The following is a 52468-nucleotide window of genomic DNA, read 5'->3' as shown; positions in this document are numbered from 1 at the left end:
TGCCCGAGGTGAAGGGCTACGGTTTGTTCCCCGTCTCCGGCACGTTCCTGTCGACCGAGAACCCGGCCGTCACCGCCAAGCACCAGACGAAGGTGTACGGCAAGGCCGCCGAGGGCGCGCCGCCCATGTCGATGCCGCACCTCGACGCACGCATCATTGACGGCCAGCGCACCGCGCTGTTCGGCCCGTTCGCCGGTCTCGTGCCGAAGTTCCTCAAGGAGGGCTCGGTTCTCGACCTCTTCCAGTCGCTGCGCACCGACAACGTGCTGCCGATCGCGACCGCCGGCCTTGAGAACCTCGGCCTGACTAAGGTGCTCGCGCAGGATCTGCTCGCGAACCAGGCCAAGCGCATCGAGGCGTTGCACGACTTCGCGCCGACGGCCGTCTCGGACGACTGGAAGCTGTTCACCGCCGGCCAGCGCGCGCAGATCATCAAGCCCAGCTCGGGCACGAAGGGCACGCTGCAGTTCGGCACCGAGGTGATCACCTCCGCGAACGGCACGATCGCGGGTGTGCTCGGCGCGTCGCCGGGTGCGTCGACCGCCGTCCCGATCGCGCTCGACATCCTGCGTTCGTCGTTCAAGGACGAATGGGAGCGTTGGGAGAACGAGCTGCGCAGCGTCATCCCGATGCTCGGCACCGACGTTGCGAGCGACCCCCACCGCGCGCTCGAACTCGAGGCCGAGGCTGACACGAAGCTGGGTCTGCCCAAGCGCGGCTGACCCACGCTGACACGACGAACGGCCGGCCCCTGCACGAGCGGGGGCCGGCCGTTCGCGTCTGTCACGGGTGGGGCAGCGAAGGGTGCGAGATCGCCGAGGGGCGCGACGGCTCGGTTCAGTCGCGTTCGACGGGTCGTTCGGGGTCGCTGATCCAGTCCGACCACGACCCGATGTAGACCGCCGGGTCGTCGAACACGCCGCTCACCTCGAGCGCGAGCGCGAGATGCGCGGCCTGCACGCCGGAGCCGCAGTAGACCCCGACGCGTTCATGACGTGGGATGCCACGCGCGGTGAAGCGCGTGGCGAGGTCGTCGCTCGTGAGAAAGCAGCCGTCGGCGCCGATGTTGCTCAGCGCCGGGATGTTGACGGCGCCGGGGATGTGCCCGGCGACCGGGTCGATCGTCTCGTTCTGGCCGGCGAAGCGGTCGGCGGGGCGGGCGTCGACGAGCAGGTGACGCGCGGCGAGCTCCTCCGCGCCGTCGGCATCGACGAGAGTGAGGTGGCGGGGCGTCGCGATGAAGTCACCGCGTTGCGTTGGCGTCGGATCGCCCCCCTCGAGCGCCCCGCCGGCCTGCTTCCACGCGGCGAGACCGCCGTCGAGCACCTGCACGTCGAGCTTGCCGAAATAGCGCAGCAACCACCAGCAGCGGGCCGCGGCGAGGCCGTTCGCGGCGTCGTAGACAACGACGGGCACATCGTTGCGGACGCCGGCGGCGCGCATCGCGTCCTGGAACCGATCGAGCGACGGCATCGGATGACGCCCGCCCGCGCCGTCGTCGCTGACCGCGTCGCTGAGGGCGTCCTCGAACTCAACCCAGCAGGCGCCGGGCAGGTGTGCGTGCAGGTACGCCTCGTGCATCGAGGGCTGCCCGAGCGCCCACCGCACGTCGAGCAGGTGGAAGCTTTCGCCGGCTTCTAGGCGTGCGGCGAGTCGGTGAGCTGACACGAGCGGGTGCGGCAGGTGCGTCATGCTGTCAGCGTAGCGAGCCGGGGCCCGGCGTGGCGCCCGATGCGACGGCTGTTGTCGGCGTCGTGTGGCACGCTTTAGGCATGTGCCGCAACATCCGCCCGCTCAACAACTTCGCGCCCCCCGCGACTGACGAGGAGGTGCGTGCCGCAGCCCTGCAGTACGTGCGCAAGATCGGCGGCTCGGCCAAGCCGTCGAGCGCCAACGAAGCCGCCTACGAGCGCGCCGTCGACGTCATCGCGCAGGCCTCGCGCGAGCTGATCGACTCTCTCGTGACGAGCGCGCCGCCCAAGGACCGCGAGGTCGAGGCGAGCAAGGCGCGCGCCCGCGCGGCGCAGCGCTACGCGGCGGTGGCGAGCTGATGGCCGACATCATCGTCGAACCCGTCGGCGAGGCCGAGCAGACCGTTCTCGACGGCTGGCTCGATGACGCGGCGCGCTGGAACATAGACGTCACCGACGTCGCGACGATCGACGCGGCGTACGAGAGTTACGTCGACCGGGTCATCGCGCAGGACGAGACCGAGCGCGAGGATCCGACGCCGTTCGTCGCGATGATCGGCTTCGCGCTGGGGCAGTGGTTGACCCTGGAGACGGTGCTCGAGTGGCGGGTCATCACGGACGCCGAGGGCCGCGACATCGGGCTGTCGCTGCCGGACGAGTCGAGCATCATGTTCCCGAGCGACTTCGTCGCCGATGCCTGGAACGAGATGCAGCGCGACTGGCTCGCCGACTGGGCACGCGACCTACGCACGCAGCTCGAGGTGCTTCGCTGAGCACGTACGCGGCGCGCGATCGGGAGCGCTTCGTCGCGGAGGATCGCACCCGCAAGCGCAGTGATCGTGACGACTTCGCGCGCGATCGAGCGCGCATCGTGCACAGCGCCTCGCTGCGGAGGCTGTCGACGAAGACGCAGGTGTGGCAGGCCGGGACGGACGACTTCGTGCGCAACCGGTTGACGCACTCGCTCGAGGTCGCGCAGATCGGGCGCGAACTCGCGGACGCGCTCGGTTGCAACTCGGACGTCGTCGACGCCGCATGTCTCGCGCACGACATCGGCCACCCGCCGTTCGGGCACTTCGGCGAGAGCGTGCTCGACGCGCTCGCGGCCGACATCGGCGGGTTCGAGGGCAACGCGCAGACCTTCCGGCTGCTGACGCGCCTCGAGGCGAAGCGGCACACCTCGGGAGGGCGCTCCGTCGGGCTCAATCTCACGCGCGCGACGCTGGATGCGGCGACGAAGTACCCGTGGCGCCGTGGCGAGGGCCCGGCGGGCACCACGAAGTTCGGTGTCTACGAAGACGACGCGGACGTCTTCGCGTTCGTGCGCACCGAGGCGCCGGCACGCACGTGCCTCGAGGCGCAGGTCATGGACTGGGCCGACGACGTCGCCTACAGCGTCCATGACATCGAGGACGCCGTCGCGGCCGGTGCGCTGGAGTTGCGGGCGTTGCGCTCGCCGGCTGAGCGTGCCGGCGTCATCGCCGCGGCGCGCGCCCGGTACGCGCCCGATCTGAGTGATGACGCGCTCGCGGAGGCCTTCGACGCCCTGCTGCACGACGACCTGCCGGCATCGTTCGTCGGTTCGCGCCGCGATCTGGCGGCGTTGAAGGACATGACGAGCAAGCTCATCGGCCGTTTCGCAGCGGCACCCGAGGACGCCACGCGCGCCGCGTACGGCCACCAGCCGCTCGCGCGGTACGACGCTGTGCTCGTCGTGCCCGACGACGTGCGTGCACAGGTCGCGGTCCTCAAGGGAATGTCGGCGCACTTCGTCATGTTCACGCAGGCACGCGAGGCGCAGCACCGGGTGCAGCGCGAGGTCGTCGAGTCACTCGTCGCCCGTCTCGTCGCTGATCCCGAGCGCATGGACGTACCTTTTCTCGACGACGCGCGCGCCGCGGCCGACGATGCCGGCGTGCTCCGCGTCGTCATCGACCAGGTCGCGTCGTTGACGGACGGGCGAGCGCTCGCGGAGGCGGCGCACGCCCCGTCGTGACGATCGGATGGGGTTGTCGGTGGCCGCGCCTACACTTACGGTGCGTGCCGAGCCGGCCGTGGCCGGGCATCGCGTGAGGTGGGAAGGAGTGACGTGGCGGGGCTGATCAAGGCAGAGGACATCGCTGCCGTGAAGGATCGCGTCAACATCGAGGACGTCGTCTCCGAGCACGTGACGCTGCGGCGCGCGGGCGCCGGTTCGCTCAAGGGGTTGTGCCCGTTCCACGACGAGAAGACGCCGAGCTTCACCGTGCGTCCCGCCGTCGGTGTCTATCACTGTTTCGGGTGCGGTCAGTCGGGTGACGTCATCTCGTTCGTCATGGAGACCGAGCACCTGTCGTTCACCGAGTCCGTCGAGCGCCTCGCCGCGAAGGCCGGGATGGTGCTGCGTTACGAGGAGGGCGAGCGGCCCGACCGTGAGCCGCCGGGGCGGCGCATGCGGCTCGTCGAGGCGCACCGCGTGGCGGAGGAGTTCTACACCGAGGCGCTGCTTCGCGACCCGTCTGCCCGCGCCGGGCGGGATTTCCTGCGCGCCAAGGGTTTCGACGGCAAGGCCGCGCAGCACTTCGGCGTCGGCTTCGCGCCACGCACCGGCGACGCGCTGACGGCGCACCTGCGCGCCAAGGGTTTCAGCCCCGAGGAGATGACGACTGCCGGGCTCGTCGGTCAGTCGTCGCGGGGCCTCTATGACCGGTTCCGTGGCCGCGTCGTCTGGCCGATCCGCGACATCACGGGCGACACCGTCGGCTTCGGCGCGCGCCGCATCTTCGAAGACGACCGCATCGAGGCGAAGTACCTCAACACGAGCGAGACGCCGATCTACAAGAAGACCCACGTCCTGTACGGGTTGGACCTCGCGAAGAAGACGATCGCGCGCGAGCGACGCGCTGTCGTCGTCGAGGGCTACACCGACGTCATGGCCGCGCACCTCGCGGGCGTCGACAATGCCGTCGCGACGTGTGGCACGGCGTTCGGCGTGGATCACATCAAGTCGTTGCGTCGCATCATGCGTGACGAGGCCGGGGGCACCCCCGCGCGCGTCATCTTCACGTTCGACGGTGACGCCGCCGGCCAGAAGGCGGCGATGAAGGCGTTCGACGAGGATCAGCGCTGGGCGAGCCAGTCGTTCGTCGCCGTCGCGAAGGACGGGATGGACCCGTGCGACCTGCGCCTGCGCCAGGGCGATGAGGCGGTGCGCGGTCTCATCGAAGACGCGGTGCCGATGTTCGAGTTCGCCGTGCGCACGACGATCGCGGGGTTCGACCTCGACCACGCGGAAGGGCGCGTCGCCGCCATGCGCGCGGTGGCCCCCATCATCGCCGGCATCCGTGACCAGACGCTGCGGCCCGAGTACGTGCGCACGGTCGCCGGGTGGATCGGAGTCGAGATCGAGCAGCTCAGCGCCGCCGTGCGCACCGCGCCGCGCGGCAAGCTGAGCGAGCGACGCCCGCCGCGGCGGGAGGGGTTGCCGGCCGCATCGTGGCAGGGTTCTCAGCAGCCATCGTCGGGCCCCGGCGGTGGGCAGCGCGAGGGCCAGGGCGTGTCGGAGGCCGCTGAGCCGCAGCGTCCGAGCATCCCGAAGCCGAACCCGCGTGATCCGTCGATCGCGGGGGAGCGGCAGCTGTTGCAGGTGATGCTGCAGTACCCGGAGTCGTTGAAGGGCACCGTGTTCGATCAGCTCGTACCGGGGGACTTCAGCGCGCCGGCGCACCAGCTCATCCTGGCGGCGGCGATCGGGGCCGGGGGACCGGGTTCCGTGGCGTCGATCGGGGCGTGGAACGAGGCCGTACGCCGCGGCACCGACCCGCAGCTGCACGACGTGCTCAACGAGCTCGTCGTCCGTGACCTGCCGACGAAACTCGACGAGGCGACGGGCCGCCCGGATGAGCGATATGTCGCGGCGCTCATCCAGAACGTGCAGGAGGGCGCGCTCAGCTCGGCGATCGCCGATGCCATGGGGCAGCTTCGCCGTCTCGACCCGAACGCGCCGGGTTACGCAGACGCCTCCCGCGCAGCGAGTGCGCGCCTGTTCCAGTTGCAGACGCAGCTCAACGCGCTGCGCGAGGCCGGTCTGAGATAGGTGCCCCGGGCGAGCGCAACGCTGCGATTGTGAACGCGCGTCGAACCTTTGCTATAGTTACGGCGCGCCAAACGTTCGGGTGAGAGCCTGAACCGCTGGGTCGAGCATTCCCCTATAGCTCAATTGGCAGAGCATTCGACTGTTAATCGGAGGGTTCTTGGTTCGAGTCCAAGTGGGGGAGCATCACCGAGAACCGCCTCGTATCGCGATGATACGGGGCGGTTCTCGCATGCTGTGGCGGCTCGTGCGCCGCTGAGCGCGTCCTGACGCAACACGACGCGGGGGGCCTCGACCGATCATGGTCGAGGCCCCCGCGTCGTGTGCGCGAACGTCAGGTCGTGTGTTGCTCGCCGAAGTTGACGCCCGGGGCGCCGGTGACGGCGACCCCGGCGGTCACGCCCGCGCCCGGCCCGTCGCCGTGTTCGCTCGCGCCGGCTGCCTGCCCGCGGTTCTGCAGGCGCTTCTCGACGAGGATGGCGATCTTCGAGATCGTGTAGTTGAGCGCGATGTAGATGAGCGCCACGACGAAGATCATCGGCACGATGTTCGCCGACGAGACCGCGGCGTTCTTGGCCTTGTAGAGCATCTCACCGTAGAGCACGTTGTACCCCAGCGCGGTGTCCTTGAGCACGACGACGAGCTGGCTGATGAGCGTCGGCATCATCGCGGTGATCGCCTGCGGCAGCAGGATCGAGCGCAGGGTCTGCGTCTGTGTCAGACCGACGGACAGACCCGCCTCGCGCTGCCCGTTCGGCAGCTGGTCGACGCCGGAGCGGATGACCTCGGCGACGACCGCACCGTTGTAGATGATGAGGGCGACGACCGTCGCGATGAACGGGTTGTTGTCGTTGTCACCGCGGGTCGAGAGCCAGCCGTAGACGAACAGCATCATGAGCAACACGGGCACGGCACGGCCCAGCTCGACGATGACGCCGGCGACCCACCGCAGGGGCCGCACGTGCGACATGCGGGCCATCGCGAAGACGATGCCGAAGACGGCGGCGCCGACCATGGCGGTGCCGGCGGCCTTCAACGTGCCGAGCAGGCCCGGCAGGATGTAGTCCTGCCACGTCGAGGCCTCGAGGAACGGCTTCCACATGGCCGAGGTGAGCTGGCCCTTGTCGTCGAGACGGCGGTAGACGAGCCACAGCAGGCCGAGAAGGACGAGAGCGCCGAGCACCGTCAGGACGGCGTGTCGCCGGCGGGCCTTCGGGCCCGGGGCGTCGAAGAGAACTCCGCTACTCATCGCTTCACCGCCAGTTTCTTGCCGAGGTAGCCGACGAGCAGACCCGTCGGCAGGGTCAGTGCCACGAAGGCGAGGGCCGAGGCGAAGAACGCCTGGTTGAGCAGGCCCGGGTCGTCCTCGGTCACCTTCGCCAGCATCGCGGCCATCTCCATGACGCCGATGACGACGGCGACGGTGGTGTTCTTCGTCAGCGCGATGAGCGCGTTGCCGAGGGGGACGATCGCGCCGCGGAACGCCTGCGGCAGGATGACCTCACGCAGCGACTGGCTGAACGTGAGCCCGATCGAACGCGCGGCCTCGGCCTGCCCGAGCGGGATCGTGTTGACGCCGGAACGCAGCGCCTCGCAGACGTAGGCGGCGTGGTAGACCGTCAGGCCGATCACCGCGAGGCGGAAGTTGTTCGACGTGAAGAAGTCGGGGCTCTTGCTGTCAGCGAGCTCGACGCCGAGCTTGGCCCACAGCACGAGGTTGCACGACAGGATGATGAGCGTCAGGGGAGTGTTGCGGAAGATGTTGATGTAGGACGTGCCGAGGAAGCGCAGCATCGGCACCGGCGACATGCGCAGGACGGCGACGAGCGTGCCGAGGACGAGGGAGCCCACGGCGGCCACGAGGGTCAGCTTGATCGTCATCCACAACGCGTCGAGCAGATGATAATCGCTGAAAAGCGTTGACATGCAAGGCCTTTCAATGGGTGACGGTGACGGGCGCGGCGGGTGCCGCGCCCGTCACCGCGCGTGGATCAGGAGCAGGCTGCCGGCTTCGGCGGGTTGAGCTTCGTGTCGTAGCGGAAGTCGGCGCCGAGGTTCGACTCGACGGCCTTCTTCCACTCACCGGAGTCGACCATCTTCGTGATGGCCTTGTTGACCTTCTCGCAGGTGTCCTTGTCGCCCTTCTTGAGGCCGACGCCGTACTTCTCCTCGGTGAAGGCATCGCCGACGAGCTTGAACTTGCCCTTGTAGGCATCCTGGTTGGCGTAGCCGGCGAGGATCGTGTTGTCCGTCGTCATCGCGTCGATGGCGCCGGAGGCGAGCGCGTCCGCGCACTCGGAGTACTTGTCGTACTGCTGGGGGACGAGGTTCGGCTGCTGCTTCTTCAGGTTGTCGACCGACGTCGAGCCGGTGACGGAGCAGACCTTCTTGCCCGCGAGGTCCTTGACGCTCTTGATGTCGCTGTCCGCCTTCGTCAGGACCGACTGGCCGGCGACGAAGTAGGGGCCGCCGAAGGAGACCTGCTGCTTGCGCTTGTCGGTGATCGAGTACGTGGCGAAGATCATCTTGACGGTGCCCGCCTCGAGCATCTTCTCGCGCTGCTTGGAGGGCGACTCGACGAAGTCGATCTTGTCCTCGCCGTAGCCCATCTCCTTCGCGACGTACTTGGCGACGTCGACGTCGAGGCCCTTGTAGTCCGAGCCGGCCTTGAGTCCGAGGCCGGGCTGGTCGTACTTGATGCCGATCTTGATCTTGTCGCCCGAGCCGGACGAGCTCTTGTCGTCGCTGCCGCCACAGGCCGTCAGGCCGAGGGCGAGGGCGGCGACACCTGCGGTGGCGATGGCACGCTTCATGTCTGTTTCCTCCTGGGTTTGCTGACGGCCTGCGTCAGTGGGTGAGAATCTTGCCGAGGAAGTCCCGGGCACGATCGGTCGTCGGGTTGCTGAAGAACTGTTCGGGGGCCGCCTGCTCGAGGATGGCGCCGTCCGCCATGAAGATGACGCGGTCGGCGGCGCGGCGGGCGAAGCCCATCTCGTGGGTGACGCAGATCATCGTCATGCCGTCGGCGGCGAGCTGCGCCATGACGTCGAGGACCTCGTTGATCATCTCGGGGTCGAGCGCTGACGTCGGCTCGTCGAAGAGCATCACCTTCGGTTCCATCGCGAGGGAGCGGGCGATGGCGACGCGTTGCTGCTGGCCGCCGGAGAGCTGGGCCGGGAACTTCTTCGCCTGGTGGGCGACACCGACGCGTTCGAGCAGCTCCATCGCCTTCGCCTCCGCGTCGGCCTTGCTCTGCTTGCGGACCTTGATGGGGCCGAGGGTGACATTGTCGAGAATCGTCTTGTGGGCGAACAGGTTGAACGACTGGAACACCATGCCGACGTCGGCGCGCAGCTTCGCCAGCGCCGCGCCCTCCTCGGGCAGCGCCTTGCCGTCGATCGTGATCGTTCCGGACTCGATCGTCTCGAGCCGGTTGATCGTGCGGCACAGCGTTGACTTGCCGGATCCCGAGGGGCCGAGCACGACGACGACCTCACCGCGATTGACGCTCAGGTCGATGTCCTTGAGGACGTGCAGATCGCCGAAGTGCTTGTTCACTCCGTCGAGCACGACGAGGGGTTCGCCTCGCTGGGCGGTGATGTCACTGTGCGCTGGGGCAGTGGTGGCTCCGGTCATGGCAGTGATCGTAGTCACGCCCACAGGGCGCTACGGCGAGGCCGCGCTCATTCGTGACCTAATTGCTACACATGAGCGTGGATAGGTTGTCGATATCTACTGACCCGTCAGATCCCGCAGCACCCGCGCTCGTCTCACGCTGTTGACGACTCACGACCCCGGCTCCACCTGGTGACCGGGGTCGCAAGCGAATCTGTGGGTGTCTCAGGCGGCGAGGACGCGTTGTGACGCTGCCGCGCGCTGCGCCGACTGGATCAGGGCGCGCGACGAACCCGACGCGAGCGTACCGGTGAGCGACATCGTCAGCACTGGCGAACCGTTGACGCTCGTGAGCTGGAGGCCGACGCGCACACCGTCAGCGTCGAGGTGGGCGCGCAGCTGCCCGACCGTCTCGGTCGGGCTGCCGTCGATGATGAGCTGCCCCTTGACGTGTCTGCCGTCGGCGCCGGTGACGAACATGCCGAGGCGCTCGCCGTCGTGGACGATCTCGGCGATGTGCGCGACGGGGGTGTCGTCCTCGTCGAGGACCCAGTAGATACGGGGCGCGACGGCGTCGCGGGCCGGCTGCGCGAGCATGAGGACGCGACCGTCCGTGCGGCCACAGGCGGCGAGAACGTCACGCTTACGCGCGGCGAACTCATCCGCGGTGAACGCGCCGAGGTCGTACGAGCGGAAGCCATGCGCCCACCGGAAGAGGCGTACGGGCAGGTCGAGGTCGGCGAGCCACAGTTCAGCTGCCTGGGTCGAGCTGACAGGCAGCGGCGCCGTCCAGGTCTGGTGCAGCCGGAGGCGGGCCAGTGCGGGCAGGCTCAGGCCAAGGTCACTGAAGGATGTGTCGGTCTCGAGTGCCATGCTCATGGTCGGCCCCTTCTGGTCGGCAGCTGCGGCGGGCGCCGACGAATGGGAACTCGCTGTGTGCGGCGTTCCTTTGAACGTAAGGCGGGGTGGCAGGCGCCGACAAACCTTTGTCTAACGTTCTCAAGGTCGCTAATCTCTGCGTATGTCAACGCATGTCGAGGGGCTGCAGATCGGCGAACTCGCCGAACGCGTCGGGGTGTCGACTCACACCCTTCGCGCCTGGGAGCGCCGTTACGGCATCCTCAAACCGTCGCGCACGACGGGCGGCTACCGCGTCTACAGCGAACTCGACGTCCGTCGCGTCTCTGCGGTGCTGGGCCTACGCGAGCAAGGTGTGTCCATCGCGGAGGCCGCGCGCCGCGTCAACGCGAACGTCGTCGCCCAGATCCCGGCCGGCCGACGTATCGATGCCGCAGCCATCGTCTACGAGATGCACCGCGCTGTCGACCGGTTCGACGAGTTCGCCCTGAGTGCCGCGCTGGATCGGCTGCTGTCGTCGCATCGGCTCGAGGAAGCCTTGCGTGACGGCCTCATGCCGTTCCTCGTGCAGTTGGGCGGGCGTTGGGAGCGGGGTGAGGTGTCCGTCGCGCACGAGCACTTCGCCACGCAACTCATCCGCCGTCGCCTCGACAGCTACAGCCTCATGTGGGCCGATGGTGACGGGCCCCTCGTCGTCCTCGCCTGCCCGCCGGGGGAGCAGCACGACATTCCACTGCTCGTGCTCGGGGTGCTTCTCGCGCGCTCGGGGTGGCGCATTCGCTACATCGGTCAGGAGACGCCTGTCGCTGATCTTGCGCAGGCGTGCTCGATCCTGCAGCCCGATCTCGTCGTCATGGCTGCGACGCGTGACACGACGTTCCGTCGCTCGCTCGACGAGCTGCGTGACCTCGCGCGCTCCTACCGCCTCCTCATCGGCGGGCGCGGCGCCACCGAAACCATCTGCGCCGACCTCGGCGTCGAGGCGATGTCGCAGGACGTCGTCGCCGCAGCTTCTGCACTCATCGACGAATCGGGGCGCACCGGACGATCCGAATCCGACGCCGCCGCACAGTTGGTCGGCTGACGCCACGTGGGTAACCCCCACGTCACGGGGGTTAATCTCTCTTGCAGCCCGCGACGAGCGGCGAGGGGCGGTAGCTCAGCCGGTCAGAGCAGGGGACTCAGGATCCGTCGCCAGGTTTTCGGCCGGGGCGTCGAAGGTGGCCGTTGTGGTTGCGGGAGCGGCGTTTACGCCGCACTCCATGAGGGTTGTCTGTGGTGCCGAACAAGATCCGGTAGACAGTAGAGATGGAGACAGAGAAGCATCGGCCTTATGGGCAGGGTGCTTGCTACCAGGGCCCCAATGGGTCGTGGAGCTACGCGATCAACCTGCCCAACGGGCGTTGCGCCGTCAGCTCGAGGACGCTGAATCTGTCGACTCGTTCTTCGATTGCGCACGAGCTCGGGGCCACGTGTCAGCTTCATCGCGTGACGCCGCGCCGCTTGACACTCGGGTAGCTTGCCCGGTCAGAGGCAGCGCCCCCGACGACGTGGCGAGTGTGCTTGCATTTGTCCCTACTTGGCGGCCCAGTTGACTGATGCGTTTCCATCCTGGAATGAGAGCGTCGTGACGTCTGCGCCGTCCGTAATGGGGATGTAGAGCCAGCCGGTGCGGCACGGACCGGGGGCAATGCCGTTAATCTCGTCCGGAAGCAGAGGGCCGGGGAACGGGTCGTGGAAGCTCTGGTCGATCCCCTTGTAGGTGCCGCCTTCGGAGTCGATGGCGGAGAACATGAACCAGTTGACCTGGACTGTGTGGGTGGGGCAGACCTTCGCCTTGAGGCGGGACCAATGCTCGCCTGTCTTGAGTCCGAGGAACGCCTGGTCGCTGTAGGGAACGCCCACCTTGGGCTCGTAGGCGAGCGCAGTCACTGTGTACGAGGCGGAGCCATTGTCGCTGACGGTCGCCTCAGTGCCCAGCGGGTTCGACGTTGCGGCAGTGTCTGATGACGGTGTTGCGGCTCCGCTAGATTTTGCGTCGCTCGTGCTGCTCGATGAGCTCGACGACGGCGCGGCGTCCCCCGACCCGCTCCCGCAGGCGGTGAGGGCGAGCAGGGGTGCGGCGAGTAGAGCGAGGCGCTTGGTCATGCGTCCGAGATTAGGGCGTTCACGGTGGTGATAGGTGACGGTCGTGTAACTACCCTGGCGCTTCGGCCCTAACCGACCAATCGGGGCGCACCGGGCGATCCGAATCCGACGCCGCCGCAAAGTTGGTCGGCTGACGCCACAACCCCACGTCACGGGGGTTAAACTCTCCTGCGGCCCGCGACGAGCGGGCAAGGGGCGGTAGCTCAGCTGGTCAGAGCAGGGGACTCATAATCCTCTCGAACGATCTTTGGTCAGCCGAAGCGAGTCTCGAAAAGCGTTGCACTGCAACGGAATACGTCTCACCCTGCCGGGTTGTCGGTGGCGCACGCTAGCGTCCGACAGCGTGCGATAGACAACAGATAGACAACAGCACGGGGTGAAAATGACGGACGACGACCACCGCACGCGGCCACGCAGACGCCGCGGCGAAGGCAGCTACTGGACCCGGCCCAACGGCGTCGAGGTCTTCACGATGAAGCTCGACGGTGGCGGCACCCGATCCGTCAGCGCGCCAACTCACAAGGAGCTGCTGAAGAAGGTAGAGAAGCTCAAGTCCGAAGTCGCACGAGGTGTCGGCGCCGGCGGAGCTACCAAGCTGTCGGTGTGGGGCCGGTACTGGCTCGACGAGATCTGCACGACCAGGGTGAAGCCGACGACACTGCAGTCGCACCGCTCAAAGATGGAGCAGCACATCATCCCGGCGCTCGGGCAACGCCGGCTGCGTGACATCAAGCCCGAGCACGTGCGCGCCTTCTACGCGGACCTCGCTGAGCGCGAGTACTCGACAGCGACGATCCGGCAGGTTCACGTCATCCTGTCGCGCTGCCTCAAGGTCGCCACGATGGAGGGCAAAATCGAGCGGAATCCGTGCGACAACGTTGAGCCGCCGAAGACGACCGGGCCGCCCGAGATTCGGCGACTCAGCGTGGCCGAATGCGCGACCGTCCTCGCATGGCTGCGCAAGAACCGCGAGCCGAAGGAGGTTGCTCGCTGGTCGGTGGCGCTGCTCGGTGGGCTGCGTCAGGGCGAGGCGCTCGGCTTGGACTGGGAGCACGTCGACTGGGCGGCGCGGGCCATCCACGTGCGTCAGGCTCAGGCGTACGTCGGCGGCGAGTACATCCTGCAGACCCCGAAGACGGCGCGGTCGGTGCGCAGCGTGCCGATGATGAACGACCTGTACGCCGACCTGCACGCCTACTGGGTGAAGGCTGGCAGCCCGCGAAATGGCCTCGTATTCGGCCCCGTCAACACCGGAGTCGACTCGCGGAAGTGGAAGAACCATCAGCGCCTCGCACGGATCGCTGAGCCCGTGTCGGTGCACTCGTGCCGCAAGACGACAGGCAGCATGCTCTCCGACGCTGGCGTGCCGTCACGCATCATCGCGGACATTCTGGGGCAGGAGAACCCGGAGGTCACCGACGCGCACTACATTCGGACGGAGCTGGACATCCGTCGGAAGGGCATCGACAAGGTCGGTAGGCTGCTGACGAAGGCGACGAAGCAGATCGAGAAGAAGGGCGCCTCATGAAGACGCGCATGGATGGAATCGCTGTAGAGCAGGCCGCCGCGACGGAGACGGGCAAGCAGACCCTCAGGGCGGGTTGTCACTACTGCGACGCTGACGCCACGACCATGGCGGTGGGCGGTTCCACGACAAGCAGAGGTGATTCGTTCAGCCCGGAGGTACGGCGAACACGTAGCCTGGTCGACACCATCTACACGTGCGCTGCTCACTACCAGCAGGCAATGGACGAACTGCTGGCTTCGTACGGCGGGGCGGGCACGTGGCTCGAACGCGACGCACTGGCCGAGCGTGCGCAAGAGGTTCTGTTCCCGAAGGAGGGCTGATGTTCGACTACCCGGCATGGGCTGGCCCGATGACGACGCTCGAGCTTGTTGATCGCATTGCCCGCGATGAGGGCGCCACGTCGAACGAGGCGTGGCGGGTGCAGAGGCTCGCCGCTGTCGAGTTCATGCCCGGAAGCTTCGATGGGCTGCGGGTCATGGTGCGCCGACTGCTGGAGGCGGTGCGCGCTGAGGGCGCGCCCTGATGGACATCGACTCCCACCCCACCCCGACGCCGCCCGCTGAGGGCGACGGTTCGCAGGACGTCGAGGTCGTGTCGGCCGCTGATCTGCGCTCGGGCGACCGTGTCGTCATGGATGGTGACGTGGTCGTGGTCGAGTCGGTGATGCGCTCGGGCGATCGCGTGTACGTGCGCGCGGATGGGGTGCCGGTGTCGGCGCTCGCTGGGGCGATGGTGGAGCGGGTGCTGTGAACGCACGAAAAGCGCCCCTCGTCTCCGTGGTGGAGTCGAGGGGCGCTTCGTTGTGCAGGTGCCGTCAGCGTGCGGTGTCGGCCTTGGGTTCGCTCGCCGCCTGGTCGGCGGGGATGACCTGCAGGTGGTCGCCGGCATCGTCAGGAATCCCATTGCCGTTATCGGCATGGCGGCCCTTGTGTGCGTCCTCGCTGTCCCTGAGGATGCGCCCGTACTCGACGAGCTTGTCCGGGGTGAGGTACGAGGCGATGAACGCTGCGATCGTCGGCACGAATGCGAGCACCTCAGCCGGGACGTCGAGACCCCACGCGCTGATCGCCCACATGATGAGCGCCGCGATGAGACCAGCTGCACCGCCGACGGCTACTTTCGTGGTCGGCATCTTGTCGGTGCTCGTCACAGTGCGCCTCCTTCGATGGCGACGCCGAGCTTGAAGTACGTCTCGCCGCCTGCGATGCCGTCAACGACGGCGCCGACCTTCTTCTGAATCGCGGCCGTCGTGGCCTTGCCCCAGATCGAATCGGGCGTCGCACCAACGGCGCGCTGCAGGGCGGCCGTCGTCAGCTTTCCAGGAATATTGTCAACGACGAGGCCATGCTGCTTCTGGAAGGCACGCACGGGCCATGCGGGGAGGGTGGGACGCGCCGCGTTCGGGTTGCGCCACCCCTCGGGCGAGTTCGGGCGAGAGCCGTCATTCATGAAAGGGCCGTCATCGATGTGCAAATGCATGTTGGCGCCGACGTGGTTGACGACGTAGCCGTACAGCCCGCACGTCACCGAGAGTCCGTGGCCTCGTGCGATGTGCTGGCCGACCTTCTCGAACCAGGCGCGCTCGTCCTCTGAGTTCACGCCACGCGGCTCGCGGTTCATGTCGGCTGCGCACGCGCGGCCACCGTATCCCGTCGAGGCGTGGCGAGAGTTGGCGATGTGGTAGCCGGGGTTCGCCTTCGGGTACTCGAGCGCGTAGCAGCCGAGCGCCTTGAGGTCGGTGACGGCGGCGAGGAGGTGGGCGGCTGCGAGCTTGGAGTCAGCCCATGCGGAATCGACCATCAGACGTTCATCGCCTTCCACGTGAGGGGGCCGACCAGACCATCAGCCGTGAGCTTGTGCGCGGCCTGCCATGCGGCGACCTTCGCCTTCGTGGCGGGGCCGTAGATGCCGTCCGCGCTGGCGCCGACAGCCTTCTGGATGCGGGCGACGATGCCCTTGTCAGCGACGCGTACGCCGGAGTGCGAGCGCACCGTGCCGTCGTTGGGGCCGTACCAGTGGCCGGAGGGCAGCGGGAACGTGTTGCTCGCGACGGTGGGCGTGACCTGGCCGAGCATGTGCTTGCGCACGAGCTCGAGGTAGGCGTCCCACGGGAAGGACGGGCCGGGGTCGGTGTGCCCGCCTCGGGGGCCGTACGCGTTCGTCGCGTCGATGTGGCCGATGATGCCGCGCGCGCCAGCCGCGAGTTGGCTGGGCGTCAGGTGCACGGCGGGGATGCCGTATCGGCGGCACAGGTCAGCGGTCAGGCGCGCGGACAGCTCGAGCATCGCGCGGGAGTAGTCGTCGCCCCACTGGCTTGGGTTCTGCGCGGCGTAGCCGGCGTGTTCGATCTGGATGCCGTCAGCGTTCGCGCCCGGGGCGGCCCACGCCGTGTTCGCTTCGTCGACGCAGCGCACGATCGAGTCGTTGTCGACGATGTAGTGCGACGACGACTTGGCTTCAGACTTCGCGAACCAGTTGCGGGCGACATCCTCGGCGATCGTGCCGCGCTCGGGGGCCTCGACGGTGTGGATGACGACGAGGCGCACGTTACGGGCGCGGCCTCGCGTGAAGTTCGGGGACGGAACGGACGTGATTGGCAGGGACATCACTTCTCCTTCGTGGGGCGTGGATTGGTGTCTCGGTTGCGTTTGCGCTGGTCGGCGAGTTTCCAGGCCGTTGCGGTGATGACGACGATCCACGTTCCGAGAGTGATTTGCTCGATATCGGGATGGTCGATGCGTCGTGCGAGGCCGGTGAACGCGAATGCGCCGACGGTGATGGCTGACAGGATGCGGGCGCGCCCTTCGGGTGTGGTGTACGAGTGTCGGGAGGCCCAGGCGAGCAGCACCGCGAGGGTGAGGCCGACCAGGTTGCATACGGTGAGTGTGACGGCGATGTCAGTCATCGTCGCCACGCCCCTTGAGGAACTCTCGGATGCGCCAGGCGAAGACGGCGCCGACGATGATCCACGCGAGGATGAGGGCCGGCTGGATTTCTGTAGCCCAATCGACGTTGCCATGCATCTCGTCCCAGCGTCGCGCAACACTCATCCACGCGATGAGCGCAGTAGCGAGGCTGACGGCCATGAGGGATATGCCCACGCCGGTCCGTTCCCATCGGACGGTCGAGAACAGTGCGATGAAGACGGTGATCGTGATAGCGGCCGCCACCGTGACGATGGCAAGGATCAGTTCCACCTGGATTCTCCCCTCATGGCGATCGCGAGACGATCGGAAAAATGGTTGCGTTCGCGGTGCCAGCGGTGGCGGCCGGTTTCGACTCGGGCGAGGCGCTCTTGCTCGCGGGTGCGCTTTTCGGCGGCGACGCGCTCGTCGGCGCTGGTGGGCGCCGCAAGCCGCCACAGCCGCGCCAGGGGGCCGCTCACCGCTCCGCCTCCTGCGTGCGGGCCGCGGCTTCGGTCGCGGCGGGCAGCGCGTCGAGGACACGGCCGCTGGTGCGCGCGATCTCGGTCATCTCGTCGAGGGCTACGTCCTTGCGCTGTGCGAGCTCGCGCCAGAAGTCGCGGTCGGCGACCATCTCGTCGAAATGTTTGCGGGGGATGAGGTCGCCGCGGATGATGAGCAGCACCGCAAGCGCGAGCAGACCTGCCGGGCCGAGCGTTGACCAGGGGACAGCGTCAAGCATCACTGGCCTCCCGGTCGTCGGGGTCGGCGTGGGCGCGTATCCAGCGGATCATGTGTCACACTCCGTATTTCGCCCGGTCGGAAGCTGAGAGACCGCCGTGGGGCACAGGCCAGTCAGAGCGAGAGTCCAGCGTGCCAAGGACACCCGCCATGCTCGTCTGTACTGACGTGACAGTGGGCGGCGTGTCCAAAGTGCTGCCAGCAACGTGCGCGGTGGTCGACTTCCCGCTAAGGCCGACGGCTCGGCCCGTGCAGTTCTGCACCCACAGCTCGTCCTTCGTCGAGTCGTTCAGTGCGTCATAATAGAAGCTTCCACCCTTGAAAGAACATTCGTTGAAGATGACCGTCATGCCCGGTTTCGAGGCACTCCACGCGCCTAGTCCCCGACCGTGCAGGTTGGTATAGAAGCCAGACAGAAGTGTTACTCGGTGCAAGAGTAGGGTCGCACCTTGCTCACCGTCCATACCGATGGGCGTGGGGTAGCCGCCCGATTTGGTGGCCTTATTCGTCATAGTGCAACGTGTAAATGTCATAGTCGAGCCTGCGTAGACGTGGAAGGCGTATTTCGGATCGAACGACGGAACAGTATCCGGATTGACGACATCCACTCCCTCCCAGTAGAGACCTCCCGTCACTTCGAGTCCGTACTCGATGGACGTCTTCCCCGGTGTGGGATCTGATGCGACTACCGATAGGAATGGGGGAAGCAATGTCGACACTGGCTCGGTGTATTCACCCGGCTCAACGCTGATCGTGACTCGATCATTCGGTGTCGCCGTAGCCTGCGAGCGCCCAACCGAGTACAGGTAGGCGTTCTGACGATTTGACGCAAGGACGACTGCATCGTGAAATGTAGAGGCATCGCCACCCGTCTTTGACAGGCGAATCGTCGCTATCGACGTGAAGTCAATCGGACGTACAGAGAGCGTCGTGTCATCCCCGATGAGGTTCGGCCACGTCACTGACTCATCCGTAGATGTTCCAGGGGGCGGATTAGAGGCCGTGGGTGGTACCCACGGCCTCGAGGGGGTATCCGCATCCTGGCCGAGCAGGGCAAAAAGAATAGATGCATCTTTCACCGCCAGTACCCCACTTCGACCTCATCGACATGTGTAGCGCTCACAGGTGAATCGGCGTGAATATTCCCGCCGCCGATACCCAGACTAATGCGATAAAGGAAGAGCGGGATACCGTAGTTCGTCGCCCACGATCCAGTCCACTCACGCACCTTCGTCCCCTCAGAAGTGAGAGTGATAGTGAGAGCATCGTAAGTAGAGCCGGAGAAGGTCATAACAACTTCACCAGCTTCGGGGACCCCGCCAGTGTTTCCGGTCTTTTCCGTCCACGTACCACCTCCCGGTGCGCTAATGCTAGACGAGTTAATAGCGATCCCGGTTGAACCCGAGTCTGCTCCACCGTTGCGGGCCGCAGCAGCTCCGACGACGATGCCGTTATTGCTGGAGATGCCGCTGTACTTCACTCGAATGCGGAGGTTGAAGTCTCCGTTCGATGTCCCCCACTTGAGCGTCTGATATGCATAGTTGGTGCCCGTGTACTCAACCTGTGTCTGCCCGCCGACGATCTTGACAGCAGCCTTCGTGTTGTCCCGCGTAAACTTCCCACCCTTCTCGGGCGTGTAGTTCTCGATGAGGGTTCCATCTGGTGCAGTGAACGTCGCGAGGAGCCCCTGCGTCCAAGACTTCGCCTTCGTCAGCGTAGTGAAAGCCTGGGCCGCGATAACGCTAGACTCACCGCTTGCGTTGACTACATGGAACTCGGGTGCAGCATATGACGTACTCGGAGAAAGTTCCCCGAGAGTGACGTTGCGTCCCGACTTAATGACAGTGCGCCACGAGTCCGTGGAGCCGTAGCGCGCCTGGAGGGTGCCTGCCGGGATGTCCTGGGAGAAGGAAACAACAACCGAGGTGTCCGTAGGTGAACCTGTCGTAGCAGTTGTCCCGGCTGACCACTCCGGAGCAGGCGTCACCGAAACTGCGCTGGCAGCCGATGAGCGCACAAACCACGTCGTGCCTGTCCACACTGCAGCAAGCACCGTCTCAGACTTCGCCGTCGTATCCACAGCGACCTGCTTGCCTGCGAGGGTAACTTTTCTGCTTCCTGTCGCATCTTGTGTCAGGACGAGAGCGCGCACCACTTTTTTGTCCCACGAGCTTGGGTCGAGGGCAAGATCGGCGTTGAGTGTGCGTCGATCAATGCCATCCAAATCGGCCTTGCCAGCGAGTAGCGTGTCAGTCTGCGTCTTCGAGTAGACCTGTGCCATGAGTGCTCCTAGATGATCGTGACGACGGCGCCGTCGGTGGCGACGTTCGTTCCGGTGAGGGTGAGGGTGCCGTCGGTGTTGACGGTGACGCCGGGGCCGGTGAGGTCGAGGACGCCGCCGCCGAGGTCGGTGGCGGTGACGTCCGGGGTTGACGGCGAAGTCACGGGAGGCGTGCCACCGTGCGCGATGAGGTATGCGACCTCGTCCTGCAGTGACTTCACCTGTCGCTCAAGGGCTGCTACCTGCGCCTCGAGCGATGCCACGTACTCCGACGGGCGCATGTAATAGGGCACGAGCCTGACGGGTTTCGTGTCGGCGAAGTTGACGACGGCCGGGTCGGCGCTGGTGATGACGATGCGGCGCACCATCTCCTGCGGCCGACCGTGCACCCCGCACCGCGGCGAGTAGCGGGCCGTCACGACGAGACTGAAACCGGCGCCCATCGTGATGCTCGGGTCATCGTTCGCGAGGATGGGCACGCGCAGGCCGGCAGTCGGCATGCTCGTTGCGACGATCGGCACGCCCCCTGCGATGAAGGTGCCGTCGCTGAGGGCGACGTCGCGGTCGGCGGCGACTGTCACCTCGACGCCAGCGACGTTGGAGCCATCGCCGAGCGGGTTCAGGCTGACGTCGGCCGGCCGAATGATGAGTGTCTTCATGGTGCTCACTTGTAGCCTCCGACCCAGGCGACGCCGCCTGCAGTGATGATGTGTCCGGCCGCCCATGAGTGCGACCCTGTGCTGATGGCGGTGTTGCTGTCGGCGACGAGGCGGAATCGGGACGCGTTGACCCACACCACGCGCGTTGGCGTCTCCCACTGGCCATTCGCGCGCACCCAGCCAGCGTTGTCGCTGACGCTCGGGTAGTTGCGTACCGTGACTGGGCTCTGAAAGTAGTAGACGCCGCCGCCGACATCGGAATCCTCGGCGCGCTTGAAGAAGAGCTGCCACTTGAAGGTGCGGCCCTGGCGCTGATACTCGAACCACAGCTCGCCCGAACCGGGCTTCGTCACTGTGCCTTCCGTGCCGGAGTACCACAGGCGGTAGGCGGGGCTGTCAGTGACGCGGATCGGTTTCGTGTCGTAGATGAGCCACTGCTGCCCGTCCCACTCGCGGATCTGATTCAGGGCCGGGATGCGTACGCGGCGGTAGTCGTTCGTGCCGAGCGACGAGAAGCGCGACAGCAAGTCTTGCTCGCTGACCGCCGTGAGGGTCAGCATCCCCGCGAGCTGCCGGTCGCGCATCATCTCGGTCGCGGGGATGCTCTTGACGAGGTCGGAGCCTTCGCTCCATGTCAGGCCGGTCTCTTTGCTCGGCGCGGTCATGCGGTCGCCTCCTCGGCTGGTGGGATGGATTCCTTCGGGGCATGTGCGATGACGCCCGCGATGAGCAGCGTGTCACCGACCCACGTGAGCGCGACGATGTCGCCGACGGCAGCGGTCATACCGACGGGGTGCACGGCGTATGTCTCGCCTTCGTCGATGACGACGAGCGCGGGTTCACGGTTGCCTGTGACCGGGTCTGGTGTGTCGTCGACCCATGACAGGCGTCCGTGCACGCTTTGTGAGCGTGGCCGCCGATATTGGGGTGTCCTCACGTCGTCACTCCTGGGATGGTCAGTGAGCGTGCTTGCGCGTCGGTGACGCGCTGCGCGCCCAGGGGGATGTCGAATCGGTCGACGACGCACCCGTAGGCGTGTTCGTCGGTGATGACGTCGACGGCGTCGCCGCCTTCCATGAGCGGGTTGGCGAGCGCCTTCCATGAGATGTCGACGGCTGAGCCCATTGAGCGGGCGCCGAGCGCGGCGGCCATCATTTCGAGTGCTTCCCGGTCGTCGGCGTCGATGAGGGACGTCGTATAGATGCCGGTGCGGCGCCCGAATGGCCCGTCGACGCGTGACGCAGAGTCGGGGTTCGTGTCGCGCCATATGCCACGCCCACGCCCCTGGTCGGCGCGCTCGGACACGACGTGCCATTCGTTTTTCACGCTGCTGTTCTTCGCCTGCTTCGTGACCTGCGTCAAGTCCTGGCCCACCCGCGTCGTCCACCGTGACGCGACACCCGGCGTCTGCACCGGCCGCACGACATACAGGCCAGCGACGGGACTCTTGAAGATTTCGCAGCCAATCGACGCGGCGAGCTCGGTAATCATGTCGATGCGCGCCGTCGGCGTCGCATCCTTCGTGACGAAGGGGATGTTGTTTGCGTCGGCGAGACCGCCGGACAGGTCGATGACTCCGGCGCCGGCGTCGGCTTCGGCGATGAGCCAGCGAAAGACGTCGAGGTGCGTATATCCGGCGAAGTTGGTGATGCCACCGAATCCGCACATGCCGACGAGGGCCATCGTGTCGGGCGCTTCGACCTTGATGCGCCCGGACGGCCACTCGACTTGCGGGTCGTCGCACAGGAACTCACCGACGGGCACGGTTTCTTCGGAGCCTCCCCACGAGAAGCCGGAGCGTACCCGCAGCCGCATGCCGGGGTAGGCGAGGACGTCCCACAGGTCACGGAACGCTCCGCCCCACTGGTCGAGCGCGAACTCGAGGCTCGCTTGGCGGCGCACCGTCGAGTTCGCGTCGACGCTGATCTTCGACGCGGACGCGACGACGGGCAGGCCCGACAGGATGAGGTCACGGCCAAGGTAGGCGTCGACCTTGCACACCTTCGCCGCCGACGAATGCAACGACTCGACGAAAGCCTCGCTGACGCGCAGCTCGTCGATCGGGTTCATCGTCGTCAGCGGCGCGTCGGGAATGTCTGCCATGTCGAGGGTTGGGCGACCCGATGGTGCGGGTGCGTCTTCCTCGACAGGGGGCGTCGTGTCGGTGGGCGTCTCGGTCGCGGAAACGTATGTGGGGCGCCAGATGCGCAGCTTCAGGTAGCGGTCGTCGCGCGTCTTCATCGCGGCGGTGCCACCGGAACTGAGAGACTGGCTGATACCGGGCGTCGAGGTGTTGCCGCCGATGGTCTGCATGTCGTGGGACGTGCTCGACGACGGGCCGCGGCGAACGTACTCGACGTGGTACGGGCCGGCCGAGTTGAGGAAGAAGACGATGTCGCCCTCACGTGCGCTCGCGTACGACGTCTGCGTGAACATGGGCGAGCGGCGCATCCACTGATCGAGCGCGACCGTGTAGGCGGGAGCGCTGCAGTATTTGCCCCAGTTGTAGCCGCACGCCTTGATGAGGCCGAGCTGAATGAACGCGGCGCACCACGCGCCGGAGCTGATGCCGTCGGGCAGCTCACGCCACCCGCGCCACCCGTTGCCCCAGTACACGCCCTTGTCGCGGTTGTACAGGGCAGTCATCGCGGCCGTCACCGTCGCAACGGACGCGGGGATCGCTTCGGGTGGGACGCTCGAGGGCGTCGACGTCGGCGTGGACGTGGAGCCCGGCACGATCGACGGGCCGAGCGCCTTGAACGCCTCGAACATCGCGATGCGCTCGTTCATGCCCCACGGTGTGATCGAGCTGTTCGGGTCGCCCGCGTTGACGGCGCGTGACACCGTCCAGATCGAGCCCGTCTTTCGTGCAGCGTCGATCAGCGACGTGTACTGGCCCCACGAGCGCGGGATCGTCCAGTACCACACGCCCGTCATCCACCAGTGCGCCGAGTCAGCGAGCCGGGTGGGCTGATTCACGAACAGGTTTGCGTCAGACACGAGCCCCTTGCTCTTCGCCCACGCCCCGTACGCGGCGTAATTGGCGCGCCACGTGACCTGCTCGAAGCCGCGGCCGATGTACGGCGCGTACCGCTGACCGCTGCCGTACTCCGTTGCCGTGCGGAAGTACGCCGACTCCTGCGCGAGCGTCGCCATGAACAGCGCGCACTCGGTGACCGTCTTGCAGCCGACACGACGCATCGCGTCATTCGCACCTTTCGCGAGCTGATCGGCGTTGGCGACCATGCCCGAGCCGCCACCAACCGACGACAAGGCCTTCTTCAGTTGTGCGCCCGTCAGAGCCATGCCCGACCGCCTTTCGTGCATGCGAAAGGCCGCCCGGTCAGGGGCGGCCTCAGGGGGTGGGTGTGACTGTCTGGTTGTGCGGCGCGGCGGCTACTCGATGTCGCAGGTGATCGTGACTTCGATCGTCATGCCGCCGACGCCGTCGGGGGTTGCGAGTTCGTCGATGCTGTTGTTCAGCGGCATCTCACGCGCTCCCTCATGGGTAGCGAGCATGACGGCCTCGCGATAGGCGGCCTGCTTCGCGTTGTCGAGGGCACCCGGCGCTTCGACCTCCGCGGCGGTGAGCTTGCGCACCGCACGGAACGTATCGACCGCAGGAAGGTTCTGCGTCTCGTCCGGTGCGGGCTCGTGCCCGTCGGTGACTGGCTCGACGGCGGTGTCCGGGGTGATGGTGTTGTCGCTCATGAGTCCTCAATCGTTGCTGCGATGGTGTCGAAGGGTCGGTTGACGTCGCGGATGCGGCGGTGCGGGCGGAGCATCGTCGGCGAGGGCCGCTCCTGCTCAACCCACTTGATCGTCCAGTTCCGCCACTGCGACATGTCGTCGTCGTCATCCCACGACGCGAGCGGGTCCGTGCAGTGATTCACAAATCGCTCCCACGTCAGCGCGGTGATCCTGATCCACGGCGGGAAACCCATGCCTCGATGGTGGGAGAAGAACAGCGGCGACAGCCCCGCGAAGCACTGCCTGAGGCGGCGCTCCTCATTCAAGGTGCGGGTGCGGATCTGCGTCGATCCGACGAACCCGCCGAGCATTCCCGACGTCGACACAATCGGGTACTGCGGGCGCTCATCCGAGCTGGCCGGTGCGGGCACCGCCGTGACGTCCACGTCGATCGGCAGGTCACGCGACCCGTCGGGTAGCACGTCGATACGCAGCGACAGCTCGGGGCGCGTCGGGTGGATCAGCATCGGCCCAGGCAGCGTCGGCATCGTGACGACGCCCGTGGAGCGCGGCCCCGTCGAGTACGTCGTCGACTGGCCCTGCTGCAGCTCGTAGTCCCACCACGTGCCCTGCTCGGTGTCCGAGGGGAAGCGGACGCCCTCGACGATCTGCTCACCTGTCCAGGCGTCGTCGACGGTACGGTCGACGCTGAGTGCGCCCGCACCCGTGATCGTGACCCTGGGCACAGAGACACCCGGCGAGACGGGCAGCCATTCCAGCGTCGCCGTCAGACGGCTCACGACGAAGCGCGTCCAGTACACCGACGCGGACTTCCACGGCTGCGACGGGTCGTCCTCCGAAGCGAACACGCACGCGAGCGACCCATCGGCGGTCTGCGCTAGACCGCCGTACATCATCGCCTTGCCATCGCCAGGGAAATCCGTCCCGACCGACCACGACTCGCCGTCGTCCTGCGACCACGCCCACGCCCACGACCCGTGGAAAGGGTCCGGCCCATTCGACCCGTCACGTAGCAGCATCACGAGCGTGCCGTCGCCGGCCTGCCCCAGCTCGGGATAGCCGGAGTATCCGCCGAGGACGGGCTGCGCGTATGTCCACGTCACGCCGTCATCGCTGGTCGCCGTGTGAATCGTCGTGTCAGAGTCGCAGCGCATCGCCATGAGCCACGACCCGGACGGTAGCTGGATGACGGGCGTCTCAGAGAAGCCCATCGACGGGAGATCGGCCACAGGCGTCAGTGGAGACCATGTCTTGCCCGCGTCCCTGCTCGTCAGCGTCATCGGACGGCCCCACGGGGACGGGTCCATGCGCCCGTAGCCGACTGCGACCCACAGCCCATCGGCGCCGATGGCGAGCTCGCTGCCGTACCACCATGCGGCCGCCGAGACGGGCAGCTCCGGTGACAGCTTCGACCAGGACGAGCCCGTCGCTAAAAGCGGCGACGTGATCGTGTGCGCGCCGCGACGGGCGACATTCGTCGACGACGCCGAGTCGTAATGCTCCGTCAAGACCATCACGACCCACATTTGGCGTGTAGCGTCCCACGCGACACCGCCGTTACCGATCTCGATGAGCGGGTCCTTGTCGTCGTACAGGACGAAGGGATCTTTCCAGGTGCGCCCACCATCGGTGCTCATGGCGCCCCGCAAGAAGCTGTCATGGTCGATGTCGTGTTTCGTCGCTGAGCGCCACACCGCGAGCACAATATCGCCGCGCGACGCGATCAGCGGGAAACTGTCATACCGGCCATTTCCGAACAGCTTGTGTGCGTCCTCGGGAATGAGGTCCACGAGTCACCATCCTCCTTCAGCGCCAGGCAGGACAGAGCCCCACTGTGCTTCGCGCGCACCATGACCAAACGTCGATTCGGCGATGGGACGACTATCGAGTTGTGTGATGACCTTCACCGGCGACGCCTGCACGATCGGTGCCGGCTGCGACCGGATCGCGTCGGCGAGCACATCCAAGCGAGCTTCGAGGCGCGCCGTCGTCGGCCCTGACGCCCACGCGATCCGCTGATTCGCGGCCTGCATCGCGATCAACTGCGCGTTCGCTTGTGCCTGCGCCGACTCGGCGAGACCACCACTGGTGACGCCCTTGAGGTCGTCGAGCATCTGCGCCTTGCGGTCGGCGAGCTTGTCCGACGTGTCGAGGCCCGCCTGCGCGGACTTGAGCTGCGACAGGGAGCCGCCCGAGAGTGTTTGCGCGATGGCCTGCGCGTCACTGTCGCCCTGCTCGAGCAGTGAGCGTGCGAGGCGCGGGAAGCCACGCTTGCGGATGCGCTCGATGTTGTCGAGGAACCGCTTGCTCAGGGCGTTCTGCGACGTCGTGCCCATCATGAACCGCGTCGTCGTGTCCGCCTTCGCGCCCGCCGACATCTGGTTCAGCTTCGCCTTGCCGTCGTTCAGGTCACGCTGCGCCTTCGCCTGACGCTCAATCGCCGTCGCAACCGCGTTCTCAGCCTTCACGCGCGCCGCACCCGACTTGCCACGCACACCAGCCTGAGCCGCACGCAGATCGCGGATCGCCTTGTTCAGCGCCGTGCTCTGGTCAGCGACCTTCTTACGCTGGTCAGTGAGCGCGCTCGGGTCAACCTTCAGCGACGCCGCGTACGCCATGATGCCCGACATGTCAGGCGTCCAGTCATCGTCGACCGACCCGCCAGACGCGAACCGGCGCAAGACGCCGGCCTTCGCCATCTGTCGCATGCGGTAGATGCCTGCGTGCCCACCAAAGCCGGCGACCTCGTCACCAGCGATGATGTGCTCATCATTCGCGGTGCGCACCAGGCCGCGCGAAGTCATCGTGACAACCTGGTCCGACGTCGCCGTTCCAGGGCCGCGCACACGGCCACCATCGCGACCGTCCTGCCAGCCGTACGGCTTGCCGTTGATCCGCCCGAGATAGCCACCGGAAGCGAAACGTGGCAGGCTCGACAGGTCACTGATCGCGCCACCTGTCGCGCCGCCACGCATCGGGAGGCCGGTCACGCCGCCACTTGCAGCATTCGAGGCCGCATTCGGGTTACGGATGCCGACCGGGATCGTCTGCGTGTACGTCGTGATCCATACCGTCTTGTTCTGCGCCGCCGACATTAGCCGGTTCAAGTCAGCGAGCGCTGGGCCGGTGATCGCCTTCGAGTCGATGGTGACCATCGTGCCGTTGGCGCTGACCGCGGCGCCCTTGAGCTTGTTGATCTTCTCGCGGTCAGCGTTCGCGAGCGGCGCGCTCGTGTTGATCTTCACCTGCGTGCCGTTGACCTCGACCGACTTCGCGCCGAGCCCTTCGATGAGCGACTTGATGGCAGGAGCATTCGTGCCGGCCGGGATGTGCACGATCTGCCCATTCGCCATCCGCGCGACGGTCGACAACTCGCCGATCGCCCTGTTCGCGACGTCGGCGCCGAGCTCCTTCACATCGACCGTGACCGAGCCATCCTTGTTGTGCACGATGCCAGGAACCGACTCGATTGCAGCCTTTGTCTCAGGCACCTTCATTGCCTCGGCCGTGACCGTCATGGTCTTGCCGTCCTCGGACAGGCGAAGATCCTTGATCGCGGCCATCATCTGCAGCACCTGCGGTCCGTTCTCGACGGACGCGGGAATCTCTAGGCTCGTGCCCTTGAGGCGGATGACCTGCTCGCCAAGCGCGTTGACGCCGTAGATAGCCGCCTCTACGCCGTCGACCTTCACATCGACGGTGTTGACCCCGTCGATCTTGACCATCTCGTTGGCGAGCTTCGTCGCCTCCTCGCGGCCCCTCCCCATCGCCATCGCCATGTCGGTGTATTGCTGGCGCCCGTCCTGCAGGATCGAGTTGGCGCGCTGCTGGTCGCCGGTCGACTTGAGCACGCTCGCTGCCCACTCGCCCGCAGACGACGCGATCGAGTCGAGGGCCTCCTGGTTATTGCGGCCCTTCTCGGTCGTGATGTCGAGAGTGCGCCCATTCTCCTTGAGCGCATCGGTCGCCGCATCCAACGCCGCCTGATAGCCGCGCGCGTCGGCTCGCTGCTGCAACAGCAGGTTGTTCAGGTTCTTGTACGAGTCAGCGAGGTCGTCGACAGACTTCTTCTGCTGATCGTTCGCGTTGCCGGCCTTGACCGCGGAGAGCGCCGCCGCGTTTGTCGCGTCCGCGTTCTTCTTCTGCTCGGTGGAGGCGCGGGCCAGGGCGTCCGAATAGCCGGGCATCGCACCCATGAGGGCCTTCGTAGCGGCCTTGTAACGATCTGCGGCAGAGGTCGACTTGTCCCAGCCTGGGCCCGTGTCATTCTTAGCCATCGCTTGCGCCAGGGCTGAGAATTGACGTGCAGCCTCGTCGGCACGGCCACCCTGCACCAGCGACGCAAGCTCATCGCCGACACCCTTGAAGCGGCCCTTGACGGCTTCGAGCGAGTTGGCTGCACCGCTCGCGGCGCCCACGCCCTTGAGCATGCCGGTGAAGAACTTGTCGGCCTTGTCGTCAACCTTGTCGTAATTGCCGCCAAGGAGCTTCGTCGCCTCAGACAGCGAGAGCGACTGGTCTCGTGCAGCCGCGAGCGACATGTTCGAGAAGATGCTGTCGAAGTTCTTGCCGCCGTCCGCAGCAGTCCGCAAATCGCGTCCAAGGTCGGCGCCAGAGCGGCCGAAGTTGTCGATCTGCGGGCCAGCTGTCGCCGCTGCGACACCCGCTGCGATGAGACCCGCAGCGAGTAGACCCAGGCCCACCTTTCCGACGACGCCCATGTTGCGGATCGCGCTAGCTGCCTGCGTTGCGCGGCCACGCAGACCCGCGAGCATCGTGCCCGACGAGTCGCCCGCACGCACCCAGCTCGTGAAAGCGCCAACGCCGTCACGCAGCGCGCCGGCCGCCGTCATGACGCCGGAACGAATCGACCGGATCGCGTTCACCATCTTGATGACACCAGCCGCCGCAAGAAGACCCGCCGACCCGAACGCCGCGATCTGCACAACGCCCGACTGCACGCCAGAGGGAAGCTCGCCGAAGGCAGACACCAGCTTGTCGACGTTCTGGATCAGGCCACGGATCGGGCCGTTCGCGCCCTCACCCGCTCCGATGAGGACATTCTCGAAGTCGCCCTTCAGCTTCTCGAGGTCACCCTTCGCGTTGTTGAGCTTCGCGGCAGCGACCTGCGCCGCCACACCAGACTCCGACACCTTGTTGATGTAGTCCTGCAGCCCAGCGGCGCCCTCCTGGTAGAGGACGTTCGCGGCGCGGGCTGCGTCGGCACCGAAGATGGTCTTGAGGGCGGCGAGACGCTGCTCTTCGCCCATGTCCTTCATGCCATTCTTGAGCTGTTCGGCGACAGACGTGAGGCCCACGAACTTGCCGTTCGCGTCGAACGCTTGCAGGCCGATGTCCTCCATCGCCGTCGCAGCGGCTTCTGAGTTGGGCGTCAGCGACATCAGCATCGTCTTCAGCGACGTACCGCCGTCGCTGCCCTTGAGCGCGTTCTGGTCGAAGAGGCTCAGGGCTCCGACGGTCTGCTCGAGGCTCATGCCGAGCGACGCAGCCATGCCACCGCCCTGGGCCATACCCTGCGCGAGCGAGTCGATGGATGCAGTCGAGGCAAGCGCACCGGCAGCCATGACGTCAGCGATGTGCGCGACGTCCTGACCCTTCAGGTGGAACTGCGCCATCGCGGTCGCAGCGACCTCAGCGGCGCGAGCAAGACCCACGCCACCGGCCGCCGCGAGATCCATAGAACCTGTGAGCGCGCCACCAGTGATGTCCGCCGCCTTCAAGCCTGCCTTCGCGAGCTCCTCCGCAGCGTTCGCGGCCTCTGTCGCCGAGAAAACGGACGCGGCGCCCGCCTGGCGCACCGCGTTCTGCACGGCATCCATCTCAGCGGGCGTGCCCGACAAGTTCGCGCGCACACCTGACATGGCCTCGTCGAAATCCATGAACTGCTTGACTGCAAGACCGAGACCGAGGCCGATCGTGCCGCCGACCATCGCCATCTTCCCGGCCGCCGCATTCCACGCCTGCGTACGCGCGATGCTGCGCTGAGCCGCCGCCGCGTGAGCGTTCGTCGCAGCCGTCGCGCGCTCCTCAGCAGCCGTCACCTGCGCCGCCGCACGAGCCTGCATCTCCTGCGCCGCCGTCAACCGCTGCTCAGCCGACGCCGCCGCATTCGTCACCGCCTCGTGACGTGCGCGCGCAGCCTCGACTCGACGTTCAGCCGCAGCGACTTCGGCGGCAGATGCGCCGGAAGCGGCACGCAGCTCGGCTAGGCGCGATTCGGCAATGCCCACCCGATCAGCCGCAGCAGCAGCCGTGGCGCGCGCCTGCTCCACGCGACGCTCGGCCGCACTCAGTTCAGCAGCCGACACGTTAGCGCCGCCAGCACGCAGCTCCGCCAGGCGAGCCTCAGCCTGCCCGACACGAGAAGCGGCAGCCTCCGCCTGTCGGCGCACGCTCGTCACGCGCTCCTCAGCAGCCGTGACCCGCGACGCCATCTCAGCGGTCCCCGCCGCACGCACATCCGCCAGGCGCGCCTCAGCCTCACCGACACGCGTCGCAGCCGCAGACGCAGCCGCACGCACCGACGTCGCCCGCTGCTCAGCCGCAGCCGCACGCTCCGTCATCGACGCCTCAACACGCCTCGCCGCCGCAACACGCTGCGACGCCTGCGCCGACTCAGCCGCAGCAGCCCGCACCGCACGCGTCATCGCCGCCACACGACGATCCAGACGCGTCACCGACCGCTCAGCCTCATCCATACCCGCCGACATGCCACGCACGTCAGCGACGAGACGGATCACCACGGAACGCTGAATCGCCACAGCGGCCTCCTGTTCAGTTAGGTTTGGGTCATGCTGAAGTCGCGCGACGCGTTCGCCGCCCTGACCGCCGTTTTCCTGCTGCTCGCCGCGCAGAACGCGAGCCGGCCAGCACCGATCAGCGCGCTCATCTGCGCTGTCATCGCCGTCGCGTGCGGCGCCCTGTGGTGGGGCCACGCGAAACGCGACCAGCGCATCGGCCGGTAGTCACTCGAAGACCGGCGCGAACTCGTCGTCGACGTCCGGCTCCGGACTCTCCTTCACGAACGCAACCTTCACGCCCGGCTCAGGATGGTCATGCTCGGCGCGGTACTTCTCCTGCGCCGCACACTTCGGGCACGTGTGCTCCTGCGGCACGTAGTCCTGCTCGGTATCCCACTCAGCAAGCGGCCCCGAACACCCCGAGCACAGCGACCGCTCATGCAGATGCAGCGCCACCGCAATCAGACGATCCTTGTCCGTCCACTCACCCTGGCCCGTGCCGATCAGCGTCGACGGCGGCACACCCCACGAGCGCGCCGCCTCGACGTAATCGACTACTCGCGGATGGTCGGCGAGGTGAGCGGCGAGAAATCCGGCGTCACCCCCGGCGTACCCAGGTAATCCAGGACGTCATGCTGCAGGCTCGCCCACTGCCCGACGCCACACTTGCGCGCCAGCTTGCGCCACCCCTCGGCAGGCAGCTCGTCCCCGTCGATCGTCGCGACCTGCGCGAGCAGCTCCATGAACGGCCCCTCGGACTCGAGGTTGCCGAGTTCGCTGAGCTCGTCAAGCGTCAGCTTGTCCACGACGACGATCTCGTGCGCCGTCTCACGCACCGCCGGCGCGAGTTCGTTGACCTTCGCCACAGCCTCGCCGATCTCGACCGCGAGCGCCTCGAGGCGCTCCTGACGCGGGTCGATGTCCCCGACCGCGACGTCCGGCGCGAGCTCCTCATCGACAGGCGCGAGCAGCTCCGCCTCCAGCTTGTCGAACTCGTCGCGCGCCACATCATGCGCGGCACGAGCCTGCAAGTACTGCTTCGTCTTCGGGTGCGTGAAAACCTCGAACGTCTCCGAGCCGTACTCGTCGTCGGCGAGCCACTCAGGCAGCTTGAAATCGTCCGTCTTCGCGCTCTGCTTCTTGCTCATGTCCATCTCTCCTCTGCTAGAGACCCCTCCGCCTTAAGGGTGTGGAAGCCCCGCCCGCGACCGGCAGAGGTGGTCGCGGGCGGGGTGAATGGGGGAGCGGTCAGGCCGCGACGACACCCGTCCAGGCGCGCTGCACGTACAGCGTGATCGGACGCTTGATGTAGCCCTCACCCTCGACCTGCTGCGGGGAGCCAGTGACGACCTCGAACAGCTCGTACTCGTCACCCTGCGCCCACGCCTCGGTCGACTTCTTCGACGTGTCGCGACGAGCGATCCACAGGCGCGTGCCCATCGTCTTCAGCGCCTGGTACACCGCGTCACCGATCTCACCGCCAGGGGCCGTCGATGCTTCCGGCTTGCCGTCCTTGAAGTAGCGGAACGGCGTGATGCTGCCCTCGTACTGCGCGAACGTCGGCACCTCGGACTCGACCTGATCGCACAGTGCCGGGTCGGTGACCGTCTTGTCCTCCTTCGCGCCGAGCTTGAAGTCAGACTTCGCGATCCGGCACGCAGCGTCGATGACACCCGTGCCCGTGAAGGTGGCCACCGGCAGAGCCTTACGCTCCGCATCGGTCGCGCCGGGGATGGACGAGAAAAGGGCCAGCTTCGTCGTGCCGGCCGCCAGAGCCAGGGGCATTACTTCTTCTCCTCAGAGTCGGTTGTTGCCCCGGCGTCCGGGGACTTCTTGCCACGCGACAGGGGCGTCGCGCGCAGGTTCGGGAAGGGCGAGTCATCGCCCAGGAAGTGCTCGGGGACGCGCACCTTCTTGCCGTGGTTGGCGGCGTCGTACGCGTCCACGAATCCGTCGAGATCAGCCATGTCGGGCCTTTCTTGGGAATGCGAAAGGCCGCCCCATCGGGACGGCCCTCTGTTCGTTGTTCGGTCGGGTCAGGCGGCGTACGAGCGCACCTCGAGCTGATCGCGGCACCACCACACGGGCCGCGCAAGGTCGGGGTCGCGCGCGATGTTGCCGGCGACGAGCTTCTCCACCTCGACGAGGCGCCCGCCGACGAGCGGCGTCGCCGTGTCATACAGCGCCTCGAGACGATCGCGCACCTGCCGCACCTTCGCCGGCGACAACGCGGCGACGAGAATGCGCGGATGGAACGTGCCGAGCTCGTTGACGTCGCCCACGGACTCCGGCGACGACTGCGCCGAATCAGACTCGACCACGACGTACGGGTACGGCGGATCATCCGGCACCTCATCGAGATACGCCACGACGCCACCGACAGCAGCCTTCACCGCGGCAAGAAGCGCCTGCGCATGCGAGTCAGGAAGCGCCGGCCTCACAGCCGCCTCACGATCTCAGCGCACACCGCGTCCGCGATCTTGCGCTCCACCACGGGAGCCTCAGCCTGCAACGCGATAACCGGATCAGGGATCTGCGGCGCCATCCGCGAGCTGCCGAAGTAGTACAGGTTCTCGAGCTTGCCGACACCACGCGCCTCCGGTCCGGACTCATAACCGAGACCGCCGAGAATGGACTCGCCCTTCATCGCGCCAGGCAAGCCCCCCGCATGACGATGCCCGGACGCCTGCTGCTTCAGGACATTCGTCGCCGCCACCTTCGACGCCTGCACAACCGGCACCACAGCGCGCACCGTCGACACACGACCAAGCGCCGCCGCAAGCTCAGGCAAAGTCGTCACCAATCCACCCCCTCGCACGCATACCGAGCATCACGCTCAAAGGTCTGGAAGCTGCGACCCTTCACCGTCATCTGACGACCAACAAGACGCGCATGCCGAGTCACCGTCACACGCACCCCATTCGGCAACTCAGGCGCACTCAGCGGCAACCGCAAATCCGTCGGCGTCTTACCCGCGAACGCAGCAGCCGCCTCAACCTCAGACGCCTGCACATTCACACGCTGCAGGCGACACCGACCCTCGTACAACACACGCCACGACACGACGTCCTGCAACGTGTCCGGGTCCGTCACGACACCGCCAGGCACCTCGACGCGGCACTCATCGACCATGAGGGACTCGGACAGTGCGCGCAGGTCGGAAACGCCGGCCGCGACGTCACCCGCGACCCAGCCGAGGTCGCTCATCGCCAGCTCCCTGCGTACGGGATGCTGCCCGACCACCCGCCGGAGAGGTCAGGCTCGTCGAGCCCGAACATGCCCCACAGGTCATCGTCGATGGCGACGCGCCCCGCTGACTCGCTCACGCGCCGAGACACGCGAGCATCGTCGAGGGCCACGTCGTACTGCGCCGCGCCGCTCGGGTTGCGAGCGTGCGCAACGACAGCAAGGCGCGTGAGCGCCGCGAGATCATCGGGCGCCAGCGTCACCCCGAGCTTGTCGATGCGACGCTGGATGAGCCGTTGCGCGTCCGACACCCACAGATCGAGCTGCGCGTCGGTGAGCGCGGAGGCGCCGCCCAGCTCCGTCTTGATCTGCTCGATCACGTCAGCCATAACGACGCCCCCTCACTCACTCGCTCTTCGCCTTGCGCGACGCCGGCTTTGCTTCCGGCTCGGGCGCATCCCAGAATCGGGCAGGGATCTTCTCGCCCAGCTCCGAGGTGCGCTCCGTACCGACCGGGTAGACGACACCGTCGGCGAGCACGGTCTCGATCAGCCGCGCACCCATCAGGCGCCCAGGACGCCGCGCACGATCGTGAGCTGCGTCGGGTCGTCGAGAACCGGCATGCCGAGCGCCGCGCCCTTCACGGAGCGACGAACCGGGTTGTCGCTGCCGAGCGTGATGATCGTGATGCCCTTCGCGATGTCCGACGTCAGCGCCGTCGCGCCGTTCGGCTGAACGCGCTGCGTCTGCTGCACGGCCTCCTGCGTGATGCCGAGCTGCGTCTGACCGACCGGGTCAGTCGCCGACGGCAGGAACACGACGGTGCCCTCGGGCAGCACACGCGAACGCGTGCCGTCGACGTTCGACAGGACGCGGTCGTACGTGATGATGTCCGGCAGCCCGTTGTCCGCGAGCCACGCCGACAGCGCAGCCTGACCGACCGGCGCCTGCGGGTACTTCGCGGCGATACCCGCGAGGAGAACCGCACGCACCTTGCGCGTCGTGAGGATCGCGCCGGCGTCGATGCCAGCCTCCTCGCCGTGCGTGTTGCCGGCGGCGAACAGGTTGTCGAGCGCATCCGCGGGCGTCCACGCCGACGCGGCCGTGATGTTCTGCTTCGCCGAGACGCCGAAGTCGACCTCGTGGACGACACCGTCCTCGGCCTGCAGGGACACCTTGCCGGTCGACAGGAGCTGACCGCGCATCAGCTCGAGCGTGTTGTCGATGGCGAGCGCAGCCTGACCGGCGGCGGCGTCGACGGTGGGCTGCCAGTCGACGGGGATGCCGGCGAGCTGCTTCGCCATGACCATCTCGTTGGTGAGGTCCTGCTCGGACAGGTCGATGATCGGCGTGATCGCGGGCAGGTCGCCCTTGACCTCGACGATGCCGGGGCGCCGGATCGGCGTCGCGGGCGCGTCGATGGCGCGCACCGGGACAGCCTGGTCGAGACGCTTGCGGCGACCGAGGCGGTAGCTGACGGCGTCGACGGCCGTGTTCGGAAGGAACGTGGCGAGCGAGTTGCGCGCATCGCGCAGCTCGCGGGCGGCCAGGATCGTGGGCCGCAGGTCGGGAACGAGATCGATCATCTGCATGATGTGTTCCCTCCTCTCAGTTGATGAAGTTGATGGCGGTCAGCGACTGCTCGGCGGCGACGTCGTGGCCGGCGGGCAGGTAGCGACGGTCGACGGGGCCGCCACCAGTGGCGACCGCGACGAGGTGCTTGCCCGGCGTGACCTTGAAGTCGTTGACGAGAATGCCGGCGGACGGCTTGCCCGCGTCGCGGGGGCCGCTCAGCTTCGTCGACGCATCCGCCTTGCCGATGTGCGTGCCGGACGGGACGACGGTGCCCGCAGGGAACTTGCTCCCGTCGAGCGTGACACCGTTGGTGTCGAGCGCGAGGAAGTTGCGAGCCCAGCGGCGATCGCTCTCGTTGTACTCGGTGCGCGTGGGCGCGAAGTTGGACACTGCTTTCTCCTTTGGTTGAGGTGTCCTGGAGGGGGCGGTGTGCGGCTTCGCGCCTCAGCACCGTGGAAGGTCAGGCAGCCGCGCCCTTGTGGACGCCGGCTGCGGTCTGCATGCGCGCGAGGGATTCCTTCACGCGCTCGTCGATGGACGGGGCGGATGCTCCGCCACCGAACGGGGCGCCTGGCATCGGGGTGCGCGGCGCATACGCAGGCTTGACGAGGTGCGGCTTGTCCGCCGCGACGCGCTCGAGCTCGGCCACGATCTTCGACTGGTCGGGCGCACCCGAGCCATCGGTGAGCTGCGTCAGATCAAGGTGCGGCATGACGTCGCTGACATCGTGGAAGCGAGCCGCTGCGGTCGTCGTGACGCTCTCGCGCACGCGGGCGGCGAGCTGCTCGGCCTGCCACTGCTGCTGGCTCTCCTGCACGGGCGCGAGCGCGGCCTGCACAGCGGCAGCGATGCGCGCCTCGAGGTCATCGCCCTTCGATGCATCCTTGGCGGCCTCACCCTTCTCCTCGCCCGTCTTCTGGGCCGGGGGGGACGGCTTCGGCTTGCGCGCCTCGGCGAGCTGCGCCTCGAGGTCGGCGCGGGCCTGCCTCTCACGGACGAGGGCCTGCTTGCCGGGGTCGCCGAGCGCGTCCCACTCGGCGTCGCTGACGCCTTCGGGCTTCTCGACGGGCTGCTGCTCGTTGCTGTGGTCGTTCGTCATCGTGTTCCTCGAATCGCTCTCGGTGAAGTAGCCCGTACGCCGTCGCGACGCCGGGAAGAATGAGTGCGCTCAGTCGCGCAGGTAACCGTGCAGGCGTAGTAGGCGGATCGCCTCGGTCCGGTCACTCCCGGCGATCTGCATGATCGTCTCCGGCATCAACCGGACGCGGCCGCGCGTCGCACCCGCTCTTGTCGCAAGCACGCGCTCACTGCCGACCTGCGCTGTCGTCATGCCGCGCCTGGCGTTCACGACCTGCGCCATGTCCGCGCCGTCACGGATGGACTGTGCGCCCGCCTTCGTGAAGATCCGCTCCTGCTGCGCCGCGTCGAGCGAGTCGAAGTAGGCGCGAGGGTCGGTCGTCAGGTGCCCGGCAGTCCGCTCCGTTGTTGGGATGTGTCGGCAGTCGCAGTTTGATACAATGAGACTGTTGGCAACGTGCCAACCTTCCGACGACGTTAGCGAGTAGACATGGCCCGCAAAATCCCGACGCACACGATGGACCACGCTATCGAGCTCTACTTGGCCGGAAAGCCGGTTCAGGAGATCAGAGCCGCGACTGGCGTAGCCCACAACACTCTGGCTCATGAACGGTCCCGCCGGGGCATCCCACCTCGAGACCGAATCACCGTTCCGGATGGCGCGATCGTGAGGCAGTACGAGTCCGGCGCCAGCGAATACGCCCTGTCGCGCCAGTACGGCATCTCTCGACAGGCCATCCGGCGCCGCCTTGAGGCCGCTGGAGTGCATGTGCGTGGCACGAGCGAAGCGGGATTCGTGCGAGCCGCGCAGATGACCGAAGACGAGCGCAGAGCCCAGGCTGCTGCGGCCCACAAGGCTGCCCGTCAGCGCAAGGTCCCGCACATCGAGCTGCTCCGACGAGCTCTCACCAACGAGGCCAGCGGCGGACCGCAGAGCGACGGCGAGGCCCTCCTGGCCCGCCTGCTGAACGAACGTGGCGAGCACGTCACCCACCAGCGCGCCATCGGCACCAGCAACGTCGACCTGGCCGTCCTGCCCGTCGCCATGGAAGTCCTCGGGGGAGGATTCCACAGCTTCAAGGCCAAGCATGCCCAGCGAACGCCAGACATCCTCGATGCGGGTTGGCACCTGGTCATGGTCTGGAACTACGAGGGGCGTAGCGCCCTCGGGCCGGGTGCTGCGGACTACCTCGTCGCCTTCTTCGATGAGGTTCGCCGGAACCCACCCGCGACGAGTCAGTATCGGGTGATTGCCGGTAACGGGGAGCTCTTGACCGCTTGCGGTCGTGAGGACAACGAGTTCCCCCTCGTACCACCGCCGCGTGGCCTTCTCTGACGCAGGACCAGAGACGACAACCCCGGCGGGGAAGCAGTGCGGGTGGCGCTGGAACCCCTGGTTCCAGCGGTACTCCTTGCCCGCGAGGATCGCGCAGCGCGAGCACGACGGCGGCACGAGCATGCGCACGTACCCAGTCACCTTCGGGCGGGCCGCGATGCTCACCGCACCGCCTGCGCGCCCCGCGTCGCTGATCTGCGTCAACACTGCACGATCGAAGCTTCCCGCCGGCGCCTCGGGGCGGCTGACAGCCTGGAGCAGACCGAGCAAGTCACGGCCATCCGACGCGACACCGGCGAGCGCCGCAGCATCCACGGCGGCGATGGCCGGGGCGCGCACACCCTGCTCGTCAAGCATGTCCTGCGACGCCGTGACCGCATCCTGCGCGGCCTGCAGCTGCGCAAACGTGACGAGCGCAAGTGCCCGCTTGAGGTTGCCGCGCTGCTGCTCACGTCGAGCGCCGATCAGGCCGAGCGTCGCGATCCTGCGCTGACGCCGGTAGTGCTCAAGCGCCGACTGAAGCTGCACCATCGGATGTCTGCTTCGTCAGCGCCGACACGACCGGGTCGTTGGCGAGCGCGTCACGCTCCACCTTGCGCGCCTCGGCCGCGTCGTACTCCGCAACGGCCGCCGAGACCTCAGCCTCAGACCATCCGAGTAGCTTCTTCGCCGCCGTCTGCACGCCCATCCCGGACGCGACGAGCTTCTGCACGCCATCAGCGGCCGCAGACTCGATGCGCGTCTCCGGGTCACCCCAGCGCGGCTGCACGAGCGCCGTCGACGCAGGGTCCTCGATCATGAGGATGATCTGCATGAGCTTGCGCCACGCGACACCAAAGCTGCCGTACTGGCCCATGCTCTTGACGCGACGCACCATCGGCGCCTCATCCACCTTGAGCAGTTCCGCCGACATGTGCGACTTGAGGTCGAGCCGGTAGTACGACGAAGCGACCTTGGTGATTGAGCGGATCTGGCTCACCGCATGGTCGGACCACTCGACGAAGCTCGTCAGGCCCGCCGGGGTGAGCTGCCCGAACTCGGCGTCCTTGCTCGTCGTGATCCATACGTGATCGGCGCGCGGGTTGAACCCAAGCATGGGGCGGCCGTCCTTATCGAGGATCGGCTTTCCGTCCTTGTCCTTCGGCAGCTCGATGCCCTTGCCGAAGCGGATCGGGACGGCGCCGAAGTGCCCTGCGAAGACCATGAGGCCCTCGATGAGGTCGACGATGTCGCACAGGGACGCGATGGGCTCGATCTCGCTCGTCGGGTCGGCGAGCAGGCGCGCCTTGTGCGCAAACTCGACGACCGGGACGACCGGCAGGCGCGAGGGTACATCGGCGACGACCGCCCAGCGGCTCACGATGTTGGAGCCCTCCGGGTCGTGCTGCGCCATGTCGGCCTCGAGGAGGTCGACGGTGCGGCCGATCAGCCACAGGCGCGCAGTGCGCTGCCCCGTCCACTCGTTCACGCTGACCTTGAGTGCGGCGTCGACGTCGTACGGCGGGTGCTGCATGCGGTGTACGGCCATCTGCTCGGCCGCCTCGATGCCGACGACAGCGCGACCGTCAGCACTGCGGTCGATCTGCGCGAAGCTGACCCGCTTCACAAGCGCCTCACGGACAGCCTCGCGCTGCATCACGTCGAGGTCGTTTCCCTTGAAGGCGTAGTCGACGCGCTTCGCCGCAGCGGCGTCCTCAGAGTCGGCGCCGAGCACGGTCATGCGCTCCACGAGCGCGTCGACGCCGATGCCGGCCATGCCCACACGGGGCGGCTGCAGCTCAGAGCCGAGCGCGTCGACCTTCGAGCCGTACACCTCGCGGAACTCGCGCTCAATGAACGGCAGGACGTGCTCGTTGCGGTAGCGACGCTCGTACGGCGCCGCGTACCACGTCTGCTGCTGAATCTTCTCCTCGAGCAGGCGGACCCACTGCAGGATCGTCGGCATGGCCCGCCTCCTCTCACCACCCGAAGGTGAAGTGCTCTTCTGGCTCGTCCGACCAGCCCGCGGCGCGCGCGTCGGATGCTGCCTTGTGTGCCAGGACGGCGGTGATACCGGCGTCGATCTTGCGTGCCGCGTCAGGTTTCGCGGCGACGTAACGCCCCGAATTGCGGTGCTGCATGCGGATGTTCTCGATGTGCTGCGTCGTCACCGGACAGCCATCGTGCGTGAGGCGGCCGCTGCCGACGTCGGCGCGGAACTGCTCGAGCGCCTCGTGGATCGGCAGGGGACGGTATGTCGCCCACTTCAGGACGCGCTCATCGCCGTGCTCGTTGGCCCAGTCGATGATCTCCGACTCCCACAGTGGCGGGTCGCAGTACATGCGTTCCACGTCGAAGCGGCGGAACAGCTCGTGGACAGCTTCGGTGACGTCCGCCTTGACGATGCGCCCGCCGGTGTCCTCCGGGTTCCACGTCATGCCATTCGTCGGCGTGTTCGGCCATCGTGGCGTGAACAGCATCCCGTCGATCGTCTCGGCGCGAATGCACGTCCAGTCGCCCGTAGCCGACCCGTCGAACCCGGCACAGATGCGCGTACCCTCAGGCGGCTCCGGTAGCCACTGCACCAGCCCACGCACCTTCCCACGCGTCCGACGGCATCCAAGCGCCCTTCACCTCGACCAGACGCGATCCGAAGAATCGCTCAGCCTTCGCGCCGTCGCCCTTCGCGATCATGTCCGCGCACTCCGCCTCGATCGAGTCGACCGACACATGCGGTGACCCCGAGTAGTTGTGCTCAAGGATCAGGCGCCGCTCGTCCTCCTTGTAGAAGTCGAGCTTCGCCGGCGGCGGCGCGTAGAACGTGAAGACGTCCGGCATGTTCGCCTCGTAGTCACGCTGCGCCACCGAGTTCTGCGACGGGTCCCACGCGTTCGTCGTGGTGAAGCCACGCCCACCCATGCCGGCCGCGCCACGACGCTGCGCCGAATCGACGCTCGCCATGCCGTTTCCGTCAGTGTGCGTGCCCGTCTCGTCTTGCACGTACCCGCTGATCGGGTTACCGAGGCGAGACTGCGCGCTTGAGGTGACCGCGTCGATGCGGTCGAGCTCCGGGTCATCCTCATTCATGCCAACGATGCGGATGAACTCTTCACGCGGCGCGAGCAGCGGCGCGAGGCGAGAACCGGAGAACCGGATCATCGCCGTCAGCGGCCGCCAGATGTTGTCCACCTGATCCTGCGACGTCGCGAGCGCCTGGATTAGCGGCGACGGGTGACGCTCACCCATCGGCTCGCCAGGCTCGTAGGCGTACTCCCAGCCGCACGGGCAGCCGTTGTCGCCGCATCGGTAGACGTCGCCCTCGCGAGCCCACCCGCAGAACTGGTCCGGGCCGACCGCCTGCACGATCAGCAGACACGCCGCCCACGGACCCTTGCCAACCTTCTGCGACGCAACAACGTCGGTGCGCCGGTACGTGAACGCCTGATTTCGCGGCGGATCAGCAGGGTCGAACGTCGCATCGCCGCGGACACGGTAATGGTTCGCGGTGCACCAGAACTGCCAGTCGTACTGGACGAACGGCTCCTTGCGCTTCCACCCGTCCGGAATCTGGCAATGCCGAGTGATCCACGCGTCGATCAGATCGCCGAGCGTCGGGAAATCGACGACGCCGACCATCGACGAGCGCATCAGGTCGCCCTCAGGCGCCGCTCACGCTTCACCGGCTCAGCCTCAGCCTCAACAGGTCGATGCGCGGCGCGCTCGGCGAGGTCATCGACCTTGATCTTCCAGCCGTTCTCAGCGAGCCCGGCCGGCGTCATGCCGATCTGATCCGCGAAGCGGTGGAGACTGCCCTTGTCGGCGGCCGTCGCATGCGACGACTCGCACAGCACAAACGTGCGCACCCACAGCGCGATCGTGTGCAGCCGCCACGACTCAGACGGCATCGACCACGCGCACGCCTGCGGCGTCGACCACGCCCACTCCCACAGCTCAGCCTCACGAGCAGCGACCTGCGCCGTCGCACCAGCGTCAACCTGCGGGCCGTCGGGCATCTTCTCGATCACTTCACGCCTCGGCAACGGCCACGGCGGCACCGGTCCGTCGAAACCCTCAGCCGGCAGCGCCGTCAACGAGTAGCCGCGACGCTCACTACGCTCAGAGTTCGGGTCGGCCTGCGGGCCAGAGCGGTTACGAGCTCCACCTCGAGTCATGATCGGAACCTCCGGCAGCGTCGCGCTGCGTCAGCGGCGAACCGCCCAGCGTCGCGCCGGGCAGATGAATGAATATGCGGCCCATCTGGCCGTTACGGACGTTTGAACCCTCCGCACCTCGAAGCCGCCTCACCCGCGGTGGACTCGCCAGCGGGCCGGAGGGGGCGCGGCCCCATCCTCTGCATGGTTATGCATGCGTCGGGTGCGGGCAGCCTGTGCGTCCGTTCGTTGCGTAGTCGCAGGGCGGGCACTCGGGGCCGTGTACGAGGCTTCGGTCGATGTCGCAGTGACCGAGTGTCCATGCGCCTTTGAGTGGTCGTGAGCATCGCCAGCAGTCGTACGCGCGGCCGGCAGCCATGCGGCGGGCATAGGCGCGGCGTGTGGCGTCGTAGGTGGCGGTGCCGAGCGGTGAGGTGACGGTCGCGCTGCCGTAGCCGCGCTCGGTCGTCGTGCCGCGCGCCTTGTCCCTCGCCCGCTCGTGCTGGTCGCACCTGCCACGCTTCCATTCGCCGATGCGCGGGCAGTCGAGGCAGGGCCGCTTCACTGCTTGCCCCACCTGCACTCATCCACGATGACGCCTCGCTCGGGCATCATGAGGTCGCGCATGTCCTGCTCGTGTCGCTGCTCGGCGTACGCACGTTCGACGTCGGCCCAGTCGATGTGCTCGCGGTAGGTGTCACGCTTCGACACGTGCTCGCCCCCGCTTGGTCGTGTCGCGCAGGTAGGCATCGAGCCGTAGCGCGGATGCCAGTGTGTGCGGGCCGCCCTTGATCGTCCAGTCGACCAGCTTGTCACGGTCGAAGACGTAGGTGGCGGCCATGCTTCCGGTATCGGTGGCATCCATGCTCACGCTCCGATCACTCGCATGTCAGGATCGACGTGAAGGTTGATGCGTGGCGCATCGGAGTAGATGCGCTGGCCGAAGACCGCCTGACCGATGGAGTTGCCGTCGTAGTCGAGGACGTTGACGGTCTGACCTTCGAGGCCTGCGAGGACATCGCTCAGGTCCGGGTCGGTGCAGCGCCGGAACGTCATCATGTCTGCCACGCGCTCACCTTCTTCACGTTGTGGCCGCAGCTCCCCGCCATTCCCTAGGGCGCGCGGGGTGTGTCACGCCATCCGCTGCGGCATCCGGATGGTGGGCCACGCGCTGCGTCCGATGCCAGTGGCTAGGTGGGCGCGTGCGCGTGGACTTGGCTGGTGGTACGCGAAAGCCCCGGCTGCCGTAGCTACACCGGGGCTCCATCTTGCGCTCACTGCCCGAAGGACGAGGCGCCTAGATGTTTCGCTTTTGGGGACAGCAAATGTCCCACAGCGAGAGGTTACGTGCGTGCACGCCTCGCCGTCAAGTAGTCGATGCACGCGAAGTACCCGTAGCGCTGCGGCCTGCTCTTCGCATCGAGTGGGGTGAGGGTGCCGCGTGACACGAGGCAGGTGATGCCATGCTCGGTGAGGGTGAGGCCGTAGTCCTCGTGCGCGAGCTGGATCAGCTCATGCTTGGTGAGTGAGTCGGGAATGGTGACACCCATGCTCTCCGCCCAGTCCATCTGCGCTCGCTCGACGTGGCAGCGCGTGCATGACGCGAGACGCCGACCAACATCGTCGAAGGTGGCGTTGTCGCGGACGGTGCCGTCGCATGTCGGGTCGGGGCACGGGCCGAGCGCCTGGCGCCGGACTGGGGAGCCGTAGACGCAGTGCTCGACGGCGTGCGCGCAGTCCTCGAGTTCCTGCAGCGCGTCGAGTCCGGCTTCGTGCGTGGACATGAGGTCGACGTGCTTGCGCAGGTAGGCGCACAGCCCGAGCGTGTCGTGGCCGTCGGGCGTGCGATCGTCGAGGTCGTGGTCTTCGATGAGCACCTGGCACCACCCGCGCACCTGCCAGTTCACTTCCTGGCGCACAGCGACGACGCGCAGGGTGCGGGGCGTGTCGGCGTCGGACTCGTCGTCGTCGCTGAGGATGGGCGCGGTGCCGCCGTGACGACTGCTCGATGCCGGGGTGAGCATGTCTTCCCACAGCGACGTGATGGTTGCGAGGGCGGCGGTCATGCGGCCGGCGATCTGGGCGGGCGTCAATGGTTCAGCAGTCACGGGGGCGGGCCGTTCTGTGAGGTGGCGGGGCATGTTGGATTCTACCCGTCGCGTGTTGGATTCAACAGAAACGAACACGAGCGCCCCGCACGATGGCGGGGCGCTCGCGGTCATCCTCCTGAGTCGCACTTGCGGTCGTCACGCGCAAGCATCGTCGAGCCGGTGTCGGTGTCCTTGATGAGCGCGTGCCCGTCCGACGTGCACGTCCAGTAGAGCGAGCCACGGTCGTGCACCCACTCGGGGCCGGGCTTCGGGTGTGTGGGCGGCTGCGCGATCGCGTGGATGACGAACCACAGCAAGATCACGATCCCGACGAGCAACGGCACAACCGCAGAGGATGGCGACGCCTTCATGACGCACCCCCGACGAGGTGCTTGCGGATGAAATCTGCGGCGTCCCGCTGCGCCAGTGCTGCGCCTTCGAGGTAGCCCTCCCAGTACGCGCCGCCGGCCCTGCTGTCGGTGCGCTTTCCTGCCCACTCGTCGAGCCGGTCAGCGACACGCTCGGCGGTGTGCGTGCGCGAGTGCTCGATGGCGCCATCCATCGCAAGGCGGTGCAGCACGAGCCCGTACGGCGACGGGTCGCTCGCCCCACACCCGCACGTCCACGTCCACCGGTGAGCCATAGCTGCCTTGCCGGGCTGCCAGATGAAGGTGACCGTGCGAGACACCCTCGGCTTCGGCGCGCTCACACCTCCTCCCCAAACGCGTCGAGGATGCTCAGCAGCATCTCGTCGGCCAGTCCCTCGCATCCTCCCTGATGGGGGTCGAGAAGTTCGCGCGGCCCGATGATCCCTCGCACCCGCTCCACCTTGGCGCGCAACTCCCGCACCTCAGCGACGAGAGCGAGCGTCGCGGCCGGGTCCATCATGGCGATGTGCTCGGCGTCCTCGAAGGATGGGAGATCTCCGAGCCAACGTCGGTGGTAGGCCGTCCACAAGGCTCCCCAAGACCCCCGAATCTGCTCGGCCTTCCACGGACCCGGCGTCGCCTCCTCCGCCGCCGCCACGATCTCGCCGAGCCGGGCGGGCGTGAGGTCGTCACTCATCGGACGCACCCCCTCGCGACGTGATCGCGGCGACCTCTGAGATGTCGAGGAACTGCAGTCCGACCCCGCCCTCCTGGCCTGTCCAGGTGAGCGACGTGAGCTCCCCGCTAATCGGCGAGCGTCCGACCTGGAAAGCTTCGAGGTCAACCTCGATTGACGCTCCGCTCTTGAGCATGATCTGAACTTTCATGATGCTTCCCCTGCTGTCTCGATGGCGGGCGTGAGCTTCCTGGTCATCGGGCCTCCTCGACGATCTCAGTGATGAGCTTCATGAAGTTGTTGATGTAGTAGTCGCAGCCGTCGACCGGGTCAATCTCGGAGACCTCGTCGTCTCGGCCCCAGACCTCGTCGTCTCGGCCCCAGACCTTTTCGTCACCGATGCGCAGCTCGCAGTCCCAGTACCACTCGATGGTGTACTCGCTGTGCCCACCCTCGGCTCCGTCCTCGACGAGGGTGACGATGCCGGTCTTTCCGTAGTGGTCACGGATCTTGTCGGCGAGGTCACCGTCGATCTGGGTAACGATTTGGCGGCGCCCGCTCGGCCATTCGCCGCCTGTGTATTCGTCGCTTAGCTTCGTAAACTGGGCCTTCGGGTAGGTCGTCATCGGGTCTCCTTCTTGACGATCTCTGCGGCGATGCGACGCGGCTCCCACGGTGAGAGCACTGTCACCTCGTCGCACAGGAACGTGACCGTGCAGCGCACGATGCCGAACTCGTCGGTCGTCACGTCGAACTCTCGCTCGATGAAGGCGGGAACCTTCCACCCGTCGATGAGGAATGCGCCGTCACCAGCTCCGTAGTGGAGCAGGATGTGAGCGAGGGGCGTGCGGTTCATCGGGTCTCCTCGCGTTCGGTGCAGACATGGTCGGGGCTGGTCAGGTCGTCGCGCCCACAGTCGGGGCAGATCCAGGTGTCAGCCATGAAAGGAATCCTTCGCATCACGATGGGCGGGGCAGAAGTCGATGACCCTGGTGCCCGCCATGAGCTCAATCCACGCATCGCGTTCAGATGGTGGGCAGTAGTGGCGGCGCTTGCGGTCGCATGTGGGTGCGTCGCAGGTGATGATTCCGCCGGGGTGGCTAGGGAACCAGGTCACAGCGTTTCTCCTTCGGGGGCGAGTTGCGTGTCGGCGGCGTAGACGGCGAGTGCGTACGCCTGCCAGATGTCGGCGTTGAAGCCGTAGAACCATCCGGGCTGAGCCTTGGTGCCCTTGCCGTAGTTGGGTTGGCCGGGAGCGAACCTGTCGACGAGCGCCTGACGGATGTTGCTGTCCTTCGCCTTGGCGGAGTGGCAGTGGTGCAACTTCACGGGCCGGCGGTACACGAACTGCGACCCTTCACCATTCGAGTCGCGGCCACATGCCTCAGCGAAGCGCCCGATCCAGACGCATGTCTCGAACACGTCCTTACCGACGGCCATGCCGTACGAAGCGACCATCTCGATGAAGACGGGATCGTCAAGTTCGATGAAGTCGTGCGTGTGCGCTCGACCCCAGACCTTTTCGAGCAGGTCGTAGTTGTTGCTCTTGCCGAACTCAAGCGGCTGGCACGTGTTGGCGTCGATGACAACCCACCCGGATTCGGTGTTGCCGGGGTCGATGGCGAGTAGGCGGCTCAAAACGGAGCTCCCGCCGTGCCGCCCTGCCCGGCCCACGGGTCATCGCCGCCCTGCTGCCCGAACCCTCCACGGCCCGTCGCCGAGTTGAACGCCGACGCACGGTTCGGCGTCCATGAGCCGTCGTCGCGCTGGTGGCCCGTGTAGCCATGCTGCTGCTTGGGCGGGTCGATACGGACGGCGGGGAACTCGATCGTGTGGGCGGTGCGCTGCTCACCCTGGCCGGTGGTGTACTCGCGCAGGATGAGACGTCCAGTGATGCTCACCCGCGCGCCCTTGACGGCCTTCTCCGCGAAAGCTTCGGCCTCGGCGCCCCAGATCGTTGCGTCGAACCAGATCGTCGGCGAGTCGTCGACCCACTGGCCGGTCTGCTCGTCCTTGTGGCTCTTGTTGTCGCTGACGCTGATGCTCAGTCGCGCCCTGCCGTCCTGGCCGTACTGGATCTGGAAGTCCTTGGGCAGGTGTCCTTCGACGGTGATCTTGTTGGTGCTCATGCTGTTGCCTTTCGGTTTCGGTATGTGGTGCGCCCGTATTCGCGGGCCTGTTCGCGCACGCATTCAGTGCAGACGCGTCGGCCGGGCCTGAAGGCGTCGAGGGGCTTGGAGATGTTGCAGCGTTCGCAGATGCGGCGCTGCGATGTGCCGGCGGCGAGCATGATGCGCTGCTGCGGGGTGGTGCCGCCGTAGATGCCGTGACGGCTGGTGGCGTTCTTCTCGTCGCGCATGGCCTGGTCGAGGCACGCCTTCCGCACGGGGCAGCCGCCACAGATGGCGAGTGCTTCATAGGCCGCGGACGGTGCGCGCCATTCGCCGGGGAAGAAGATCTCCGGGTCGACGCCGATGCACGACGCGTTCGCGAACGGGTCGCCGGTCATCGCGCTGCCTTCCTCGAGATGTTCGAGCAGGCGACGCTGCAGAACTCGCGCCGGCCCCAGTTGTAGGAGCTGAGGTTCGGCGGCTTGTTGAACTCGGCGCCGCACTGGAGGCAAGTTTTCGGCGGCACGATCTTGGCGCGCGGCCCACGCTTCTTGCCGATGTGGTCGATGTGGCCGGGGTCTTTGAGCAGGTCGGCGCCGAGCGCGGTCGCCTTGGGCGGGTGCTTGATGCCGGTGAGGGTCGGGACGGGTCGTGATCCGGTGTGCGGCATCGTGCCGCAGTTTCCGTAGACGCGCATCTGAGGGGCCTTTCTCGGTCGTGGGGTACTGGGAGACGTTTTCGGTGTCAGAGGCCGGGAGAATCGCGCGGGTGACGCTTCACGGGTATGTTGGCGCTCACTCGTCCCAGCCGAGCGTTTCCCAGCCGAGCGTTACGGCGCCGCGCTGGATGATCTCGCTCCAGTCGGCCCACTTCGACTGCCCTGGCGTGCTGCCGGCGGTGTCGCGCGCGTCCCACGTGAGCCATCCGCGGCGGCCCTGGGGCGGGGCGTGCATGTTAAGCCAGCGTTCGATGTGCCCGTCGGCCTGGGCGACTGTCGCCTTTGCGCCGAACTCCTGAGGCTCGTCTGGCTGCGCGGGCGGGCAGGCATGGGATCGTTCGCCAACTGCCCCTGGGCGGCGTAGGAACTCGAGGCTCCACTTCGGCGTGCGGCTGAATTCCATGCGAACCGGTCGCACCTCACGCGTGATCGCCTCCCCACAGTCGGGGCAGGGCAGCGTGACCGTGGTGCTCGCGGGCTGCTCGTCGGCGGGCGGCGTGCTCTCGGCGGGCCAGTGCTGGGATGGGTCGCCATGCTGGACCTGGCTGGCGATCATGGCGCGGCCAACGCGTACGAGTGCTTCGTCATCGGTGCAGTACACCGTCCACTGCGACCACCCGGATACCGTCTGCTGGTCGAGGTCGTCGACGCGCACCTGCACGTGTCCGGGGCGGACGGTCTCGACGCGCTCCCAGCCGGTGAGGTCGAAGTCGGTCGCGCATCCCCAGGCAAGCGCCTGGCTCGCGTAGGCGACCCGAAGGCGACCGTCCCCGCCTCTCTGGACGTACCCGCGCCCCTTCTCAGGGTGCTCGGCGAAGTCTCCGCGCTTGAGGTCGGTGGTGGTCATTTCGTCTCTCCTTGGTGTAGTTCGGCGCGGGCTGCGTCGAGTCGTTGGGCTTTCTTGCGTGCTGCTTCGTGTCGTGCGGCGTCTCGGCGCGCTTCCTGGTCGGCGGTCATCTGCCGGCGCTTCTCGGCGGCCTGTTCGCGTTCGAGGCGGACTTGCGCGCGCCACGACTTCGGGTCCTCGAGGGGCTTGATCTGCGGATCGTCGAGGCAGCCGTGGCACGGGTGCGGTTGGCCGTGGGTGAGGCACTTCGGTTTCTCCGGGCGTGACCCGACGGGCGTGTCGCGCCAGTGCTGGCCGTGCTGGGGGAGGATGCCGGGTCCGTCCATGTGGTCGTCGAGGCTGATGCGTGCGAGGGCGAGAGCGACCGATCTGGGGTCGCTGCCGTCGGTGGCGCACTGCTCGAGGACGCTCATGAGGCCGCGCTCCCCCCAGCCCATGACGTCGGCGTAAAACCTGGCGAGGTGCTGCGCCTGCGAGTGCGTCAACTTCCCCATCCGCTGACCTCCCTTCCATCACCGTCGCGACGGCCGGCAGGTGCGGACGATGGCGATGACTCCCACCCGCCCATCTCGGCTTCGTCTCGCGCACGCGCTAGTGACGTACCCGACGACGGTGACCCAGTGATGGAGTTAGGAGTTAGGAGTAAGGAGTTAGGAGTTAGGAGTGAGGCACGATTTCCGGAACCCTTGATGGACGATCCGGCAAACCCCATCGGGACGGATTCGGGAACCCTTTCCGGAACCCTTTCCCGAAGGGTTGTCGGAGCATCTTCGGAACCCTCGATGGGCGATCCTGGCATCACCTCAGCGAGGGCTTCGGCGAACGTCAGGGAACCCTTGTCGAGCATGTCGCCGATGTGATCCCAGCCCGCGAGCGTCGGGTCGTTGTCGTACAGGCGCCGCAGCTGCCCGACGATGAGGCCGCGGATCGGCTCCGACGCCGTCCCATCCCACGCCGAGCGCAGCGCCTTCGCCACGTTCGGGCTACGCATGAGGCCGTCGTGCTTCACCCATGAGCGGATGGCGATCTCTTCGGCCTCGAAGTCGGGGAGGACGAACTCCTTGTCGATGAGGCCTGCGCTGAACGTGACGACGTCGTCGGCGCTCGTGCCGGCTGCCATCTTCGCGATGCGTGCCGGCCGCCAGTCCGCGACGCCGCACAGGCTCAGCGTCGGTGACGACAGCAGGTGCAGGTAGAGCCACTGCTCGCCGGCGCTCAGGCGTCGCCAGTCGGTGTCGGCCCAGATGTCGCGGCGGATGCGTGCGTGGTCGCTCGGCATGGCTCCTCCTTTCGTGGGTTGTCCGGGCAGATTCGGATGAGGCAGGCGCGCCACGGGCAGCACGTCATGAGGCCTTCGGTGTCGAGGTCGCGGGTCATGCCTCGCCCTCCTCGTCGTCGTCCCACCACACGCTTAGCGGGAGCGCGGCGGCCTTGTGCAGGGCTTCGGGCAGGTCGTGCGCGTAGACGGTGACGGCGCGCATGGGGTGTGGGATGCGGGTGCGTACGGTGATCTCGAACAAGCTCCCGGCTTCCGGCTCGTCGCCGTACAGGTGGTGCGCCGAGGTCATGTACTCGTCGCCGAGCTTCCACGCCTTGTGCGCTTCGCGACGCAGGTAGGCGCGGTTCGTGGCGTCAGACTGGGCGCTCATGCCTGCTCTCCCATCGGTCGCCATCCGAGGCGGATCGCGGACAGCACGAGCTTGCGTGCCTGTTCGCCGTCGTCGGCGTGCTGGCGGGTGTGCGCCCACAGGTCATCGACCTGCACGCGCGTCGGCGGGTTGGGCACCGTGGCGGCGAGGGCGTGCATTTCGTCGCGGATCGCGTTGAGGTGCGCCTGGCGTGCGCGTGTCAGGGGCGTGTCGAAGTCGCTCATGCGGTCACCTCCGCGTCGGGGTGGCAGTCGCAGACGCTCCACTCGGCGATGTTGCGCTCGTACCCGATGCGCCTGCCGACTTCGCCGCCGCGTGAGGCTTCGTAGGCGGAGCACTGGTATATGTGCGTGTGTAGGCCGCGCAGTTTGACGTGTCCGCATTCGCAGTCGGTGGTGCCTGTCGTGGGTGTTGTCGTGACGAGGGTGTGCGTGACCATGTCGCAGGCCGCGCGTTCCGGGTGCAGCGGCGCCGGTTCGTCGAGGTGCGCGACGAAGTGGCCGTCGCCGACGTCGACCGTTCGGGCGCTCATGCCTGCTCCTCGATGACCTCGCCGGTGGCCGTGTCGACGGCGGGCTCAGCGCCGGTCGTGTCGGGCATGCCGAAGTCGGCGGCGCTGATCGCGGGAGCCTGACGGGTCGCCGTGTGGCGGGAAGGGCCGCCGTCCTCCCTCGTCTCGTCGATCGAGGGGATGCCGTTGACGTCGAAGGCTCGGCGCAGCGCGTGGGATTCGGCGGCCTTGAGCGCCATTTCCTGCGCGTACTGCTTGTTGCCGCCGTTGACGGGGTAGCGGCCTGGGAACGTGAACGGGAAGCGCATGTCCTTGCGGTAGACGCTGACGGTGCACACCCACTCGCCGTCTTCGATGATGGGGTTCTTCTCGACGACGATGCCGTCGAGCTGGCCGGAGCGGTGCGCGATGTGCAGCAGCCCGTCTCGGGTGATGTAGACGCCGCCCTTGGGGATGACGATGACGTGCTTGAGGACGGGGTCGAGCTCGTAGCGTTCGCAGACGGCGACGACGGCGTGGCTCTTGGCGTCGTTCGGGTTGAGGCCGAGGTACTGCGCGATCGCCTGCTGGTTCGGTGCGAACGGCGTGTTCTGGGGTGCGAGTTCGTTGCTCATGCTGCTCTCCTGACTTTGTTTCGATACCGCTCACGTGCTCGTGTGCGGTTGCATTCCTTGCAGTAACGGCGGGTCCGGTCCCTGCCGGTGTTCTCTTCGTCGTAGGGGTGACCCTGTGGGCATTCGGTTCGGATCGCCATTGCCCTGCGCCGGTTCTCGCTCGCGGTGACCGGTTCCAGGTGGGCCGGATTGACGCAGGTGCGGTTCCGGCAGAGGTGGTCGATCTGCATCCCCGCAGGTATTGGTCCGGCGAGATGGCGATACGTGACGCGGTGCGCGTACTCGATCACCGCGTTTGGGCCGCTCCCGCTGACGAGGACTTGGCGGTACCCGCCGGCCGGCGTTCGATGCGGCGCGTAGCACCAGCACCCCCGGCTGTCTTCGACAACGAGCGCCATGATCCGGCTCACGACATGTTTGGGCGGGCGGCCCATTACTCGACCTCGCCCCACGCCCAGGGCTTGATACCGGGTCGGTATACGCGGTAGCCGGGCCACGTATCGGTCTTGGTGCATTCGGGCCCTACCCCCGGATCTTGGACACGGGGTGTGATTACGCAGCAGGTCGCAGCGTAGCGGTGTAGCCGGTCTCGAAGGCGACCGGCGAGGTGTA

General features: G+C 67.0%; 73 protein-coding genes and 1 tRNA gene (1 of these 74 cut by a window edge). 12 read left to right on the top strand and 62 right to left on the bottom strand.

What is annotated here, in order from left to right:
- Positions 1-722 carry the 3' portion of a malate dehydrogenase (quinone) gene (gene mqo, locus ABH936_RS09835; protein WP_404603218.1) on the top strand. Its footprint begins 775 nt before the window's first position, so the window shows 722 of its 1497 coding nt (coding positions 776-1497); the start codon falls outside the window, past its left edge; it ends in the stop codon at positions 720-722.
- Positions 723-837: 115 nt separating this feature from the next.
- Here the strand turns inward: mqo and ABH936_RS09830 are convergent, their stop codons facing one another.
- Positions 838-1692 carry a sulfurtransferase gene (locus tag ABH936_RS09830; RefSeq protein ID WP_404603176.1) on the bottom strand — a complete coding sequence of 285 codons (855 nt, stop codon included), beginning with the start codon at positions 1690-1692 and terminating at the stop codon, positions 838-840.
- 80 nt (positions 1693-1772) lie between these two features.
- On the opposite strand from ABH936_RS09830, the gene ABH936_RS09825 reads away from it, so the two are divergent.
- The 5 genes from ABH936_RS09825 (at position 1773) to ABH936_RS09805 (ending at position 5947) form a co-directional block, all read left to right on the top strand.
- Entirely contained in the window at positions 1773-2051 is a 279-nt protein-coding gene (locus tag ABH936_RS09825; protein WP_040014394.1) for a DUF2277 domain-containing protein, read from the top strand.
- On the top strand, positions 2051-2464 hold the full coding sequence (locus ABH936_RS09820) for a DUF3806 domain-containing protein (RefSeq protein WP_006944331.1): 414 nt from the start codon (positions 2051-2053) through the stop codon (positions 2462-2464). Before ABH936_RS09825 ends, ABH936_RS09820 begins: the two co-directional genes overlap by 1 nt.
- The gene (locus ABH936_RS09815; RefSeq protein ID WP_369815077.1) at positions 2422-3687 is read left to right on the top strand and encodes a deoxyguanosinetriphosphate triphosphohydrolase; all 1266 of its coding nucleotides are present in this window, start codon (positions 2422-2424) and stop codon (positions 3685-3687) included. The genes ABH936_RS09820 and ABH936_RS09815 overlap by 43 nt, the downstream gene beginning before the upstream one ends.
- A gap of 93 nt (positions 3688-3780) precedes the next feature.
- Positions 3781-5766: a DNA primase gene (gene dnaG, locus ABH936_RS09810; protein ID WP_404603175.1), complete on the top strand. Its 1986-nt coding sequence runs from the start codon at positions 3781-3783 to the stop codon at positions 5764-5766.
- A gap of 108 nt (positions 5767-5874) precedes the next feature.
- Positions 5875-5947, top strand: a tRNA-Asn gene (locus tag ABH936_RS09805).
- Positions 5948-6097: 150 nt separating this feature from the next.
- On the opposite strand, the gene ABH936_RS09800 is transcribed toward ABH936_RS09805, so the two are convergent.
- The 5 genes from ABH936_RS09800 to ABH936_RS09780 all read right to left on the bottom strand — a co-directional run bounded on the left by ABH936_RS09800 (position 6098) and on the right by ABH936_RS09780 (position 10257).
- Entirely contained in the window at positions 6098-7012 is a 915-nt protein-coding gene (locus ABH936_RS09800) for an amino acid ABC transporter permease (protein ID WP_006944182.1), read from the bottom strand.
- Positions 7009-7689 (bottom strand): amino acid ABC transporter permease, encoded by a 681-nt coding sequence (locus ABH936_RS09795; protein ID WP_006944292.1) that lies wholly within the window; start codon positions 7687-7689, stop codon positions 7009-7011. Before ABH936_RS09795 ends, ABH936_RS09800 begins: the two co-directional genes overlap by 4 nt.
- A 65-nt stretch (positions 7690-7754) precedes the next feature.
- Positions 7755-8576: a glutamate ABC transporter substrate-binding protein gene (locus tag ABH936_RS09790; protein ID WP_006944204.1), complete on the bottom strand. Its 822-nt coding sequence runs from the start codon at positions 8574-8576 to the stop codon at positions 7755-7757.
- A 34-nt stretch (positions 8577-8610) separates the two neighbouring features.
- Entirely contained in the window at positions 8611-9399 is a 789-nt protein-coding gene (locus tag ABH936_RS09785; RefSeq protein WP_006944163.1) for an amino acid ABC transporter ATP-binding protein, read from the bottom strand.
- Positions 9400-9603: 204 nt separating this feature from the next.
- Positions 9604-10257: a hypothetical protein gene (locus ABH936_RS09780; RefSeq protein ID WP_404603174.1), complete on the bottom strand. Its 654-nt coding sequence runs from the start codon at positions 10255-10257 to the stop codon at positions 9604-9606.
- Positions 10258-10399: 142 nt separating this feature from the next.
- Between ABH936_RS09780 and ABH936_RS09775 the strand changes: the two genes are divergently transcribed.
- Positions 10400-11320: a MerR family transcriptional regulator gene (locus ABH936_RS09775; protein WP_404603173.1), complete on the top strand. Its 921-nt coding sequence runs from the start codon at positions 10400-10402 to the stop codon at positions 11318-11320.
- A 491-nt stretch (positions 11321-11811) separates the two neighbouring features.
- Here the strand turns inward: ABH936_RS09775 and ABH936_RS09770 are convergent, their stop codons facing one another.
- Positions 11812-12384, bottom strand: a complete 573-nt coding sequence (locus ABH936_RS09770; protein ID WP_241725480.1) for a hypothetical protein — start codon at positions 12382-12384, stop codon at positions 11812-11814.
- A 382-nt stretch (positions 12385-12766) separates the two neighbouring features.
- Here ABH936_RS09770 and ABH936_RS09765 point away from each other — a divergent pair, with 382 nt between their 5' ends.
- Genes ABH936_RS09765 through ABH936_RS09750 form a run of 4 tightly spaced genes read left to right on the top strand, consistent with a single transcriptional unit; the run spans position 12767 to position 14662 of the window.
- Positions 12767-13912, top strand: a complete 1146-nt coding sequence (locus ABH936_RS09765; protein ID WP_404603172.1) for a tyrosine-type recombinase/integrase — start codon at positions 12767-12769, stop codon at positions 13910-13912.
- Between the two features lie 8 nt (positions 13913-13920).
- Complete coding sequence (locus ABH936_RS09760; RefSeq protein WP_404603171.1) at positions 13921-14232, top strand: hypothetical protein; 312 nt, start codon at positions 13921-13923, stop codon at positions 14230-14232.
- On the top strand, positions 14232-14435 hold the full coding sequence (locus tag ABH936_RS09755; RefSeq protein ID WP_404603170.1) for a hypothetical protein: 204 nt from the start codon (positions 14232-14234) through the stop codon (positions 14433-14435). The genes ABH936_RS09760 and ABH936_RS09755 overlap by 1 nt, the downstream gene beginning before the upstream one ends.
- Positions 14435-14662, top strand: a complete 228-nt coding sequence (locus tag ABH936_RS09750; RefSeq protein ID WP_404603169.1) for a hypothetical protein — start codon at positions 14435-14437, stop codon at positions 14660-14662. Before ABH936_RS09755 ends, ABH936_RS09750 begins: the two co-directional genes overlap by 1 nt.
- Before the next feature lie 64 nt (positions 14663-14726).
- On the opposite strand, the gene ABH936_RS09745 is transcribed toward ABH936_RS09750, so the two are convergent.
- The 16 genes from ABH936_RS09745 to ABH936_RS09670 form a co-directional block, all read right to left on the bottom strand.
- Positions 14727-15062 (bottom strand): hypothetical protein, encoded by a 336-nt coding sequence (locus tag ABH936_RS09745; RefSeq protein WP_404603168.1) that lies wholly within the window; start codon positions 15060-15062, stop codon positions 14727-14729.
- Positions 15059-15712 carry a peptidoglycan-binding protein gene (locus tag ABH936_RS09740; RefSeq protein ID WP_404603167.1) on the bottom strand — a complete coding sequence of 218 codons (654 nt, stop codon included), beginning with the start codon at positions 15710-15712 and terminating at the stop codon, positions 15059-15061. The genes ABH936_RS09745 and ABH936_RS09740 overlap by 4 nt, the downstream gene beginning before the upstream one ends.
- A complete protein-coding gene (locus ABH936_RS09735; RefSeq protein ID WP_404603166.1) occupies positions 15712-16518 on the bottom strand; it encodes an N-acetylmuramoyl-L-alanine amidase in 807 nt (268 codons plus the stop codon). The genes ABH936_RS09740 and ABH936_RS09735 overlap by 1 nt, the downstream gene beginning before the upstream one ends.
- A complete protein-coding gene (locus ABH936_RS09730) occupies positions 16518-16817 on the bottom strand; it encodes a hypothetical protein (protein ID WP_404603165.1) in 300 nt (99 codons plus the stop codon). Before ABH936_RS09730 ends, ABH936_RS09735 begins: the two co-directional genes overlap by 1 nt.
- On the bottom strand, positions 16810-17109 hold the full coding sequence (locus tag ABH936_RS09725) for a hypothetical protein (protein WP_404603164.1): 300 nt from the start codon (positions 17107-17109) through the stop codon (positions 16810-16812). The genes ABH936_RS09730 and ABH936_RS09725 overlap by 8 nt, the downstream gene beginning before the upstream one ends.
- Positions 17100-17297, bottom strand: coding sequence for a hypothetical protein (locus tag ABH936_RS09720; RefSeq protein WP_404603163.1), 198 nt, complete (start codon positions 17295-17297; stop codon positions 17100-17102). The genes ABH936_RS09725 and ABH936_RS09720 overlap by 10 nt, the downstream gene beginning before the upstream one ends.
- Positions 17294-17557, bottom strand: coding sequence for a hypothetical protein (locus ABH936_RS09715; protein ID WP_404603162.1), 264 nt, complete (start codon positions 17555-17557; stop codon positions 17294-17296). The genes ABH936_RS09720 and ABH936_RS09715 overlap by 4 nt, the downstream gene beginning before the upstream one ends.
- 55 nt (positions 17558-17612) lie before the next feature.
- Positions 17613-18518: a hypothetical protein gene (locus ABH936_RS09710; protein WP_404603161.1), complete on the bottom strand. Its 906-nt coding sequence runs from the start codon at positions 18516-18518 to the stop codon at positions 17613-17615.
- Positions 18519-18631: 113 nt separating this feature from the next.
- Complete coding sequence (locus ABH936_RS09705; protein WP_404603160.1) at positions 18632-19837, bottom strand: hypothetical protein; 1206 nt, start codon at positions 19835-19837, stop codon at positions 18632-18634.
- 8 nt (positions 19838-19845) lie between these two features.
- Positions 19846-20496 (bottom strand): hypothetical protein, encoded by a 651-nt coding sequence (locus tag ABH936_RS09700; RefSeq protein ID WP_404603159.1) that lies wholly within the window; start codon positions 20494-20496, stop codon positions 19846-19848.
- A 5-nt stretch (positions 20497-20501) separates the two neighbouring features.
- A complete protein-coding gene (locus ABH936_RS09695) occupies positions 20502-21161 on the bottom strand; it encodes a hypothetical protein (RefSeq protein ID WP_404603158.1) in 660 nt (219 codons plus the stop codon).
- Positions 21158-21394, bottom strand: coding sequence for a hypothetical protein (locus tag ABH936_RS09690; protein ID WP_404603157.1), 237 nt, complete (start codon positions 21392-21394; stop codon positions 21158-21160). The genes ABH936_RS09695 and ABH936_RS09690 overlap by 4 nt, the downstream gene beginning before the upstream one ends.
- Before the next feature lie 35 nt (positions 21395-21429).
- Complete coding sequence (locus ABH936_RS09685; RefSeq protein ID WP_404603156.1) at positions 21430-23802, bottom strand: hypothetical protein; 2373 nt, start codon at positions 23800-23802, stop codon at positions 21430-21432.
- A 90-nt stretch (positions 23803-23892) separates the two neighbouring features.
- On the bottom strand, positions 23893-24207 hold the full coding sequence (locus tag ABH936_RS09680) for a hypothetical protein (protein WP_404603155.1): 315 nt from the start codon (positions 24205-24207) through the stop codon (positions 23893-23895).
- On the bottom strand, positions 24204-25997 hold the full coding sequence (locus tag ABH936_RS09675) for a sialidase family protein (protein WP_404603153.1): 1794 nt from the start codon (positions 25995-25997) through the stop codon (positions 24204-24206). Before ABH936_RS09675 ends, ABH936_RS09680 begins: the two co-directional genes overlap by 4 nt.
- Before the next feature lie 3 nt (positions 25998-26000).
- Complete coding sequence (locus ABH936_RS09670; protein WP_404603151.1) at positions 26001-30989, bottom strand: phage tail tape measure protein; 4989 nt, start codon at positions 30987-30989, stop codon at positions 26001-26003.
- Positions 30990-31019: 30 nt separating this feature from the next.
- Between ABH936_RS09670 and ABH936_RS09665 the strand changes: the two genes are divergently transcribed.
- The gene (locus ABH936_RS09665; protein WP_404603150.1) at positions 31020-31193 is read left to right on the top strand and encodes a hypothetical protein; all 174 of its coding nucleotides are present in this window, start codon (positions 31020-31022) and stop codon (positions 31191-31193) included.
- Here ABH936_RS09665 and ABH936_RS09660 read toward each other — a convergent pair whose 3' ends face one another.
- From ABH936_RS09660 to ABH936_RS09470, 39 genes are all read right to left on the bottom strand, one after another.
- Entirely contained in the window at positions 31194-31490 is a 297-nt protein-coding gene (locus tag ABH936_RS09660; protein ID WP_404603148.1) for a hypothetical protein, read from the bottom strand.
- A gap of 32 nt (positions 31491-31522) precedes the next feature.
- Positions 31523-32116, bottom strand: coding sequence for a hypothetical protein (locus tag ABH936_RS09655; protein ID WP_404603147.1), 594 nt, complete (start codon positions 32114-32116; stop codon positions 31523-31525).
- A gap of 100 nt (positions 32117-32216) precedes the next feature.
- Positions 32217-32753, bottom strand: a complete 537-nt coding sequence (locus ABH936_RS09650) for a hypothetical protein (protein ID WP_404603145.1) — start codon at positions 32751-32753, stop codon at positions 32217-32219.
- Complete coding sequence (locus ABH936_RS09645) at positions 32753-32935, bottom strand: hypothetical protein (RefSeq protein ID WP_074039940.1); 183 nt, start codon at positions 32933-32935, stop codon at positions 32753-32755. The genes ABH936_RS09650 and ABH936_RS09645 overlap by 1 nt, the downstream gene beginning before the upstream one ends.
- A 69-nt stretch (positions 32936-33004) precedes the next feature.
- Positions 33005-33361: a hypothetical protein gene (locus ABH936_RS09640; protein ID WP_404603144.1), complete on the bottom strand. Its 357-nt coding sequence runs from the start codon at positions 33359-33361 to the stop codon at positions 33005-33007.
- A gap of 44 nt (positions 33362-33405) precedes the next feature.
- Entirely contained in the window at positions 33406-33768 is a 363-nt protein-coding gene (locus ABH936_RS09635) for a hypothetical protein (protein ID WP_404603143.1), read from the bottom strand.
- Complete coding sequence (locus tag ABH936_RS09630) at positions 33765-34175, bottom strand: DUF6093 family protein (RefSeq protein ID WP_404603142.1); 411 nt, start codon at positions 34173-34175, stop codon at positions 33765-33767. The genes ABH936_RS09635 and ABH936_RS09630 overlap by 4 nt, the downstream gene beginning before the upstream one ends.
- On the bottom strand, positions 34172-34543 hold the full coding sequence (locus ABH936_RS09625; RefSeq protein WP_404603141.1) for a hypothetical protein: 372 nt from the start codon (positions 34541-34543) through the stop codon (positions 34172-34174). Before ABH936_RS09625 ends, ABH936_RS09630 begins: the two co-directional genes overlap by 4 nt.
- A 16-nt stretch (positions 34544-34559) precedes the next feature.
- Entirely contained in the window at positions 34560-34718 is a 159-nt protein-coding gene (locus tag ABH936_RS09620; protein ID WP_404603140.1) for a hypothetical protein, read from the bottom strand.
- On the bottom strand, positions 34718-35746 hold the full coding sequence (locus ABH936_RS09615) for a major capsid protein (RefSeq protein ID WP_404603139.1): 1029 nt from the start codon (positions 35744-35746) through the stop codon (positions 34718-34720). Before ABH936_RS09615 ends, ABH936_RS09620 begins: the two co-directional genes overlap by 1 nt.
- Before the next feature lie 16 nt (positions 35747-35762).
- Positions 35763-36119 carry a hypothetical protein gene (locus ABH936_RS09610; protein WP_404603138.1) on the bottom strand — a complete coding sequence of 119 codons (357 nt, stop codon included), beginning with the start codon at positions 36117-36119 and terminating at the stop codon, positions 35763-35765.
- A gap of 70 nt (positions 36120-36189) precedes the next feature.
- Positions 36190-36828 carry a hypothetical protein gene (locus ABH936_RS09605; protein ID WP_404603137.1) on the bottom strand — a complete coding sequence of 213 codons (639 nt, stop codon included), beginning with the start codon at positions 36826-36828 and terminating at the stop codon, positions 36190-36192.
- A gap of 69 nt (positions 36829-36897) precedes the next feature.
- Entirely contained in the window at positions 36898-38673 is a 1776-nt protein-coding gene (locus ABH936_RS09600; RefSeq protein WP_404603136.1) for a hypothetical protein, read from the bottom strand.
- Positions 38648-40087 (bottom strand): hypothetical protein, encoded by a 1440-nt coding sequence (locus tag ABH936_RS09595; RefSeq protein WP_404603135.1) that lies wholly within the window; start codon positions 40085-40087, stop codon positions 38648-38650. Before ABH936_RS09595 ends, ABH936_RS09600 begins: the two co-directional genes overlap by 26 nt.
- A 13-nt stretch (positions 40088-40100) precedes the next feature.
- Entirely contained in the window at positions 40101-40601 is a 501-nt protein-coding gene (locus tag ABH936_RS09590; protein ID WP_404603133.1) for a terminase, read from the bottom strand.
- 79 nt (positions 40602-40680) lie between these two features.
- A complete protein-coding gene (locus ABH936_RS09585) occupies positions 40681-41769 on the bottom strand; it encodes a terminase (protein ID WP_404603132.1) in 1089 nt (362 codons plus the stop codon).
- Positions 41769-42293, bottom strand: a complete 525-nt coding sequence (locus ABH936_RS09580) for a hypothetical protein (RefSeq protein WP_404603131.1) — start codon at positions 42291-42293, stop codon at positions 41769-41771. Before ABH936_RS09580 ends, ABH936_RS09585 begins: the two co-directional genes overlap by 1 nt.
- A 540-nt stretch (positions 42294-42833) precedes the next feature.
- Positions 42834-42983: a hypothetical protein gene (locus ABH936_RS09575; RefSeq protein ID WP_404603130.1), complete on the bottom strand. Its 150-nt coding sequence runs from the start codon at positions 42981-42983 to the stop codon at positions 42834-42836.
- Positions 42970-43137, bottom strand: a complete 168-nt coding sequence (locus ABH936_RS09570; protein WP_404603129.1) for a hypothetical protein — start codon at positions 43135-43137, stop codon at positions 42970-42972. Before ABH936_RS09570 ends, ABH936_RS09575 begins: the two co-directional genes overlap by 14 nt.
- Positions 43138-43139: 2 nt before the next feature.
- A complete protein-coding gene (locus ABH936_RS09565; protein ID WP_404603128.1) occupies positions 43140-43340 on the bottom strand; it encodes a hypothetical protein in 201 nt (66 codons plus the stop codon).
- A 275-nt stretch (positions 43341-43615) separates the two neighbouring features.
- Positions 43616-44413, bottom strand: coding sequence for a hypothetical protein (locus ABH936_RS09560; RefSeq protein WP_404603127.1), 798 nt, complete (start codon positions 44411-44413; stop codon positions 43616-43618).
- 77 nt (positions 44414-44490) lie between these two features.
- Complete coding sequence (locus ABH936_RS09555; protein WP_404603126.1) at positions 44491-44733, bottom strand: hypothetical protein; 243 nt, start codon at positions 44731-44733, stop codon at positions 44491-44493.
- Positions 44730-45050, bottom strand: coding sequence for a hypothetical protein (locus ABH936_RS09550; protein WP_404603124.1), 321 nt, complete (start codon positions 45048-45050; stop codon positions 44730-44732). Before ABH936_RS09550 ends, ABH936_RS09555 begins: the two co-directional genes overlap by 4 nt.
- A gap of 17 nt (positions 45051-45067) precedes the next feature.
- On the bottom strand, positions 45068-45427 hold the full coding sequence (locus ABH936_RS09545) for a hypothetical protein (RefSeq protein WP_404603123.1): 360 nt from the start codon (positions 45425-45427) through the stop codon (positions 45068-45070).
- Positions 45420-45617: a hypothetical protein gene (locus tag ABH936_RS09540; RefSeq protein ID WP_404603122.1), complete on the bottom strand. Its 198-nt coding sequence runs from the start codon at positions 45615-45617 to the stop codon at positions 45420-45422. The genes ABH936_RS09545 and ABH936_RS09540 overlap by 8 nt, the downstream gene beginning before the upstream one ends.
- A gap of 43 nt (positions 45618-45660) precedes the next feature.
- Positions 45661-46032, bottom strand: coding sequence for a hypothetical protein (locus ABH936_RS09535; protein WP_404603121.1), 372 nt, complete (start codon positions 46030-46032; stop codon positions 45661-45663).
- Positions 46029-46262, bottom strand: coding sequence for a hypothetical protein (locus ABH936_RS09530; protein ID WP_404603120.1), 234 nt, complete (start codon positions 46260-46262; stop codon positions 46029-46031). Before ABH936_RS09530 ends, ABH936_RS09535 begins: the two co-directional genes overlap by 4 nt.
- A gap of 257 nt (positions 46263-46519) precedes the next feature.
- Positions 46520-47044 carry a hypothetical protein gene (locus tag ABH936_RS09525; RefSeq protein WP_404603119.1) on the bottom strand — a complete coding sequence of 175 codons (525 nt, stop codon included), beginning with the start codon at positions 47042-47044 and terminating at the stop codon, positions 46520-46522.
- Positions 47041-47535, bottom strand: coding sequence for a single-stranded DNA-binding protein (locus tag ABH936_RS09520; protein ID WP_404603118.1), 495 nt, complete (start codon positions 47533-47535; stop codon positions 47041-47043). The genes ABH936_RS09525 and ABH936_RS09520 overlap by 4 nt, the downstream gene beginning before the upstream one ends.
- The gene (locus ABH936_RS09515; protein ID WP_404603116.1) at positions 47532-47915 is read right to left on the bottom strand and encodes a WhiB family transcriptional regulator; all 384 of its coding nucleotides are present in this window, start codon (positions 47913-47915) and stop codon (positions 47532-47534) included. Before ABH936_RS09515 ends, ABH936_RS09520 begins: the two co-directional genes overlap by 4 nt.
- Positions 47912-48214, bottom strand: coding sequence for a hypothetical protein (locus ABH936_RS09510; protein WP_404603115.1), 303 nt, complete (start codon positions 48212-48214; stop codon positions 47912-47914). Before ABH936_RS09510 ends, ABH936_RS09515 begins: the two co-directional genes overlap by 4 nt.
- A 97-nt stretch (positions 48215-48311) precedes the next feature.
- On the bottom strand, positions 48312-49082 hold the full coding sequence (locus tag ABH936_RS09505) for a hypothetical protein (protein WP_404603114.1): 771 nt from the start codon (positions 49080-49082) through the stop codon (positions 48312-48314).
- Entirely contained in the window at positions 49079-49576 is a 498-nt protein-coding gene (locus ABH936_RS09500; protein WP_404603113.1) for a hypothetical protein, read from the bottom strand. Before ABH936_RS09500 ends, ABH936_RS09505 begins: the two co-directional genes overlap by 4 nt.
- On the bottom strand, positions 49564-50361 hold the full coding sequence (locus ABH936_RS09495) for a hypothetical protein (protein ID WP_404603112.1): 798 nt from the start codon (positions 50359-50361) through the stop codon (positions 49564-49566). Before ABH936_RS09495 ends, ABH936_RS09500 begins: the two co-directional genes overlap by 13 nt.
- A gap of 94 nt (positions 50362-50455) precedes the next feature.
- On the bottom strand, positions 50456-50731 hold the full coding sequence (locus tag ABH936_RS09490) for a hypothetical protein (RefSeq protein WP_404603111.1): 276 nt from the start codon (positions 50729-50731) through the stop codon (positions 50456-50458).
- Positions 50728-50955, bottom strand: coding sequence for a hypothetical protein (locus ABH936_RS09485; RefSeq protein ID WP_404603110.1), 228 nt, complete (start codon positions 50953-50955; stop codon positions 50728-50730). The genes ABH936_RS09490 and ABH936_RS09485 overlap by 4 nt, the downstream gene beginning before the upstream one ends.
- Complete coding sequence (locus ABH936_RS09480) at positions 50952-51263, bottom strand: hypothetical protein (RefSeq protein ID WP_404603109.1); 312 nt, start codon at positions 51261-51263, stop codon at positions 50952-50954. The genes ABH936_RS09485 and ABH936_RS09480 overlap by 4 nt, the downstream gene beginning before the upstream one ends.
- Complete coding sequence (locus ABH936_RS09475; protein ID WP_404603108.1) at positions 51260-51856, bottom strand: hypothetical protein; 597 nt, start codon at positions 51854-51856, stop codon at positions 51260-51262. Before ABH936_RS09475 ends, ABH936_RS09480 begins: the two co-directional genes overlap by 4 nt.
- Positions 51853-52254, bottom strand: coding sequence for an HNH endonuclease signature motif containing protein (locus tag ABH936_RS09470; RefSeq protein ID WP_404603217.1), 402 nt, complete (start codon positions 52252-52254; stop codon positions 51853-51855). Before ABH936_RS09470 ends, ABH936_RS09475 begins: the two co-directional genes overlap by 4 nt.
- Positions 52255-52468 lie beyond the last annotated feature (214 nt).

This window comes from Dermacoccus sp. GAS27A, assembly GCF_044909235.1.
GTDB lineage: Bacteria > Actinomycetota > Actinomycetes > Actinomycetales > Dermatophilaceae > Dermacoccus > Dermacoccus nishinomiyaensis.
The sequence above is the reverse complement of the archived record's forward strand: the minus strand, read 5'-3'. Positions and strand labels throughout refer to the sequence as shown.

What these genes read in the sequence shown, in the direction of transcription:
- ABH936_RS09830 (WP_404603176.1), bottom strand. Translation starts at nt 1,692, where the DNA reads ATGACGCACCTGCCGCACCCGCTCGTGTCAGCTCACCGACTCGCCGCA.
- ABH936_RS09825 (WP_040014394.1), top strand. Translation starts at nt 1,773, where the DNA reads ATGTGCCGCAACATCCGCCCGCTCAACAACTTCGCGCCCCCCGCGACT.
- ABH936_RS09820 (WP_006944331.1), top strand. Translation starts at nt 2,051, where the DNA reads ATGGCCGACATCATCGTCGAACCCGTCGGCGAGGCCGAGCAGACCGTT.
- ABH936_RS09800 (WP_006944182.1), bottom strand. Translation starts at nt 7,012, where the DNA reads ATGAGTAGCGGAGTTCTCTTCGACGCCCCGGGCCCGAAGGCCCGCCGG.
- ABH936_RS09795 (WP_006944292.1), bottom strand. Translation starts at nt 7,689, where the DNA reads ATGTCAACGCTTTTCAGCGATTATCATCTGCTCGACGCGTTGTGGATG.
- ABH936_RS09790 (WP_006944204.1), bottom strand. Translation starts at nt 8,576, where the DNA reads ATGAAGCGTGCCATCGCCACCGCAGGTGTCGCCGCCCTCGCCCTCGGC.
- ABH936_RS09785 (WP_006944163.1), bottom strand. Translation starts at nt 9,399, where the DNA reads ATGACCGGAGCCACCACTGCCCCAGCGCACAGTGACATCACCGCCCAG.
- ABH936_RS09780 (WP_404603174.1), bottom strand. Translation starts at nt 10,257, where the DNA reads ATGAGCATGGCACTCGAGACCGACACATCCTTCAGTGACCTTGGCCTG.
- ABH936_RS09775 (WP_404603173.1), top strand. Translation starts at nt 10,400, where the DNA reads ATGTCAACGCATGTCGAGGGGCTGCAGATCGGCGAACTCGCCGAACGC.
- ABH936_RS09770 (WP_241725480.1), bottom strand. Translation starts at nt 12,384, where the DNA reads ATGACCAAGCGCCTCGCTCTACTCGCCGCACCCCTGCTCGCCCTCACC.
- ABH936_RS09765 (WP_404603172.1), top strand. Translation starts at nt 12,767, where the DNA reads ATGACGGACGACGACCACCGCACGCGGCCACGCAGACGCCGCGGCGAA.
- ABH936_RS09760 (WP_404603171.1), top strand. Translation starts at nt 13,921, where the DNA reads ATGGATGGAATCGCTGTAGAGCAGGCCGCCGCGACGGAGACGGGCAAG.
- ABH936_RS09755 (WP_404603170.1), top strand. Translation starts at nt 14,232, where the DNA reads ATGTTCGACTACCCGGCATGGGCTGGCCCGATGACGACGCTCGAGCTT.
- ABH936_RS09750 (WP_404603169.1), top strand. Translation starts at nt 14,435, where the DNA reads ATGGACATCGACTCCCACCCCACCCCGACGCCGCCCGCTGAGGGCGAC.
- ABH936_RS09740 (WP_404603167.1), bottom strand. Translation starts at nt 15,712, where the DNA reads ATGGTCGATTCCGCATGGGCTGACTCCAAGCTCGCAGCCGCCCACCTC.
- ABH936_RS09735 (WP_404603166.1), bottom strand. Translation starts at nt 16,518, where the DNA reads ATGTCCCTGCCAATCACGTCCGTTCCGTCCCCGAACTTCACGCGAGGC.
- ABH936_RS09730 (WP_404603165.1), bottom strand. Translation starts at nt 16,817, where the DNA reads ATGACTGACATCGCCGTCACACTCACCGTATGCAACCTGGTCGGCCTC.
- ABH936_RS09715 (WP_404603162.1), bottom strand. Translation starts at nt 17,557, where the DNA reads ATGCTTGACGCTGTCCCCTGGTCAACGCTCGGCCCGGCAGGTCTGCTC.
- ABH936_RS09705 (WP_404603160.1), bottom strand. Translation starts at nt 19,837, where the DNA reads ATGGCACAGGTCTACTCGAAGACGCAGACTGACACGCTACTCGCTGGC.
- ABH936_RS09700 (WP_404603159.1), bottom strand. Translation starts at nt 20,496, where the DNA reads ATGAAGACACTCATCATTCGGCCGGCCGACGTCAGCCTGAACCCGCTC.
- ABH936_RS09695 (WP_404603158.1), bottom strand. Translation starts at nt 21,161, where the DNA reads ATGACCGCGCCGAGCAAAGAGACCGGCCTGACATGGAGCGAAGGCTCC.
- ABH936_RS09685 (WP_404603156.1), bottom strand. Translation starts at nt 23,802, where the DNA reads ATGGCTCTGACGGGCGCACAACTGAAGAAGGCCTTGTCGTCGGTTGGT.
- ABH936_RS09680 (WP_404603155.1), bottom strand. Translation starts at nt 24,207, where the DNA reads ATGAGCGACAACACCATCACCCCGGACACCGCCGTCGAGCCAGTCACC.
- ABH936_RS09665 (WP_404603150.1), top strand. Translation starts at nt 31,020, where the DNA reads ATGCTGAAGTCGCGCGACGCGTTCGCCGCCCTGACCGCCGTTTTCCTG.
- ABH936_RS09655 (WP_404603147.1), bottom strand. Translation starts at nt 32,116, where the DNA reads ATGAGCAAGAAGCAGAGCGCGAAGACGGACGATTTCAAGCTGCCTGAG.
- ABH936_RS09650 (WP_404603145.1), bottom strand. Translation starts at nt 32,753, where the DNA reads ATGCCCCTGGCTCTGGCGGCCGGCACGACGAAGCTGGCCCTTTTCTCG.
- ABH936_RS09645 (WP_074039940.1), bottom strand. Translation starts at nt 32,935, where the DNA reads ATGGCTGATCTCGACGGATTCGTGGACGCGTACGACGCCGCCAACCAC.
- ABH936_RS09630 (WP_404603142.1), bottom strand. Translation starts at nt 34,175, where the DNA reads ATGAGCGACCTCGGCTGGGTCGCGGGTGACGTCGCGGCCGGCGTTTCC.
- ABH936_RS09625 (WP_404603141.1), bottom strand. Translation starts at nt 34,543, where the DNA reads ATGGCTGACGTGATCGAGCAGATCAAGACGGAGCTGGGCGGCGCCTCC.
- ABH936_RS09620 (WP_404603140.1), bottom strand. Translation starts at nt 34,718, where the DNA reads ATGGGTGCGCGGCTGATCGAGACCGTGCTCGCCGACGGTGTCGTCTAC.
- ABH936_RS09615 (WP_404603139.1), bottom strand. Translation starts at nt 35,746, where the DNA reads ATGCAGATGATCGATCTCGTTCCCGACCTGCGGCCCACGATCCTGGCC.
- ABH936_RS09605 (WP_404603137.1), bottom strand. Translation starts at nt 36,828, where the DNA reads ATGACGAACGACCACAGCAACGAGCAGCAGCCCGTCGAGAAGCCCGAA.
- ABH936_RS09600 (WP_404603136.1), bottom strand. Translation starts at nt 38,673, where the DNA reads ATGGTGCAGCTTCAGTCGGCGCTTGAGCACTACCGGCGTCAGCGCAGG.
- ABH936_RS09595 (WP_404603135.1), bottom strand. Translation starts at nt 40,087, where the DNA reads ATGCCGACGATCCTGCAGTGGGTCCGCCTGCTCGAGGAGAAGATTCAG.
- ABH936_RS09590 (WP_404603133.1), bottom strand. Translation starts at nt 40,601, where the DNA reads ATGCTGTTCACGCCACGATGGCCGAACACGCCGACGAATGGCATGACG.
- ABH936_RS09585 (WP_404603132.1), bottom strand. Translation starts at nt 41,769, where the DNA reads ATGCGCTCGTCGATGGTCGGCGTCGTCGATTTCCCGACGCTCGGCGAT.
- ABH936_RS09580 (WP_404603131.1), bottom strand. Translation starts at nt 42,293, where the DNA reads ATGACTCGAGGTGGAGCTCGTAACCGCTCTGGCCCGCAGGCCGACCCG.
- ABH936_RS09570 (WP_404603129.1), bottom strand. Translation starts at nt 43,137, where the DNA reads ATGGATGCCACCGATACCGGAAGCATGGCCGCCACCTACGTCTTCGAC.
- ABH936_RS09560 (WP_404603127.1), bottom strand. Translation starts at nt 44,413, where the DNA reads ATGCCCCGCCACCTCACAGAACGGCCCGCCCCCGTGACTGCTGAACCA.
- ABH936_RS09555 (WP_404603126.1), bottom strand. Translation starts at nt 44,733, where the DNA reads ATGAAGGCGTCGCCATCCTCTGCGGTTGTGCCGTTGCTCGTCGGGATC.
- ABH936_RS09545 (WP_404603123.1), bottom strand. Translation starts at nt 45,427, where the DNA reads ATGAGTGACGACCTCACGCCCGCCCGGCTCGGCGAGATCGTGGCGGCG.
- ABH936_RS09540 (WP_404603122.1), bottom strand. Translation starts at nt 45,617, where the DNA reads ATGAAAGTTCAGATCATGCTCAAGAGCGGAGCGTCAATCGAGGTTGAC.
- ABH936_RS09535 (WP_404603121.1), bottom strand. Translation starts at nt 46,032, where the DNA reads ATGACGACCTACCCGAAGGCCCAGTTTACGAAGCTAAGCGACGAATAC.
- ABH936_RS09530 (WP_404603120.1), bottom strand. Translation starts at nt 46,262, where the DNA reads ATGAACCGCACGCCCCTCGCTCACATCCTGCTCCACTACGGAGCTGGT.
- ABH936_RS09520 (WP_404603118.1), bottom strand. Translation starts at nt 47,535, where the DNA reads ATGAGCACCAACAAGATCACCGTCGAAGGACACCTGCCCAAGGACTTC.
- ABH936_RS09515 (WP_404603116.1), bottom strand. Translation starts at nt 47,915, where the DNA reads ATGACCGGCGACCCGTTCGCGAACGCGTCGTGCATCGGCGTCGACCCG.
- ABH936_RS09510 (WP_404603115.1), bottom strand. Translation starts at nt 48,214, where the DNA reads ATGCGCGTCTACGGAAACTGCGGCACGATGCCGCACACCGGATCACGA.
- ABH936_RS09505 (WP_404603114.1), bottom strand. Translation starts at nt 49,082, where the DNA reads ATGACCACCACCGACCTCAAGCGCGGAGACTTCGCCGAGCACCCTGAG.
- ABH936_RS09500 (WP_404603113.1), bottom strand. Translation starts at nt 49,576, where the DNA reads ATGGGGAAGTTGACGCACTCGCAGGCGCAGCACCTCGCCAGGTTTTAC.
- ABH936_RS09495 (WP_404603112.1), bottom strand. Translation starts at nt 50,361, where the DNA reads ATGCCGAGCGACCACGCACGCATCCGCCGCGACATCTGGGCCGACACC.
- ABH936_RS09490 (WP_404603111.1), bottom strand. Translation starts at nt 50,731, where the DNA reads ATGAGCGCCCAGTCTGACGCCACGAACCGCGCCTACCTGCGTCGCGAA.
- ABH936_RS09485 (WP_404603110.1), bottom strand. Translation starts at nt 50,955, where the DNA reads ATGAGCGACTTCGACACGCCCCTGACACGCGCACGCCAGGCGCACCTC.
- ABH936_RS09480 (WP_404603109.1), bottom strand. Translation starts at nt 51,263, where the DNA reads ATGAGCGCCCGAACGGTCGACGTCGGCGACGGCCACTTCGTCGCGCAC.
- ABH936_RS09475 (WP_404603108.1), bottom strand. Translation starts at nt 51,856, where the DNA reads ATGAGCAACGAACTCGCACCCCAGAACACGCCGTTCGCACCGAACCAG.
- ABH936_RS09470 (WP_404603217.1), bottom strand. Translation starts at nt 52,254, where the DNA reads ATGGCGCTCGTTGTCGAAGACAGCCGGGGGTGCTGGTGCTACGCGCCG.